Here is a 57,441-nt window from a genome sequence, read left to right on the forward strand (position 1 = left end):
GCTGCGATGGCGACCAGCGATGGCGGAGCGGGAAAGCCCAGCGCGCGGGCGCGCGACCAGTCCTGTGCCGCCGGCCAGCCGGTGACGGCGGCCGTGGGCGCCGCCTCGGGCGCGATGGTGATCAATTCCGCCGCCTCTGGCCCCGCGACGCGGGCAACGGCGCCGACAAGATCCCCCGCCCGTATGGTGCGCGCAGGCAGGGCCACCAGCGGGTCGCCGCCCAGCGCCGCCGCCGGCAGACCGGCCAGCCGGATCAGCCCGTCCACGGTGGAGGCGACATCGGAAACCGCAAGCTTCAGCCCCGCCGGCAGCGGCAGAACCACCGCCTCTCCGGCAGGTGCTGCCGACAGCACCCGGGCCAGGCGGGCGACCGCGCTGGTGCCGCCGGCGGCGGCCGGCCGGTCGATGATGCTGGCGATGCGGGCGATGCGCGGATCGACCACGCCGCGGCGGCCGGCATCGGCGAGCAGCAGCTCGGCCGCGGCCTTGGTCGCGCCATAGGTGGTGGCCGGGCGCGGCGCATCGTCGTCGCCTGCGCTCGCCCGCGCCGTCGGCCCGCCATGGACCGAAATGGTCGAGGCGAAGACCAGCCGCGTCTGCCGCCCGCTTGCGGCGATCGCCCCGATCAGATGACGCACGGCATCGAGATTGAGGGCGGCCGCGGCCTCGGGATCGGCCTCGCCCGAGGGCGTGTTGCCGGCGGCCAGATGGAAGATCAGATCGGCCCCGGCACCGATCAGTGCGCGCACTGCATCGGCGCGGGTCAGATCGACGGCAAGCGGGCCGCCGCGGGCGACCTCGTCCAGCCGCTCGATCGGCCGGGCGGTGCCGTCGATCAGGATCGTGCCCGCCGCCTTCAGCTGCCCGACCAGCGCCCGGCCGATGAAGCCGGTCGCCCCGGTCACGATGATGCGCATCGGTCACGTCCCTCCGAGACTGCGTTGATCTGCCTGACGACGGATCGTCATCCCGCGGCCAGTCATCCCGCGGCCAGTCATCTCGCGGCCCGTCATCTGGCGGCCCGTCATCTGGCGGTGCGGGCGGTTTCATGCTACATCCGCCCGCGTATCCAAACCCGGTCGGCCCCCTGAACCATCCACGGCCGGCCGCTTTCGTGCAAGAGGAACCCTGCCGATGACCGATCGCCGCTACGTGTCCGACTTCGTGCGCGTAATGGTCGAGCGCGGCTATCTCCACCAGGCAACCGACCTGGAGGGGCTGGACGAGCGCTTGAACCAGGGCACGGTCGCCGGCTATATCGGCTTCGACTGCACGGCCAAAAGCCTGCATGTCGGCAGCCTGGTGCAGATCATGATGCTGCGCTGGCTGCAGAAGACCGGCCACAAGCCGATCGTGCTGCTGGGCGGCGGCACCACCCGGATCGGTGATCCGACCGGCCGCGACGAGGCCCGCAAGATGCTCGACGATGCCGCCATCGCCGAGAACATGGCCGGCATCCGCCAGGTCTTCGACAAGTTCGTGCAGTTCGGCGACGGCGCCACCGATGCGGTGATGGTCAACAATGCCGACTGGCTGGACGGGCTGGGCTATATCTCGTTCCTGCGCGACTATGGCCGGCACTTCTCGGTCAACCGCATGCTGACCTTCGAGTCGGTCAAGCTCCGGCTGGAGCGCGAGCAGCCGATGTCGTTCCTGGAATTCAACTACATGATTCTCCAGGCCTACGACTTCCTGGAACTGTCGCGCCGGCAGAACTGCCTGCTGCAGATGGGCGGCTCGGACCAGTGGGGCAACATCATCAACGGCGTGGAGCTGGGCCGACGGGTGGACGAGCGCGGCCTGTTCGGCCTGACCTCGCCGCTGATCACCCTCGCCTCGGGCCAGAAGATGGGCAAGACCGCGGGCGGTGCGGTGTGGCTGAACGCCGAGATGCTGTCGGCCTATGACTACTGGCAGTTCTGGCGCAACACCGCCGATGCCGATGTCGGCCGCTTCCTGAAGCTGTTCACCGAACTGCCGCTGGACGAAATCGCCCGGCTGGAAGCGCTGGGCGGCGCCGAGATCAACGAGGCCAAGAAGATCCTGGCCCATGAGGCGACGAAGATGGCGCATGGCGAAGAGGCGGCGCTCTCTGCCGCCGAAACCGCCCGCCGCACCTTTGAGGAAGGTGCCGCCGGCGAGGATCTGCCGGTGATCGTGATCCCCGCCGCCGAACTGGATGCCGGCATCCCGGCCTTCGAACTCTTCGCCCGCGCCGGCCTCGCCCCCAGCCGCAAGGAAGCCCGCCGCACCATCCAGGGCGGCGGCGCCCGCCTGAACGGCGAGAAGATCGAGAACGAACAGCAGCCGATCACCACGGCCTGGCTGGCCGATGGCCAGATCAAACTGTCGGCCGGCCGCAAGCGCCACGCGCTGGTGAAGATCGGCTGAGCCGCACCGGACAAGCGGTCGGGACGACATGCGGGCGGCACCGGTTGGGGTCGCCCGTTTTCCTATGCGCGCGCCATCATGTCGACGGGGTCCGTTCTCCGCGTTCATATAGTTCGTCGCGCGTCCACCTGCCGGCATTGACGACGTCCTGTCGGGACAGGCGGTCGAGCAGGCGTCGGCGCGCTGCAGTCACCCGCACCTCTTCGTCCTGGTCATCGACCGGCAGGGAACTGCGGGTCGCGTCATCTTCCGTCATCCTGATGGCCTCCCCCGTTGGTGCGTCGCGTCGAGTTTACGACGCCGCCTCAAACGCCGCACCGATCTCCAGCATCACCTCGTCCGAGACCATCGGCACGATATAGGTCATGCCGAAATCGCTGCGGCGGATGGTGGTCTCGGCCTCGAAGCCGATGGTGGCGGCCTGGTTCATGGGGTTGATGCCGGCGCCGGTGAAGCGGGCGTCGAGCACCACCGGCCTGGTGACGCCGCGGATGGTGAGGTCGCCGGTGATCTTCGCCGTCAGGCCGTCCACCTCGACCGCGGTGGAGCGGAAGGTGATGGTGGGGTGGGATGCCATGTCGAAGAAATCGGGGCTCCGCAGATGCTCGTCCAGCTCCGCGCTGGTGGTGACCAGGCCGTCGACCGGAACCTCCATCGCGACGCTGGCTTTCGACGGGTCGGCCGGATCGATCTGAAGCGTGCCGCTGGCGCCGCCGGCGATGCCGCGATAGGCGTTGAAGCCGAAATGGTCGACCGTGAAGGTGATCTGGGTATGGGCGGGATCGGCCGTGTAGCGGCCCGCGGCCACCCGTGACGGATCGGCCGCACCCGGCACCTGCTGCGCCATGGCCGGGACGGCAACGGCGCCGAGGCCCAGGCCGGCGCTGAGGCCCAGGCCGGTGCTGAGGATCGCGGCGGAGAGAACGGTCTTCATCATCGGCGGCATCCGATCATCCTTTCGAAACCGGTGGACGGCATATCTGCCCCGCAGTCTTTCACATCCGTCGTGACCATTGCGTGTGCGCAACCGCGTGACACCCCGCACAGCCCTGCCCCGATCGCAGGGCGGCCGCGCAAGGCGGGGGCTTGCCCTCAAGGCCGATCCGGCATAAATGTCGCCAGACAATCATTAGCACCCTATATATGTGGTCCCTATGAAATCCCGTCCCGCCACCCTGCGCTCCGACGTCACCAACGAGCTGGCCACCGCCAGCCGCAAGATGCGCACCGGTTTCGATGCGCTGGTCCGCACCCGCGGGCTGACGCTGGCCCGGGCGCGGGCGCTGATGCTGCTGGCCCGCCATCCGGGGATCAGCCAGACCGAACTGGCCGGGCTGCTGGAAATCGAGAACCCGACCGTGGTCCGCCTGCTCGACGGGCTGGAGAAACAGGGGCTGATCCGGCGGACGCCCGCCGAGACCGACCGGCGGGTGAAGCGGATCGATCTGACCGAAGAGGCCGAAGACCAGGTCGACGAAATCGAGGATCTGGCCGAGGTGATGCGCAGCACCATGGCGCGCGGCATCCCCGAGGCCGATCTGACCGTCACCCTGAAGGTGCTGCGCCGGATGATCGCCAATCTGGAAAGCGGCCCCGCCGCCGATGACGGGGAGGCGGATTGAGGTGACCGAGGAGCCCGGCATCCCCACCCGGCGGATGATCGCCTGCATCGCGACCTCGGCGCTGCTCTGGTCGGCGCAGGGGCTGGGGATGAACCTGATCGCCGCCAACACCAGCCAGATCTCGGGCGCGCTCGGCGCCACCACCAACGAGACGATGTGGCTGGTGGCGGCCTATATGGCGCCCAATGTCAGCCTGACCATGCTGCTGACGAAGGTGCGCAACCAGTTCGGCCTCAGGCGCTTCACCGAAATCGGCATCGCGCTCTTCGTCGCGGTGTCGTGCCTGCATCTCTTCGTCCAGGATCTGCATGCGGCCCTGGTGGTGCGCTTCCTGGCCGGGGTCGCCGCCTCGCCCATGTCGACGCTCGGCTTCCTTTATATGCTGGAGGCCTTCCCGCAATCGAAGAAGCTGTCCTGGGGGCTCAACCTCGCGCTCACCTGCACCACGCTCAGCGCGCCGCTCGCCCGGATCATCTCGCCCGCTTTGCTCGACCTCGGCCTCTGGCACGGGCTTTATCTGATGGAGGCGGGGGTCGCCCTGATCGCCATGGCCGCCGTGCACCGGCTGCCGCTGACGCCGATCCCGCATACGAAGATGCTCCACCCGCTGGATGCCGTCAGCTACCCGCTGGTCGCGACCGGCTTCGGCCTGCTGGCAGTGGTGATGGTGATGGGCCGCTATGAATGGTGGCTGGAGGCACCGTGGATCGGGATCTGCCTCGCCCTGTCCGCCCTTTGCATCACGGTCGCGGCCGCGATCGAGATCCATCGCGAAACGCCGCTGCTCAACATCCGCTGGCTGACCAGCCCCGAGATCCTGCATGTGGCGGCTATCCTGCTGGTTTTCCGGCTGGTGCTGTCGGAACAGACCTCGGGCGCCTTCGGCCTGTTCCAGACGCTGGGCCTGCTCAACGATCAAAGCCGGTCGCTGCAGGTCGTGATCCTGCTGGCCTCGATCACGGGCGGGATCACCTGCGGGATGCTGCTGAAGCCGGGGCGTGACGCCGCCTTTCACGCGGTGGCCCTGCTCTGCATCATGGCGGGCGCCTTCATGGACGGTCATGCGACCAGCCTGACCCGCCCGGGCCAGATGTATCTGAGCCAGGCGCTGATCGCCTTCGGCGGCATGCTGTTCCTGCCGCCGGCCATGCTGACCGGGCTGATGCACACCCTGAAACAGGGGCCGACCTTCATCACCAGCTTCATCGCCGTCTTCCTGTTCACCCAAAGCCTGGGCGGGCTGATGGGCTCTGCGCTGTTCGGCAGCTTCGTCACGCTGCGCGAGAAGTTCCATTCGGCCCGGCTGGTCGAGGATGTGGTGCTGACCGATCCGCTGGTCGCGGCGCGCGTGAAGCAGCTGGGCGGCGCCTATGGTCATGTGCTGACCGATCCCGCCCTGACCAATGCGGAAGGCATCGCCCTGCTCGCAAAACAGGCGACGCGCGAGGCGACGGTGCTCGCCTATAACGACGCCTTCCTCGCCATTTCGGCCCTGGCAGCCCTGGCGCTTGCCGGCCTTGTCCTCCATCTGCTCGTCGCCCGGGTCCACCGGACGGCGGATGCGATCGCTTCCTGATGTCCCCATGGCCAAGAAAATCTTCCATTTCAAGACCCTGATCATCCTCGCCGCCGGCCTTGCCGGTGCGCTGCTGGTCCTTTACGCCTGGCGGCTGCCGCCCTTCGACAGCGGCGTCGAGGTGACCGAGAACGCCTATATCCGCGGCCGGGTCACCCTGCTCGCCCCCCAGCTTTCGGGCTATGTGACGGATATCGCGGTCAGGGATTTCGAGACGGTCCGGGCCGGCCAGGTGCTGGTGCGGATCGACGACCGGATCTATGCCCGCCGGCTGGAGCAGGCCGAGGCGGAGCTGGCCGGCAGGCAGGCCGCGCTGGCCAATGCCGATCAGGACCGGCTTGCCGCCGAGGCGCGCATCGCCTCGGCGAAGGCGGCGGTCGACAGCGCGCAGGCGGCCCTGACCCGCAGCCGCGCCGATGCGGGCCGGGTGGATGCGCTGATCACCCGCGGTGCCGCAACGCGCGCCGCGGCCGATGCCGCCCATGCCGCCCGCGACCAGGCAGCCGCCGCCCTCGCCCAGGCAGAGGCGGCGGTCGAGGTGGCGAAACAGGATCTCCAGAGCGTGATCGTCGGCCGCGGCACGCTGGACGCGGCGGTGGAAGCGGCACGCGCGGCGGTGCGGCTGGCGCGGATCGACCTCGACAACACCCGGATCACGGCACCGGTCGACGGGCGGATGGGCGAGATCGGCGTCCGGCTCGGCCAGTATGTCACGGCCGGCACCCAGCTGGCGGCGATCGTGCCGGCCGATCGCTGGATCATCGCCAATTTCAAGGAAACCCAGCTCAGCGGCATGCGGCCCGGTCAGCCGGTCTCGTTCACCGTCGATGCCCTGCCCGGCCAGAGCTTCCGGGGGCGGATCGAGCGCTTCTCCCCCGCCACCGGCTCGGAATTCGCGGTGCTGAAGCCCGACAACGCCACCGGCAACTTCACCAAGGTGGCGCAGCGCCTGCCGGTCCGGATCGCGATCGACGGCGACCAGCCGGCGCTGGACGGTCTGGCACCGGGCCTGTCGGTGGTGGTGCGGGTCGACACCGACGGCGGTGCCGGCCGCGGCTGATCGGCCATCAACGATTGAAGTCCGGCTTGGGATCGGTGCCGGTCGGCGGGCTGCCGGCCTTGCCCGTCACCCCGTCGGCGATGGCGCCGAACAGGTTGCGCAGGAAGCCCGGCGCCAGGGCGGCGAGCGGGTTGACGCTGACATCCGGGTCGTCGAGCGGCCCCTTCAGCCGATAGGTGGCGGCGAAGATGCCGCTGCCCTCCTCTCCCACCAGCAGATCGCCGATCACCGGGATGCGGCCGATGGCGCTGTTCAGGGTATAGAGCGGCACCAGCGTGCCGGCCATGTCGATGGTGCCGCCGTCGATATCGATCTGCCCCGAGGCGGTGACGCCGACCTCGCTGCCATGGGCCCGGGCCTCGGACAGCGTGACGACCCCGTCCTCGTAGACGAAATCGCCGTCGAGCACGCTGAAGGCGATACCGTCGCGCCCGCCCAGCTTGTCGGACACCCCGGCCGGCGAGGCCGTCGCCAGGGCGCGGGCGATGGCGGGCGCGTTCTGCAGGCGATAGTCGCGGCCGACCAGATGGCCGCGGATCAGATCATGGGCGACGCTGTCGTCGATCACCCCGTCGATCACCATCGATCCGCCGGCAATGCGGCCACGCAGCCCGGCAAAGGCTATGAGATCGTCCATCCGGTCGGTCTCCAGCCGGATGGTCCGGCCGCCGACGGCGGCGGCACCGCCACCGATCGCGACCGACACCATGCCCGGCCCGCGATTGCCGGCAGCCGCCGCGGTTTCCGGCGCCACCGGCAGCACCGCCTGCAGCCGCGCTTCGCGCCAATGGCCGTTCGCGATCGAGACCGAGCCGCGGGCCCGGTCCAGATGCCGTTCATCGTCGATCCGCACCCGATCAAGCGCCAATTCCAGATCGATCCGCTTCGGCGGTGCCGCCGGATCGCGGATCTCGGCGGGCGTCTCGCCGCCCTTGCGGTCGATCAGCGGTTCGACATCGAGCATCCGCCCGGCCAGCGAGACCCGGTCGGCCGCACCGTCGCGGCCGGCGCGATAATCGATCCGCAGCCGGCTGTCGCCCAGATCGAAGCGCGCGATCTTCGCCTCCAGCAGCCGGCCCGCCGCCACCCTGAGCGTGCCGAGCGAATAGAGATCGCCCGCCTCGACACGCAGATCGCGGATGTCGATGACTTCGCCGCCCGGACCCGCACCGCCCGGCACGGCGTGGGGGTGAACCGTGGCCGTCAGCTGCCCGGCGGTTCCGGCAGGCTTGGACCAGCCGATATCGGGGATGGCGAGGCGCGATCGGGCCAGATCGGCATCGACCCGGATGACCGGCTCGTCGGGCTTGCCGCGCGGCACCTCGACCGCAAGCTTCAGGCCGATCGGGCCGGTGAGATAGGGATCCAGGTCGAAGCCGGCACGCTTGCGGGCCGCCTCGTCCAGCGTGCCCGCGACATCCACCCGCCGCTCCCAATCCGTGCGCGCGGCAATCGCCTGCCGCCAGTCGATGTCGAGCGGCGCACCGCCGATCGCCGCCCGGCCGGTCAGCCGCGCCTGGGCATTGTCGACCGCGACCGCGAAACTGCCCTCGGCCATGTCGAGCCCGAGCACCGCCTTGCGCAGCGCCAGCGCCTCGATCCGGCCGCGGGCGGTATAGCGGACATCGGGCTTGTCCTGGCCGAGCGGCAGTTTGAGGGTGAGATCGATATCCGTGCGCCCCTCCAGGCCATCGGGTTTGGACAGGGCCGGGTCGACGAATTCGATCGGCGGCATGGCGAGCACGCGCACCGCATCGGCGACCGGGCCCGAGATCGGGATCATCGACTCGACCCTTGTGGGCTCGGTCTTGACGCCGAAGCCTTCGATGGCGACCCGGGCCGCCCCGAGACGGAGCCCGGTATCGCCGGCACGGCCACCATCCTTCAGATTGAAGCGCAGGCCGCGGAGATCGAAACTGCCGGTGCCGGCCAGATCGCGCGCCGGCGGCAGCGGCCGTTCATAATCGACCGAGATGCCCCGATAGGCGAAATCGCCCTGAATGGCCGTGGGTGCCAGATGCCCGTCGGCGCCCAGCATGCCCGGGCGGATGTCGAGCACCACCGACACGCCGTCGACCCGGCCGCCGCGCACCCGCGAAATCACCCAGTCGCGCGCCGCCTCCTGCTGGCCGAGCGGCCAGTAGCGGTCGATATCGTCGACGGCGAGATCGCCGCCGATCATCCCGCCCGATATGCCGAGCCCCGCGGCCGGGCCGTTCAGGCCGGTGACGGTGACGCTGCCGCCGAGTGCGGCACCGTCGGCCAGGCGGAGATCGGCACGGGTGACCTCCAGGCGGTTGCCGTCTTCGGTGAGATCGGCGGCGAGCACGACCCGCTCCACCGGCAGCGGCCGGGCGATGACGCCGGGCCAGTCGACCTCTCCCGCCCCCGCCGTGGCATGGAGGCGCAGCCGATCGATCCGACGATCGGCCATCTTCATTTCCACCACCCCCTGCAGCGGCAAAGCGAGGCCGTCGAAGGGCGCCGGCAGGCCGAGCACGGCCGCGATCCGGTCGACGCGGGTGGGATGGATGGTCAGGTCCAGATCGGCCGCGCCCTGATCAGGGATGACCACGCCGCCCAGCGAGGCGCCGACCGCCTCGCCCGCGACGTCGCCCGACAGCTCGACCGCGACCCTGATCCGCTCCCCCTCGCGGATCAGGCGCAGATCCTGACCGGAAACCTGGCCCGAAAAGCCGGCGACGCCATCCTGATAGGTGACGTCCACCGCCGCCACACGGACCAGTTGCACCCGGGTCATGTCCAGCGCCCAGGCGCCCGGGTCGGCCATCTGATTGAGCCAGCCGCGCAGCCGGTCGACATCGGAGGCGGGTTCGGCCGGCACCGGCGGGGCGGCGGGGTCGGCAGCGCGGAGTTCCGGATCGGGTGCCACCGGCTCGGGCAGCGGCGCATCGGCATCGAAAAGCGGCCTCAGCTGCGCGATCGGCAGCCCGTCTTCGGGCGCCCGGGCACGTTCGAGCGGCGCCGCATCGAGCAGGGCCAGCGAGACCTCGCCCGAGGGTGCGCGCTGGACGGCCAGCTCGACGCCGGTCACCTCCAGCACCGTGGGCGCGATGCGCTGGGCGATCAGGTCGCCGACCGACAGCCCGATCCGCAGGCCGGGCAGGCGCAGCACCGGCTGGTTGAACCGGTCGATGATCCGGACGTCCTCGACCGCCAGGGTGAGGGCGACATTGGTGGCGTCGAGCGAGAGCCGGGCCTCGCCGGCATCGATCCGGAAACGGCCTTCTGCCAGTTCCAGCCGGTCGGCGATCCACGGCCCGGCCGGCCCCAGATCGACCGGCCCCGCGGCCAGCCGGAAGCCTGCGGCCGCCAGCGCCAGAATGACGACCAGCAGCAGCCCGAGCACAAGACGGACGACCCAGGTCGAGATCCTGACGATCATGCGGGCGCGTCCTTACTGTCCTGATGGGCCGGCGGCAGGCGGCAGTGGAGGCGATGCACCGGGTCTTGCGTCCCGGCAGGGGTTATGATCCGGTGTCTAGCAGGTAATGCCGGTCGCGCGAAGCGCCAAGACGGTGTCCGTCGCATGGTCGCATGGCCTGCTTGCGTGATCATTACGTGTCATCCCTGCCCCACCCCCGCGCCCCTGGCTGCGCCCGTACCGGAAGCCCCCGCATGACCGCCGCTTCGCCCCTGCTCGACGCCGCCCCGGGCCATCGCCTGCCGGTCGTGGCCGACCCCGACCGCGCCGCGATCGCCCGCGAGCGCATCCTGGAACGGCTGGGCGAGGCGCAAGGCGATGCGGCGGACGATCTGGCCGCCTTTCGGGCGTTTCTGGAGGATCCGACCGGCCGGCGACTGATCGACGGCATGGCCTGCGGCAGCGCCTATCTGACCCAGCTGGCGGTGATCGAGGCGCCGGTTCTGGCGCGCACCGTGCGCCTTGGCCCCGTGGCGGCCTTCGACGAGATCCGCGCGGGTTTCGAGGCGCTGAAACGCCAGGGCGGCACCGAGGCGCAGGTGATGGCAGAGCTGCGCCGGCTGAAACGGCGGGCCGCGCTGGTGATCGGGCTGGCCGATCTGGCCGGGATCTGGTCGCTGGCCGAGGTGACCGGCGCCGTTTCCGACACCGCCGAGGCGGCGCTTCAGGCGGCCTTCGCCCATCTGCTGCGCGATGCGGCCAGGCGCGGCGAGATCCGGCTGGACACCCCCGAGGATCCGGGGCCGACGAGCGGGCTTTTCGCGCTGGGCATGGGCAAGTTCGGCGCCTGCGAGCTGAACTATTCCTCGGATATCGACCTGATCGTGCTCTACGAGCCCGAGCGGGTGCAGATGGCCGATGACCGCCACCCCCAGCCGGTTTTCACCCGCATCGCCCGCGATCTGGTGAAGCTGATGGAGGCGCGCACCGCCGAAGGCTATGTCTTCCGCACCGATCTGCGCCTGCGCCCGGACCCGGCCTCCACCCCGCTTGCGCTCTCGGCCGAAGCGGCCGAGGTCTATTACGAAAGCGTCGGCCAGAACTGGGAACGGGCCGCGATGATCAAGGCCCGGGTGGTGGCCGGCGACGAGACCGCCGGCCAGCTGTTCCTGAAGCGGCTGACGCCCTTCGTCTGGCGCAAGAGCCTGGATTTCTACGCCATCGCCGACATCCATTCGATCAAGCGCCAGATCAACGCCCATCGCTCGGGCGACGGGCTGGACCTGCCCGGCCACAATCTGAAGCTCGGCCGCGGCGGCATCCGCGAGATCGAATTCTTCTGCCAGACCCAGCAGCTGATCTTCGGCGGCCGCTCGCCGGCGCTGAGAGCGCGCGCGACCGAGGCGGCGCTGGATGCGCTGGTCGCCGAACAGCGGGTGGAGGCGCCGGTGGCGGCGCGGCTGAAGACCGCCTACCGGCTGCTGCGCACCATCGAGCACAGGCTGCAGATGGTCGACGACGCCCAGACCCATTCCCTGCCCAAAGACGAGGCCGCCTTCGCCCGCGTGGCGGCGTTTTCAGGCTTCGAAGACCCGGCCGAATTCGGCCGGGTGCTGCTCGACACGCTGAAGGGGGTGGAGAAGGCCTATGCGGAACTGTTCGACGACGCGCCGGGGCTTGGCACCGCCGAGGGCAACCTGGTCTTCACCGGCACCGAGGACGACCCCGACACGATCGAGACCCTGGAGCGGATGGGCTATCGCGAGCCGTCGCGCGTGGTCGCCCGCGTGCGCGAATGGCATCGCGGCCGGGTCCGCGCCACCCGCAGCGGCCGCGCCCGCCAGATCCTGACCGAGATCATGCCGGAACTGCTCTCCCGCCTGGGCGGGACCGGCGATCCCGATGCGGCCTTCATGCGCTTCGACGCCTTCCTGGGCGAACTGCCCTCGGGCGTGCAGATCTTCGCCCTGTTCCACAGCAACCCCGAACTGCTGGAACTGGTGGCCGAGGCCATGGGTACGGCGCCCAAACTGTCGGAACAGCTCGCCCGCCGGCCGTCGCTGCTGGAAGCCGTGCTCGACCCCGATTTCTTTTCGGAACTGGCGACGCCCGAGGCGCTGGCCGCCGATCTGGAGCGGGTGCTGTCGCGGGCGATCGACTATGAAGACACGCTGGACCTCACCCGCCGCTGGGCGGGGGAGCGCAAGTTCCAGGTGGGGGTGCACATCCTGCGCGGGCTGACCGATGCCGATGCCGCAGCCCCGGTACTGACCGCCATCGCCGATGCGGTGATCGGCGCCCTGCTGCCGCGGGTGCTGGACGAATTCGCCCAGGCCCATGGCCGGATGCCCGGCGGACGGATCGCGATCCTGGCCCAGGGGCGGCTGGGATCGCGCGAGATGTCGATCGACAGCGACCTGGATCTGGTCGTCGTCTACGACGCCTCGGGCGAGGCCGGATCGGATGGCAGCCGGCCGCTGGGGCCATCACACTACTATGCCCGCCTTGCCCAGCGCTTCATCTCGGCGATCTCGGCACTGACCGGGGAAGGCCGGCTTTACGAAATCGACACCCGGCTCAGGCCCTCGGGCTCGTCGGGGCCGGTGGCGAGCCATCTGGATGCCTTCCGCCGCTATCACCGCGAGGATGCCTGGACCTGGGAACATATGGCGCTGACCCGCGCCCGGGTGGTGGCGGCCAGCGACGACAGCCTGACGCAGGATCTGAACCAGGTGGTGCGCGAGGTGCTGCTCACCCCCCGCGATGCCGACCGGGTGGTGGTCGAGGTGGCGGATATGCGCCGCCGGATCGCCCAGGAACACGGCACCGAGGATTGCTGGCAGGTCAAACACGTCCGCGGCGGGCTGGTCGATCTGGAGTTTCTGGCCCAGCAGCTGCAGCTGATCCACGGGCCGGACATGCCCGGGCTGCTGCTGGGCGACACGGCCCTGGTGCTGGCCCGGGCGGGAGAGCTGGGGCTGATCGAGGATGGCGCGATGCTTGCCGATGCGGTAAGGCTTCAGCGGCGCATGCTGGGCCTGCTCCGGCTGACCGTCACCGGCCGCTTCGACGGCCGGACGGCGCCCCCGGGGCTGATCGCCGCCCTCGCCCGGGCCGCGCGCCTCGACGAGGGCGCGGATGCCGAGGCGATCGGTGACGTGCTCCGCTCTTGCCAGGCGCGCGTGTACGCCCATTTCGACCGCTACGTCACCGATGTCGCCGCCCGGGTGAAGGCCGAAGGCGCGGCGGATGCCGGGGCGGACCCCAAGACCGCGATGGAGACGAAACGATGATCGAGGAAGGCGCCAAGGCCCCGGATTTCACCATGCCCACCGATGGCGGCGGCGAGGTGTCGCTGGCCGCCCTCGCGGGCAAGACGGTGGTGCTTTATTTCTACCCGCGCGACGACACGCCCGGCTGCACCAAGGAGGCCTGCGCCTTCCGCGATCTGCATCCGGCGCTGGAAAAGCTGGATGCGGTGGTGATCGGCGTCTCGAAGGACAGCGTCGCCGCCCATGACAAATTCAAGGCCAAATACGACCTGAACTTCCCGCTGGCGGCCGATACCGACGGCGCGGTCTGCGAGGCCTATGGCGTCTGGGTCGAGAAGAACATGTATGGCCGCAAATCGATGGGCATCGAGCGCAGCACCTTCCTGATCGACGGCACCGGCACCGTGCGGAAGATCTGGCGCAAGGTGAAGGTCGACGGCCATGCCGAGGCCGTGAAGGCGGCCATCGACGCGCTCTGACGGGTGACGCATCCCGTGACCACAGCTGCCTTCATCCCCGCCGCCATCGGGGTTCTGCTGACCGCGGAGCCCCGCGCCAAGGCCGCCGCGGCGCGGGCGCTGGCGGCGGACTGGCGGGCCGGACGCCTGGCTGCCCCGACCCTGGCTGCCCCGACCATGATGGCCACCCCGGCAGATGGCGGGGCGGCGGCGCTGCCGCTGCGCCCGGCCCGGCCGGACCGCCCGGTTCTGCTGCCGCCGTCGCGCATGCCCAAGCGCGGCCGCGGCGGCAGCGTCGCCAGCCGGGTGCGGCTGCTGCATGCGCTCGCCCATATCGAGTTCAACGCCATCGATCTGGCGGTCGACATGGCGGCACGCTTCGGTGCGGAGATCGATGCGGACGAGACGGTCTGCCGGCGCTTCGTCGACGACTGGGTCGGCATCGCCGACGACGAGGCGCGCCATTTCGGCCTGGTCGCCGACCGGCTGGAAGCGCTGGGCGCGGCCTATGGCGACCTGCCCGCCCATGACGGGCTGTGGGAAGCGGCGATGGCGACCGCCCATGACATGACCGGCCGGCTGGCGGTGGTGCCGATGGTGCTGGAGGCCCGCGGCCTGGACGTCACCCCCGACATGATCCGCCGGCTGGACGACTTCGGCGATACCGCTTCGGCCGATGCGCTGCGCGTGATCTATCGCGACGAGGTCGGCCATGTCGCCGCCGGGCTGCGCTGGCTGACCCATGTCGCGACCGCCCGCGGCACCACGGCACGGGCCCTGTTCCACGACCGGGTCCGCCGCCTGTTCCCCGGCCGGGTGAAACCGCCCTTCAATGCGGATGCCCGGGCCCGCGCCGGCATGGTGCCGGAAGATTACGAGCCGCTGGTGGAGATGCGCACGGGCGAGGCGCGGGAAGAGAAGGACGCCCGCCCCCACGCCCGGTGATGCCCCGCCCCCCCGGTGATCACGAGGCTTCCATCAGCCCCGCCTCGGGAAATTCGCGGCGGAAGGCCTGATCGTCGAAGGCACCGGCAGCCGGTGCCGGCTCCCCTGCCCGCCAGGGCACCGCAAAACCGGTCTGCGACAGGGTCCGGGCGATGCCGTCGTAATAGTCCACCGCCACCCGATAGCGGATCAGGCAGCCGATCGCGACTTCGCGGATCAGCCCCGGATGGTCCGCAAGCAGCGGCAGAACCACACGCCGGATCAGGTCCCGGCCGTGGCCCGCATCGATCGCGATATGCAGGTCGTGATAGTGGATCACATCTTCCGGCATGCCGAGGCGGCGCATGCCGCGCACGGTCCGGGAGAAACGCCAGGGTGCGGTGTGCTCCAGGATGGTGAGCGCCCCCAGCAGCCGGCCGGCATGGCGCCGCCGCAAGGCGTACATCAGCAGCAGATTGCCGTTCTTCAGGGCCGAGGCCGGGACCTGATCCCGGACGTCGATGCCCGCCCGATCGAGGATGTCGCGCATATAGGCCGAGGACCGGCAGAACATCACCGTGTGCATGTCTTCCAGGCGGCCATTGCCCATCTCGTCCCAGAAATTCTCGGCCAGGGCAAGCTTCATATCGCCGCCCAGCCCCAGCTGCGCCAGGGCCACGACATCGTCGAAACGACCGTCCACCTCTTCTTCCAGGCAGATGTAGAAGGCCATCGCTTCGGCGGGCGCCGCCTCGGCGATGTAGTCGAAGAAGGGGGCGACCTCGCGGCAATGCCGCTTGTGAACCTCGAAATACCAGGCGGCAAAACCCTCGGCATCCGCCGGCAGATCGCTCAGATCGATGCGGCTTTCCTCATAGGCGTTCCACATCGCCTCGATTTCGTGAATCCGCCGGAATTCCGCCGGATGTACGGGCACCTCGTGGGCGCGATGGGCCGGCGCCATCTCGCGCAGGTAGAAGGCATTCAGACGGCGCTGGGTGTCCAGCCTGTTCGCGATATGCATGGATCTCACTTCCGGGTGGGGTCGTCGACGCCATCATGGGCCCCGATCGGTGGCCGGGCGGCGGGCAGGACCTCCTTGAGGTCGGGCTTGCTCTTCCACAGCGGTTCGGGCGGCAGATAGCCGGGCCGCGGCGCGTAGACCGACGGCAGGATGCCGGCCTTCTCCGAGGCCGCCCTCTCCGCATCGACCAGTTCGGGGAGATAGCGGGGACAGTTCGGGAAGATGTGGCCGGCAGTCACCTCCACCACCAGCCGGGCGGCGTGGTGGCGGGCGACCCGCGCCGGGTCTTCGATCACCTGTGCCCTGCCGTTGATCCGAAGCTTGCGGCGCTCCCCGGTCAGTTCGACGAACAGAAGTCCGACATGCGGATTGACCAGGATGTTTCCCAGCGATCTGTACATGCCATTGCCATCATAATCGGGGAATTCCAGCCGATCGTCCGCCGTCAGCATCACGAAGCCCGGCATCCCGCCCTTGATCGAGCAGTCGGGCCGTCCGTCGGCATCCGCCGTGGCAAGGAAGAAGAAGGCGGCGGCGGCGATGATCTCCCGGTCGCTCTGCGACCAGGTGACATGCATGCGGGCGCTTTCGAGCCGGTCCGCAAGACGCCGGGAGTCGAAGGCGTCCTGCAGGCGGCGGCTCCCGTCATGGTAGAAATTCTGCGACATGGGATAACTCCCCCTCCGACGCGTGCTCCGGCATCGCCCCTCATATCGCAGTGCATCATTACTCCCTTATAGATTTTTTTCAATTCCTAAAATTCAACCAAAAGAGTCAATTTCCTTGACTCACCGAGTCAAAATCCGTCATTCATTTTTTGCAGCCGCGATATCGTCAGTACACATCAGAGTATACATTCAGAATCATGAGTCATTCTTGCACGCTGACTCAATGATCTGACTCTCATGTCTGACGCCAAATGCACGACACGGCGGTTTTTATTTATGGGGACGAACATGTCAGAGATGCATACGGCAAGAGCCGGGCGTAACGAGGACCTGTCCGGGATCCGGCGAACGCCGTCGAATACCATCTTTGCCCTTAAGTTTTTCGCCTGGGGGTTGATGATGGGTGTCGGCTTCTGGGGAAGCGTGACGATGCCGCTGCCCTATATCCTGCCGTTTCAGATCCTGCTGGCCCTCGGCATGGTTCATGGCGTGGAACTCAGCCACCAGGCCCTGCACGGCACGGCGTTCTCGGGACGTCTGGCCAACCGGATCGCCGGCGCCCTGATGGGGCTGCCCATGCTGGTATCCTTCAGTGCCTACCGGGCCAGTCATCTTCACCATCACCGGGCACTCGGTACGCCGGCGGACCGGGAATTCTGGGACTATGGCGACATCTCACGCATCAGCATGCGCGCACTCGCGGTCCACTTCCTGATCCTCAAGCACTATCAGCGGGCCGGGGCGAATATCTTCAGGGCCGTGACCTTCCGCAACGATCCCGATCTGCCGTCCCGCGCGGCCCGCTATGCCGGGACCGAATACCGGGCCATGGCGGTGATGATTCTGGCACTGGTCGCCGCTTCGATCGCGATCGATCCGCTGATCTTCCTGACCGGCTGGCTGCTGCCGCTGGTGCTGATTGCCGGACCGGTCCATGCGCTGGTGGAACTGCCCGAGCATCATGGCTGCGATCGCAGCACGCCCGACGTCTTCACCAACACCAGGTCGATCACCTCCAACCGGTTCATGACCTGGTTCACCAACGGCAACAATCTTCATGTGGAGCATCACTACCAGGCCGGGCTGCCGGTGGAATCCCTGCGCACCCTGCACGAACGGATCGGCCCGCGGATCGTGAACCGCGACCAGGGATATCGCGCGTTCTATGGCCGCTTCTTCGCCGAAATCTTCGGCCGCACCGCCCGCACCGCCTGATCCGGCCCCCCGTCTTCTGCCCACTCCAGTCTTCTGCCCACTCCCGTCTTCTGCCCACTCCCGTCTTCTGCCCACCCCCGCCGGTCGTCCCGCCCCCGCAGACCTCTTCACCATCCTGCGAATGGCTTGCCCCTTCATGCCCGATGCGCCGCTGCCAACGACAACACCGTCCTTCGTTCCCGAGGTTTTCCTCTCTCTGCCGGACAGCCTTGCCGTCTCGTCCTCGCTGGACGAGATCAGCATCACGCCGGTCACCACCACCGACGACTGGGCCGCGCTCAGCGCCGCCTGGGACGATCTGCCGGTCGACCGCTACATGAATGACGGCGGCACCTATCGCCGCCGCCGGTTTTCACGCTTCCACCACAGCCGGGAGAACGGCGCCGGCCGGGGCCGGCTGCGCCTGAAGGCGCATGCCCCCTATGCCCAGCCGCTTCACCTCAACCCGCTGAACGGCGGGATGCTGCGCCATTTCGAGCCGATCCTGCCCCAGACGATCGCCAACCCGGCCTTCGTCGCGCTGCTCGACGGCTTCGCCACGGTGCTGGGCCTGGTGGACGGCGTCACCAGCTGGGACATCAACGTCTATCTGAACCGTACCGAAACCGACCCCGCACAGACCGGCCTGCCCGTCCCCGAAGGCCTGCATCGCGACGGGGTGCGCTACTCGCTGATCATGGGCATCGCCCGACAGAACGTGACCGGCGCCGTGAACAGCGTGCACGACGACGACCGGCGCCCCTTGCTCAGCCGCGTTCTGGAACGGCCGGGTGATTTCGTTCTGCTGCTGGACGAGCGGACCTATCACGACGCCACGCCGGTGCTGCCCGCAGACGGTACCGGGCGGGGGACCCGCGACGTGATCGTCGTGGAGTTCTACCACGCGGACACGGCCGCCGATCAGCTCTACGTGCCCTGATGCCCCGGACACCCACGGCGCCCCGGCGCCCCGGAAGGAGGACCCGGTGATGACGGTTCATTCCGCCTCGCGGCCCCACGGCATTGCCGAAATCGACCGCAGCCGGCCAGAGGAGATCCTGCCCCTGCTGACCCGGCTGTACCCGGCCATCCCCGCAGAGACCATCGCCGCACGCCTGGCCCGCGTCGCCGCCGGCGACTGGCGCTGCCTGGTGATGCGCGAGGCCGGCCAGATCGTCGCGCTCTCCGGTTTCCGGATCATGGAGCGCATCTGCTATGGCCGTTTTCTCTATGTCGACCACTTCGTGACCGACGATACCCGCCGGTCCCGCGGGGCGGGCCGGGTTCTGCTGGACCGTCTGGCCGGGCTGGCCCGCGACGAAGGCTGCGAGTCCATGGTGCTCGACACCTTCGTGACCAATGCCCGCGCCCAGAAATTCTGGTTCCGGGAAGGCTTCCAGGTCGTCGGCTTCCATTTTCTGCGCCCGCTGGGCCCAGCCTGACATCGCCATCACGAGGATACTCTCCCCATGACCTCTTCCGATCCGTTTCATCGCGACATCCTGTTTTCCCGCATGCTGGGCATCGTTTCGCAGGAAGAACTCGACAGGCTCGGCACCTTCACCATCGCCGTTCCCGGCTGCGGCGGGGTGGGATTCACCCATGCCGAAGCGCTGGTGCGCATGGGTATCGGCGGCATCCGGATCGCCGATTTCGACGAGTTCGGGCCTGAAAATTTCAACAGGCAGTTCGGCGCCACCATCCACACCGTCGGCCGGTCCAAGGCCGAGGTGCTGAAGGAACGTCTGCTGTCGATCAACCCGGCGCTGCGCATCCGGGTCTTCGACGGCGTCTCGACCGAAACGATCGACGACTTCCTGGACGGCGTCGACATGGTCTGCGACGCCATGGACTATTTCGTCATCCAGCCGCGCCGCCTGATGTATGCCGAGGCCCGGCGACGGAACCTGCCGGTGGTGGTGGCCGGGCCGATCGGCTTCGGCGCGACGGTGCATCTTTTCGAACCCGACGGCATGTCGTTCGACAGCTTCTTCGACCTGCATGACGACCAGGACGAAGAAGAGATGCTGATCAATTTCGGCCTGGGCCTGAACCCGGCACAGCTGCACCGCCACTACATGACCGATCCGAAGCTCGATTTCGAAGCGCGCAAGGTGGCCTCGGTCAGCGCCTCGTGCCTGCTTGCCACCACGCTCAGCACCTCGACCGCGATCCGCCGGCTGCTGGGACATCCCATCTCGTTCCGACCGGTGCCCTGGGTTCAGCAGATCGATTACGTGGCCGGCGCCTTCGTTCAGATCGACACCGATCAGGGCGTGACGTCGATCCGTCAGGCGCCCGCGCGATATATTCGCTGACTTTACCAGCGTCCTGGTAGATTATCCCCGGAGCGGTTTACCCGCCGGAGCCCCCGACCGTACACCACGTCACAACGCAGACGCCGGACCGACAGACGAGGATCCACGATGCCCACCATCTTCATCGACGGGGAGGCCGGCACGACCGGGCTGCAGATCCGTGCCCGCCTGGAAGGGCGCGACGATCTGGACTTCATCAGCCTGAGCGATGCCGACCGCAAGCTTCCGGCCCGCCGGGCCGAGGCGCTGAACGCCGCCGACCTCGCCATTCTCTGCCTGCCCGACGATGCGGCGCGCGAAGCGGTGGCGCTGGTCACCAACCCGAGCGTCCGCATTCTGGATGCGAGCTCCGCCCATCGGGTTCTGCCCGGCTGGACCTATGGCCTGCCCGAGCTGTCGGCCGACCAGCCAGGGCTGATCGCCCGCGCCGCCCGGGTGACCAATCCCGGCTGCTACCCCACCGGCGCCGTCGCCCTGCTGGCACCGCTGGTGGCGGCCGGTCTGGTACCCCGGGACTATCCGGTCGCGGTCTTCGCGGTCTCGGGCTATTCCGGCGCCGGCCGCAGCCTGATCGAACGCTATGAAGACCCGACCCGCGCCGACCATATCGACGCGCCGCTGCGCGCCTATGCCCTGCATCTGGAACACAAGCATATCGACGAAATGCGGGTGCATGCGGGGCTGGCGCACCGGCCCACCTTCCTGCCCGCCATCGGCCGCTATCGCCAGGGCATCGTGATGCAGATTCCGCTGCGGCTGGACCTGCTGCCCGGGCAGCCGGCGGTGGCCGATCTGCACCGGGTGCTGACCGACCACTACCGGGATCAGGCGCATATCGGCGTCGAAAGCCTGGCGGAGACCGCGGACATCCGGGAGCTGGAGCCCGAGGTGCTGAACGGCACCAACGACATGACCATCCGGGTGTTCGGCAGCGATCATCGCGGCCAGGCGGTCCTTTCGGCCGTGTTCGACAATCTGGGCAAGGGCGCGTCGGGTGCGGCCGTGCAGAACATGAACCTGATGCTGGGCCTGACCCAGACCGGGCGGCTGAACCTCAATCAGGCGGCCTGACGAGGGCTGCATCGCCCCCCTGGACCAGGGCCGGGCGCGTCTTCTATGTTGACCCCCTGTCATCATGGAAGATGCACCGGACCCTAGCCCATGCTTATCCGCGACGCGGCCGCCGCCGACCTGCCCGGCATACTTGCCATCTACAACGACGCCGTGGTCAACACCACCGCGATCTGGAACGAGCGCCTGGCGACGCTCGACGATCGCAGCCGCTGGCTCGCCGCACGCCGCGACGCCGGCTATCCGGTTCTGGTGGTCGAAGACGGCTCGATCGAGGGCGGGGTTGCCGGCTATGCGAGCTTCGGCGACTGGCGGCCCTTCGACGGCTATCGCCACACGGTCGAGCATTCGGTCTATGTTCATCCCGATGCCCGCGGCCGCGGGCTGGGCCGCGCCCTGATGGAGGCCCTGATCGACCGGGCGACCCGGGCCGGCAAGCATGTGATGGTGGCCGGCATCGATGCCGGCAACACCGCCTCTCTCGACCTGCACCGCCGGCTGGGCTTCACCGAAACCGGCCGCCTGCCGCAGGTGGGCGCCAAATTCGGCCGCTGGCTGGACCTGGTGTTCATGCAGCGCCGGCTGTCGGAACGGGAGGTGCCGCCGGAGATGTGATCGGCATCTCCGGACACCCGTGCAGGGCAGGAGTCTCTTTTCCTGCAAGGGCCAAATGACGATATCATTGGCCAGGATCACTCCCGGCCGGAGGAAACCAGCATGGGGCATGTCCGCAGTATTGCCGCCGCGGAAGCGCGCGATCACCTGGATGATCTGCTTGAAGCCGTCGCTCAAGGCGAAGAGGTTGCCATCATGCGCGACGGCAGGGTCATCGCCCGGCTCATCGGATGCCCTTCCAAAGAAGCCGGAAGCAGAGCAGTCGAGGGGGTGGAACGGATGATCGCAACACGCGCCGGTACCACTCTGGGCGGTGTCGCCACGATAAAGGATCTCATCGAAGACGGTCGTCGATGAGCCTGGTGCTTGACGGATCCGTCGTTCTTGCCTGGTGCTTCAACGACGAAGTCACGCCGGCGATCGACGATCTGATGCGTCACGTTGCCCGCAACGGTGCTGTTGTCCCTGCGATATGGCATCTGGAGGTCGCAAACGGTCTGCGAACCGCACTCCGTAAACAGCGGCTGACAACCGGACGGCGTGATGAGCTGACAGGCGTACTGAAGCTTCTTCCAATTGAACCGGATACCGAAACGGCCCGGACGGCTTGGGAGACGACCCTTCAGCTGTCGGACAGATCGTGTCCATCGTCTGGCGGGCTGTAGTGTAATCTCCAATGAGCTTCTATCCGGCGGCTCAAGACATGTATTATAGGATAATAGCTCAACGACGCCGGAGCTCAGCGTAATGCATATAGCGGGTGGACTGTATCACGAACTGTGCGAAACGCCGAAGTGGAACGGCCAGTTTGGTTCGGGCGGACGCGCAGCGGCAGCGGTCAGTGTTCTTTCCCCAGGAAGTACTCTCCATACTTATGCGCAGAGCGACGACAACCCTGGCTCGGATATTTTGACCGCAATGGGCATAAGAATTTCGTCCACCTACTCCGATACTCCGATCGCTTTCGCGTACTTTCATCCACTTTCCCAGCCGCACATCGAACCGAAGCCTGCATTAATTCCTCAACAACTGCCCATACGGGTTGCCGGAGATGTGGTCCTGAGGTTCGGCTTCCTCGAAGGCTCTGCCATCGTAGATGCTGAGCTTGCGATTTACGATCCTCAGACAGCTCATCGTCCTGAGCCGTTCGGAGCAAACGGCTCAACAGCAAAACGACTTGCCTTGGTGATGAATGAGCTGGAGTTGTGTCGTTATGCGGGGTGCGCCGATGTGACAACTGCCGCTGCGAACGTCATGTCACATGGCAAGCAGAAGACCGTAATAGTCGTTAAGCGCGGAGTACGAGGAGTAACCATCTACGAGCCCAACGTCGAGCCGATCAACGTTCCGGCATACTATTCGTCACGGGTGTTCAAAATCGGAACCGGAGATGTCTTCAGCGCCGTGTTTGCAAGCTACTGGGGGGAAGCTGGCATGTCGGCCGTTGAAGCAGCGGATCTCGCCTCTCGGTCGGTGTCCGCCTACTGCGAGACAATGATCCTGCCGGTGCGAACCGAACACCTCAATATGCGCAAACCAGTAATTGGGCGGGCACCGAGCCGGATTGTCCTGTATGGCTCAATATCCACAATCGGAAGGCGCTATACTCTTGAGGAAGCGCGTTTCCGCTTAAAAGAGTTGGGCATTGAAACTGTCTCACCTCAACTCGACGAAATTCCAAATTCATTCTTCAGTGATACATCTTTACTTATAGTAGCAGATGGCCTCACTCCGATGGACATTCGCCGTTTTTGTGCAAACCGCCCTTATGACACCATCATCATCTTGGACGAAGAGCAGCGGCATGACGTCGCTGCATTATCCAATTCTGGCGCTACGATTATTCCCGACTTTGCCTCATCTTTGTACCACGCCGCTTGGCCTCGTGCGTGTCGCCACACTCTAGCTGGTTGCCGCGACGCCTGATTTGTGAGACCATTAAGTCACTGCTCTGGGGAGGGGAGTAATAGGCATGTCAGATGTCTATATAATCTATTCGCGAGAAGATGTCGGACAGGCTGATAGATTAGTAAGAACACTTTCAACGCGATGGGATGTGTGGTGGGACGATAAAATCATCGGCGACTTCTCGACAGTGATCGAACGTGAGATTCAAAATACTAAATGCGTTGTCCCTCTCTGGTCGCCAACGTCCAAAGATAAAAACCACGTCAAGGACGAACTTCGTTTAGCAGAACAATATAATATTCCGATTATTCCCGCAAAGATCATCTCAACACATGCGCCGTATGGATTTAATGGGTATAGTGCCGTTGATCTTGTGGGTTGGGCCGGAGAAGACGATCATCCAGGCATCCAGCAACTGATGCGCAAGATTTCGCTTGTCGTCCCGCCGAGGACGGCGCCAAAACGCCCGTCAGCTATAGCTGCGGGCAAAGTCGCCCTTCCGAGCTTGTTTCTCTCCGTGTCATCACACGAGACGCAACTCGTTCCTCTCGAAGCTCTTAAGGCGCTTCGTCTCTTTGGCACATCGACGATCCTCGTCTCCGCCTACGACTTATTCCCCCCCCGTCGTCCCCGAGGTATCGCGCAGGAACTGAGACGGATCCGCGCACAGGGCGGTTTCGTCCTCATCGACTCAGGCAACTACGAAGCGACGCGACGCGACGACGACGGCTGGAAGCCCCAGGACTTCAAATTGGCATTGGAAGGAATTTCGCACGATTGGGTGTATTGCTTCGACGAAATGGCCCCGCTGAAGAATAAAAAGCGCGCGGTTGATCAAGTTATCGCTGCAGTCGAACGAGACAGGCAATTCACTAAAGCCCCCGTCCTTCCAATCGTTCATGCTCCCGCCACCCGTTCGAAAGGATATGACCTTACAACTCTTCCCGAGGTGGTGCGAGATGTCGCCGACCATCTCCAGCCACCGATGATCGCGCTGGCAGAGCGGGAGTTGGGCCGAGGACTGATTCAGAGGGCACAAACCATGAGACGTGTCCGAAACGAGCTCGATCGCCTATCCTTTTATCAACCGATCCACCTCCTCGGTACAGGAAATCCATGGAGTATAGCGATCTTGACAGCAGCTGGAGCAGACAGCTTCGATGGCTTAGAATGGTGCCGGGTCGCCGTTGACCGACAGCAACATAGATTGAATCACTACCAGCATTTCGATTTTTTTGCATATCAAGCGCAGATGGCGAGTTCGCCGATCACTGTTTCCGCCATCTCTGATGAAAACATCGATTACGCGGGAAAAGTTGCCTTTCATAACTTAGATTATTATCGGGAACTGACACATGAATTGCAGGCCGCTGCTTCAAAAAATCGCTTAGAAGCATTTGCCGTCGGGCTGCTTGGTGGATCCAATTCAAAGCAGCTTATTGAGCAAATGCCGGATTTATTCAGATGAGAAACGATGCTGCCAGGCTAGAATATGCCATTACACTCATATGCCCTGAGATTGAGGAAAGGGTCAAGCGTGCTCAGAGTACTCTTGATGAGCGAAGCCTTTGGTGGGAGCTTTCCTGCTGCCTATTGAGCAGCCAGGTACCGTATGGGCTTGCCGTAGCCACCGCTGATGCACTCGATAAACGACAGCTTCTTCTCAATACATCAGCGCCCGAGGCTGAACTCGCCGATGAGATTTTCACGGTCCTCCGTCAGCCGGTACTGGTTAACGGCAGCTTCCGAAACTACCGCTTTCCCAAATCAAAATCGATACAGCTGGCCTCTGCGCGTGCGTCGATTTCCCAGGAGAGTGGCGAGCTTTGCTCGCTGGTATATGCCTTCGGAAATGCGGCATGCGCTCGCGCTTGGCTTGTGTCGAATGTATCGGGAATTGGGCCAAAGCAAGCCAGTATGTTCTTACGGAACACAGGAATCAGCTACGATCTCGCGGTCTTGGATCGTCACGTATTGAACTACATGTCGGTGATTGGTCTCTATGATGGAACTGGGCGAGCTATTTCAAAGCTAGCCCAGTATCATGCACAAGAGAATAAGCTGATTGCCCATGCAAATAGGCTCGGCTTTGCTGTAGGTCTTCTGGACTGGGCGATTTGGATAGTCATGCGGGTTGCGGGCTGTCAAGAAACGGAGAATGCGTTAGCATGAGCATCGTCACACTCGTTTCCGGTGGACTCGATTCCACAGTAGTCGCCTACCTTGCAAAAGAAGAAGGAATCCGTCAGTACCCGATTTTCATAGACTACGGACAAAGGTCGCGTGATCGAGAGCTCGCTGCCTGTAGATCAATAATGGCCAAACTGCGGTTACCTGACTTAGAAGTTGCTGACTTATCCGGCTTCGGGCGCCTTATCAAGTCTGGGCTGACGGACCACAGCCAGCGAGTACTTGAAGATGCCTTTACTCCCGGTCGAAATCTCCTCTTTCTGCTGATAGCAGCCGCCTACGCATTTCAGCGCGATGCCGACGCTGTAGCGATCGGGCTTCTTCATGAAGAGACTAGCTTGTTTCCTGATCAGACGTCGGCGTTCTTACAGGAGGCGGAGGCAATGATCGCACGCAGCATGGGCCGTGAGATAAAGGTACTTGCGCCGCTCTCTTCCTTCCATAAGCAGGAAGTCATCGAACTCGCAACACTGAAAGGCATCGAAGGCACTTATTCGTGCCACCTGGGCGGGGAAACACCTTGCGGAGCGTGCATCGCGTGTAATGAATTCAAATTCGAAGGGATCTGAGATGGGCGGCGGGAGCAGCGGAAGTTGGAGCAGGTTAGGCGACATTCGGTCGCTGGAGGAAAAGGCCAAAGCGGCACTTCAGGGAGGTAAACGCAATGTCTTCATAAGTTTCGCAACAGAAGATATGAATGAGGTCAATATTCTACGCGCGCAGGCGAAGAACGAGAACAATGATATCGAATTCGCCGATCACTCTGTTCGCGAGCCTTACGATAGCGACCGCGCAGAATATATCAAACAAAAGATCCGCGAGAGGATATCCCGCTCATCTGTTTGTATCGTCTACATATCTGACAATACCGCACAAAGTCGATGGGTGACCTGGGAAGTGGAGACTAGTCTCGCTCTTGGGAAAAAGGTGGTGGCTGTTCACCCCCGGGGTGGCGCCCCGCGGCAAAATCCATCATGGGTGGCAAAGCATGGCGTAAAGATCGTCCAGTGGGATCAATTGGGGGCTGAACTCAAATAATTGGGAGATCTACTGATGGAACCTGACGATTTTCCCGCATTATACAGGTCGGCAGACGGTTCGGCCACTGATGCCCAGTTGACCCATCTATGGCTCATCCGACTGCAGTATATTTTTCTCATATTCGCGGCGACGGTCTCTGTATGGTTTGGATCATCTCCTGATCTGTACATCATTTATGCGTTGGTTCTGGCCGCATCTACGGTCCTTCTATTATATATGATCGTCCAAAAGCCTGAGAAAGAGTGGTACGAGTGTCGAGCGCTGGCAGAGTCGATCAAGACATCTACTTGGCGCTACATGATGCGCGCTGAGCCGTTCGAAGATGCCTCGAAACTCTCAACAGTCGCCGAAAAATTCTCTCGGTTTCTGAAAGCGATTTTAGACGCCAACAGCCACGTCCGCGGCTCAATAAGCCGCCGGCCGGTCGTCGGCGATCAGATTACCAACGAAATGAACACTGTTCGCGCTCTGCCTCTGACAGAGCGTATTCAGCGATATACGGCTGACAGGATCAAGGATCAGCGCGAATGGTATGTGGCAAAATCCAGGTGGAATAGGCGGCAGTTTTGCTTATGGACATGGATATGCATCATCGTTCAGGGGATCGCGATAGTTTTAGCTCTGATCCGCATCCGCTATGATCCATCATGGATGATTTGGCCAACCGAGCCTTTGTTGGTGATCGCCTCTTCCATGATAGGCTGGATTCAGCTGAAGAAATTCAACGAACTTGCTTCTGCCTACAACCTCACTGCCCATGAAATCGGTATTTTGCAGACCCGACTTAGCACGATCGACAGCGAAGAGAAGTTTTCTGCCTTCGTAAATGAAGCCGAACGAGCTTTCTCGCGTGAACATACTCAATGGGCCGCGCGGCAGATCGAGAATGTATGACGACGCCCCTAACTTCTTCCGGCGGTGCCGCCCCCGGTGGGTGCCGCATGATGTGCCCCCAAACGTGCCGGAAACCCTGCCTTCATTATGGGAGCCACATTACGGAACGGGACGCGGTTCTTGCCTGCAGCGTGGATGTGATCGGGCTTTCATCCCGGTCTGCGGGCGTCTGAGCCTTTTTTTGTGCGCTACATGACCACCACCTCGATCTCCGGCTGCCCGGCATAGTCCAGGCGGATGGCGCCGCGGGCGGGGCGGGTCAGGGTGATGGGGCCGGGTTTTTCGTCCAGGCGGCGGCGAAGCAGGATCAGGCGGGTTTCCAGATTGTCCTTGAAATCCGGCAGGCGCAGGGCCGCATCGCGGCGGATTTCACGGTTGGTGAAATCCTGACGCCCGGTCGCCAGATAGGCCGTGACGAAATGGTGGAGCAGCCGGCCGGGCACGCCGCGGATCAGATAGTCGCCGTCGATGAAAATGCTGCCGTCGCGCGGGAAATAGCGCAGCCGGATCGGGCGCCGGCCCGCGGGCGCCGGGTCAGGTGCCTCGGCCGCTGGTGCCTCCCCCCGCTCCGCCTCGGCCCGGTCGAGGGCGAGGGCGAGCGTTGCCGCCACGATCGACAGCACCGCCTCTTCCGCATGGCCGAAGGCGAAGCTTTCGGCCGATTCGGTGAAAAGCACCCCCACCAGCCGGCCCTGGGCGATCATCGGTACCGCCAGCTGGCATTGCGGCTGCGCCAGGGACGGGAACGGGATCCCGGCCATGGGCGGCCGGTCCATCGCCCCCCTGACCGCCGCGACATAGCGCTGGCCGCGGCGCATGTCGGCGATGCGCAGCACCCGGCGGCGCAGGGCGGCCACGCCGATCACCCCCTCCCCCAGCGCCACCTCCGACCCGACACCGAATTGCGGATAGCCGCGGCTGGCGATGGTGGTGAGCAGGCCGCCGGTTTCGTCCGGAACCGCCACCACCAGATTGCCCATGCCCAGATCCGCAACCAGACGATCGAGGGTGAGATCGAGCAGACGGTCGGCATCGGGCTCCGCCGCCATCAGGGCGGCAAGCCGGGCCGCGACCGCCAGATGATCCGGCGCCTGCGGCCGGGGTGGCGGCATCTCCAGCGGTTCCGCCGCCACCACCCGGGTCACCGCCTCCACCCGGTAGAGATCGACCGCGCGCAGGCGCATCACCTCGCCCATGCCCTGGGCGGCGCTCATCACCTCCAGATGGACGGCGATGCGCTCGAACACCTCGCCCGTGGTGCGGGCGCCGACGAAGACCAGGTCGAGCAGGAACTGGTCGCCGGTGCGGGCATCGACCACCATCACCGTCGCCCGGCCCGTGCGGCGGACATTGGCCGCGGTCTTGGAAAAGAACTGGTTCGACAGCGCGACATGGCCCGCATCCACATAGTGGACGTGGGAGAGATAGGAGATGTTGGGCATGCCGTCGGCATCGAGGGTGGCGATGACCGAGGGGATGATGCCTTCCAGCGCATCGCGCAGCGCATCAAGGCCCGGCCCGGCGGTCATGGCTGCGCATCCCGGGGCGTGTTTGCGGCACCGAGCGGCCGACCGGCGGTCGGGCCCGGGGTCTGGTCGAAGACCTCGTGCGGGTGAATGTCGATGCGCAGCAGATCCCGGTCGGTCAGGGTCTGGGAGAGCTGGAGCCGGCTGACGCCGAGCGCCCCCATCACCCCCAGCATGCGCGCGACATAGGCCGTGCCCTCGGCCGCATCGGCCGGGCCGGCCGGCGCGACGGCGGTGATCATGCCCTTGATCTGATAGGTGCGGTAGTCGTGGGGCCGCGCACAGGTGACCGCGATCGGCCCGCCGGCGACGGCGCCCGCGGCCGCCCCCGGCCAGAGGCTGTGTGACAGCAACACCCCAAGCCCGTCGCCCTGGTCCCGCAGGATCCCCGAACCGCGAGCGATCGTCGCCCTTCCGGCCGGATCCCGGGTCGAGACCAGGATCATCAGCGGCCCGGCGAGCACGGCCGCCACCTCGTCGTCGATCATGCCTCCGCCCCCCGCCCGCGCGTCTCCCCCTCTGATTTTTAGGAAACGGCTGCTGCCGTTAGCAAGCATTTAGGAAGAGCCGTTCCAGCTGCGGGCGTAGAAACACAACCACAGGATGGGCCCCGACAGCAGGGGCCGCCCCAGAGGAGGACGCCTGATGACCATGATCCACGGCAGCCGGTCCGACGCCGCCATCACCCCGATCCTGCCGCTGGACGGGCGGTACGATCTTTACGGCCCCGTGCACAAGGGGCTGCGGCGGGCCGGCATGGCCCTGCTCGACCGGCTGGGCCGGGCGGATTTCGCCAGCCCGGCCGCGACCACCGGCCTGCTGACCGAGCTGCGTGACTATCTGCGGCTCGCCACCGCCCATATCGCCCATGAAAGCGACACCATCCATCGGGCGCTGGAGGCCCGCACAGGGCCTGCGACCGAAGAGCTGGACCGCCAGCATGCCGATCATCACCGCTCGATCGCCGGGCTGATCGCGCGGATCACCGCGCTGACCGACGACTTCTCCGGGACCCGCGAAGAGGCCGGCCGTGCGCTCTATCTGGCCTTCGCGGCCCATCTGGCCCGGGATTTCGCCCATATGCACGAGGAAGAGACGGTGACCACGCCCCTGCTTCAGGCCGTGTTCAGCGATGCCGAACTGGCCGCGATCGAGATGGAGATCGTGAGCACGCTGTCGCCCGAGATGAACCTGGCCTTCATGCGGCTGATCATCCCGGCGCTGTCGCCGGCCGAGCGGGTGCGGCTGCTGGGCGGCGTGCGCGCCACGGCACCGACCGAGGTGTTCCGGCTGCTGATGGACGAGGTCGCCCGGCCGCTGCTGCCGCCGGCCGATTTCGCCGACCTTGCCCTCAGGCTGCAGATCGCGGCCTGACAGGCGGCGCTCAGGGCGTGGCGCCGGTACCCGCAAAGGCCGAGATCAGCATGGCCACCCGCGGATCCGGCCTGAGCCCCGGGGCGGTATAGGCGGCGATATTGCCCGCCCGGTCGGCCGGGGCCGGTTTCAGCACGTGGTTGAGCCCGGCCAGGATTTCGACCCGGGTATCTTTCGGGCGGCCCGCGGCCAGGCGGCGGGCATCGGCGGTGGTGACCTGAAGGTCGCGATCGCCCTGCAGGATCAGCACCGGCCCGCCGAAACGCTCCATCACGGTCGCGGGGTCGATGCCCAGCCACGAGATCAGATAGGGCTGGACGGAAGGCCGGAACAGCGGCGCCAGTTCCAGCGGCACATCGGCGACCTTCCGGCCGGCACCGAGATCGGCCAGGATCCGGTCGGCGGTGCGGCGCAGATCATCCGGCATCGGGGCCTGGGCCAGCTGGCGTTCCAGCGTGCGGATGGCGGGCTCCCCCGGGGTCGCGGCCAGCACGATGGCATCGGGTGCCTCGCGCCGTGCCGCCAGCAGGGCGATCAGCCCGCCTTCGCTGTGGCCGAGCACGATTACCGGCGCCCCATCGGCCAGCCTGCGCGCGGCACGGGTCCATTGGGCGGCGTCCGAGGCCAGCAGGTCGATGGTCATCAGCGCCTCGTCGGCAATCGCCGCCCGGCTGGCGCCGATGCCGCGCTTGTCGACCCGCAGGCTGGCGATGCCGCGCGCCGCCAGATCTTCCGCCAGCATGCGCAACAGATCGGTGCGCAGCCCCGGCTGGTTGCCGTCGCGATCGGTGGGGCCGGACCCCGCCAGCATCAGCACCACCGGCAGCACCGCATCGGCACCGGCGGCACAGGGAAAACCGAAACTGCCGACCAGATCGCCGGACGCGTCGACCGGTGCCGGCATCGGCGCCTTGATCGCGATCTGACGCTCACACAGGGCCGCGGCCGGCGTCGCCAGCTGCGCCTCGGCCCGGGACGGCGTCAGCAGGCCGGCCTGAAACGACACGACCGCGGCGAGCAGAGCCGCCGCGGTCGCAAAGCGTCCGGTTGTCCGGAAGCGGGCCGTCATCAGTCGAGATCGCCGACATCGCCGGAGGTGCCCTCGACCCTGGCCGACAGCGCCGCCTGCATGAAGGCATCCAGATCGCCGTTCAGCACCGCCTGGGTGTTGCCGGTCTCCACCCCGGTGCGCAGATCCTTGACCATCTGGTAGGGGTGCAGCACGTAGGAGCGGATCTGGTGGCCCCAGCCGATATCGGTCTTGGCATCCGCCTCGGCCTGGGCCTTTTCTTCCCGCATCCTGAGTTCACGCTCGTAAAGGCGTGCCTTCAGCATGCCCATGGCGGTGGCGCGGTTCTTGTGCTGCGACCGGTCCTGCTGGCACTGCACCACGATGCCGGTGGGCACATGGGTGATGCGGATGGCGCTGTCCGTCCGGTTGACGTGCTGGCCACCGGCACCCGAGGCCCGGTAGGTATCGATGCGCAGATCCTTGTCCAGGATCTCGATGTCGATCGAGTCGTCGATCACCGGATAGACATGGACGGCGGCGAAGCTGGTCTGGCGCCGGGCCTGGCTGTCGAAAGGCGAGATGCGCACCAGCCGGTGGACGCCGGTCTCGGTCTTCGCCCAGCCGAAGGCGTTCTGGCCCTTGATCAGCAGGGTGGCCGATTTGATGCCCGCCTCTTCGCCGTCGGTCTCTTCGACCAGTTCGGTCTTGTAGCCATGCGATTCCGCCCAGCGTGTATACATGCGCAGCAGCATCAGCGCCCAGTCCTGGCTTTCGGTGCCACCGGCGCCGGCATGGACTTCAAGATAGCTGTCATTGCCGTCGACCTCGCCCGAGAGCAGGCTTTCGACCTTGAGCTTCAGCAGCTCGTCGAGCAGCCGGCCGAGCGAGGCCTGGGCCTCGTCGACGACGCTTTCATCGTCTTCCATCTCGCCCAGTTCGGCGAGTTCCAGATCGTCGCGGAACGCCTGTTCCAGCTTGCGATAGCGCTCGATGGCGCCTTCCAGCTGGGTGCGTTCGCGCATCACCTTCTGCGCGCGCGCCGGATCATCCCAGAGCTTCGGATCTTCGGAGAGGGCGTTCAGCTCTTCGAGCCGGATGAGCGCGTTCTCCCAGTCAAAGATACCTCCTCAGCAGACCGAAGGTCTGCTCGATCTCGTCGGCGAGCGACTTGATCTCGGCGCGCATACGCACGTCCTCCCGTTGATGATGATGCCGGCGCGGATGGCGCCGGCATGGATATCGCGGTGACCCCGATCAGTAGAGGCCGCCCGGTGCCGGCGCCGCGGCGCCGCCATAGGGGTTCGAAGGCCGGGCCGGCAGGCTGCCGCCGGTGCCCGCACCGGCGCCCGGATCGCCATAGGTGCCGTAATCGTCCTGCATGCCCGAAACCATGGTCGGCTCGGTCCCGGGCTTGAACGCCTCGGTGATCACCGTCGCCGTATCGGGGCCGGGCAGCAGGCCGGTCTTGGCGTCGATGCGCACCAGGCGGATGCCGCTGGGGGTGCGGAACGGCGTCGCCGGTGCATCGGCCAGCGCGCCCTTCATGAACTCGATCCAGATCGGCAGCGCCGCCGAGGCACCCTGCTCGTTATCGCCGAGCGAACGCGGCGTGTCAAAGCCGACATAGACGCCCACCACCAGGTCGGGGCTGAAGCCCATGAACCAGGCGTCGAAGCTGTCATTGGTGGTGCCGGTCTTGCCGGCCAGCGGCTTGCCGATCGACAGCGCCCGGCGGCCGGTGCCGCGCTGGATCACGCCTTCCATGACATGCACCAGCTGATAGGCGTCGAGCGGGTTCAGCACCTGGTCGCGGGTGTCGGGCAGCACCGGCGGCTGCAGGCCCGGATGCCATTCCGGCACCGAACAGGCCTCGCAGGGGCGCTCGTCGCGGCGGAAGATGGTCTTGCCGTCGCGGTCCTGGATACGCTCGACCAGCGCCGGATGGATCTGCCTGCCACCGTTGACGACCATGGCATAGGCGGTGGCGAGACGCATGAGCGTGGTTTCGCCGGCGCCCAGCGCCGTGGAGAGATAGGGCGGCCAGTCGCCGATGCCGAGCCGGCGGGCGATTTCCGAAATCGATTCGGCCCCCAGGTCGCGGGCAAGGCGCACGGTCATCAGATTGCGCGACTGTTCCACGCCGACGCGCAGCGTGGACGGACCATAGAACCGGCCGCTGTAATTCTTCGGCCGCCAGGTGCCGAGACCGGCGCCCTGATCCAGGGCAAGCGGGGCATCCTGGACGATCGAGGCCGGCGTCCAGCCGTGTTCGAAGGCCGAGAGATAGACGAAAGGCTTGAAGGCCGAGCCCGGCTGACGCTGGGCCTGGGTGACGCGGTTGAACTCGCTGGCGGCGAAGTTGAAACCGCCGGTCATCGCCAGCACCCGGCCGTTATGCGGGTTCATCGCCACCAGACCGCCCGAGACATCGGGCACCTGGACCAGTTTGAGCGCGCCTGCGGCGGCCTTGGGCGCCGGGCCCTCGCCGTCTTCGGCCCGGCGGTCGGCCTCTGCCGCCACCTCGGTCGGGTCGTCGGCCGGCGCCACGACCACGATGTCGCCGGTGCTGACCACATCGTCCACCGCCCGGATCGCCGGCCCGCGCCGGTCGACCGAGACGTATTTCCGCGCCCATTTCACCGCTTCGAGATCGAGCGTGCCGGCGGCGCCATCGGCGAAGATCAGCTTCGCGGCCTTGCCGCCCGCCTCGGTGACCAGCGCATAGCGCCAGCCCGGCACCAGCGGCTTGTCGCGGCCCAGATCCTCCAGCCGCTTGCGGGCGGCCTCGATATCGTCGGTGGCAACGCCGCTCTGCACCGGCCCGCGATAGCCGTGGCGGCGGTCGTAAGAAACCAGCCCGTCGCGAAGCGCGGTATCGGCCAGGGCCTGAAGCTTGGGATCGACGGTGGTCATCACCGTCAGCCCGCCTTCATAGAGTTCGTCGGACCCGAAGCGCTGGGCGATGTCGCGGCGGACCTCTTCGACGAAATAATCGGCGCGGGCCTGGTCCTCGCCGCCGCGCGGGCGGGTGACCAGCGGCCGGGCTTCGGCGGCACGGGCCTCGTCGGCCGAGATGTAGCCGTCCTCGGCCATGCGGCTCAGCACCCAGTCGCGACGGGCCTTGGCGGCATCGGCGCGGCGGATCGGGTTGTAGTTGTTCGGGGCCTTGGGCAGGGCCGCCAGATAGGCCGCCTCTTCCGCGGTCAGCTCGTCGAGCGACTTGTCGAAATAGGCGAGCGCCGCCGCCGCGACGCCATAGGCGCCATAGCCCAGGTAGATCTCGTTCAGATAGAGTTCGAGAATGTGGTCCTTGGTGAAAGCGCGCTCGATCCTGAGCGAGAGCAGCGCCTCCTTGACCTTGCGCTCGATCGACACCTCGTTGGTCAGCAGGAAGTTCTTGGCCACCTGCTGGGTGATGGTCGAGGCGCCGATGGGCCGGCGGTCGCTGGCCAGATTGTCGATATTGGTCACCGCGGCGCGCAGGATCGCGACCACGTCGATGCCGGGATGGGTGTAGAAGTTCTGATCCTCGGCGGCGATGAAGGCGTGTTTCACCACATCCGGGATCGCGTCGATCGGCACGAAGACGCGCTTCTCACGGGCATATTCGTCCAGCAGACGGCCATCGCCGGCATAGATCCGGGTGACGGTCGGCGGCTTGTAATCGGCCAGCTGCTCGAAATCCGGCAGGTCGCCGTCATACATGGTGACGCCGTAATACAGCGCCGCGCCGCCAGCGATGGCGAGCAGGACGATGCCGGTCAGGAGAAAACCGAGCAGGCGGATCAGGCTCATCGGCTGTGCAACGCCGCGGGCCAGGGCCGGCGGCTCCCATGTGGTTGACGGGCGGCGCCAGCGGACGGATCCGTCCCTGGTCGCGGAGCCGGAGTGTGGCCGCGCGCGGCCCTGGCGTCAATCGCAGGGGTACCATCCCCGCCCTGCAAGCCACGCAAATGACACGGCATCGGAAGGGTTTGGCAGGCCCGGCCACCGCCTGCGATCAGAGAGGGGCCAGGATCAGAGAGGGGCCGGGGTCAGAGACGGCTCCAGGTCTGTTCGGCGGCGAAGAACTGATCGACGGCACCGACGATGCTGCGGGCCAGCTTCGCCCGATGGGCGGAATCCTGCAGCACTTTTTCATCCTGCCGGTTGGACAGGAAGCCGGTCTCGATCAGCACCGACGGCATGTCGGGCGCCTTGAGCACCGCAAAGCCGGCCGAACGCACCGGCTTGGTCAGCAATTCGGTATGCGGCTGGACCTGGCCGATGACATGGCCGGCAAACCGCGCCGACAGGTTCATGGTCTCGCGCCGGGCCAGATCGATCAGGATCGAGGTGACCTCGGCGCTTTCGGTCGAAAGATCGACGCCGGCGATCAGGTCGGACTTGTTTTCGCTGTCGGCCAGCTGGGCGGCGACACCGTCCGAGGCGCGTTCCGACAGCGTGTAGATCGACAGGCCCCGCGTGCGCGGGTTCTGCACCGAATCGGCATGGATCGAGATGAACAGCTCCGCCTGGGCGGCACGGGCGATGGCGACCCGGTCTCGCAGCCGGATGAAGATGTCGCGATCGCGGGTCAGCACCGCCTTGTAGCGGCCGGTCTTTTCAAGCTCCTGCGCCAGCGCCTTGGCCATGGCCAGCGTGATCGACTTTTCCTGCACGCCGGTGATGCCGATGGCGCCGGGATCGATGCCGCCATGGCCGGCGTCAATGGCGACGATCCGCCGGCCATCGGTCCGGGCCCGCGGCCTGGCCGCATCGGGCAGGATCGGCGCGGCGGCGACCGCCGCCTGCCCCGCAGGCGGCTGCGGGGCGGCCGCGACCTTGGTGCCGTCGAACCGGTCTTCCGGCTCTCCCTTCAGGGTGGTCCGGGCGAAGGATTGCGCCGAGGTGCGCGACAGATCGACCACGAAACGCGGCGGCAGACCGTCCTGCGCCGGCAGCACGAACATCGAATCGATCTGCGACGGCTGGGACAGGTCGAGCACCATGCGATAGACGCCGGGTTCGAACAGGCCGACGCGATAGCGCGCGATCAGCCCGGCGCCCGAATTCTCACCCTTGTCGAGGATCTGCCAGTCCAGATTGCGGAAGTCTATCACCACCCGGTCGGGGCCCGACAGGGTGAAGGCCCTGAAATCCACCCGACGGTCCAGATCGATCACCAGCCGGGTCTTGTCGGGATGCATGCCGAACCGCAGGCCGACCGCGCGGGCGGTTTCGGCGGCCACCGCCTCTTCCGGACCGACGCCCGGCAGCGGCCCTGCAATCACCGCGACCAGCGCCAGCAGGCAGATCACCGCCCAGCCCATGGCGCGTTTCGCCATCCGGCCCAGCCGTGCGGCAGCCCGCCCCGGCCGGAACGGCGGAGCGGCGGAGACGCGGCAAAGATGGTCGGCGGTCTGGCGAATGGCAGGCGCGGACATGTGACGGCTCCAGGAGGCGTCGGCGGCTGATCCTCTGACCGGCCGCGCCGCCCGAAAACCACCCGCGAACGGGCAGCTCCGATGACACCGCAACCAGCGACTCCTTCGTTTTATAGGCGGAAGTCGCCCAATCTTTCAATGCGTTTATCCATGTTGTTGGCACCGGGGGTGAACTTGCACGAAGGGTTGTGGCCGCGGTGTGACTCAAGCCGCCGCCATGCCCGCCCCGAAACGGCTGTCGCAGGACGCGCCCGGGGTGGCCGCATGCCTGCGCAACACGCGCTTGCCCTGTCGCCGGATTGCAACAGCGCGATTGTGGAAGGGCCGCGACCTGTTCTATAGTGCGGCCGCGCGTTCCGCTTCGGTCACCGGCCCTGCCCCGCCTGGGACAGGATCGACCACCGGATGGGAGGCGCCGGAATTCCGTATGGCCGGAGGCATCGGACCGAGTTGATCGGACCGCGCCGCTCCGGGAGGGAGCATCCCCCGGCCGACGGTTGAACCCGCCGCGAGGCAGGACGACGACGACCCAGGGCATGCCGGCCACGCGACAAGCGGGCCGGGCCGGCCGGCGGAGAGCGAAATCCTTGTGACGCGGCGGCGGAGCGGGGTGTGCGGCAATTACGCGGCGCGCCCCTCCGACCAACAAGGAACGGTCATGAACGACGCGCGCGATTTCGCGCAGAGCGTCGGTCGCACGGGCCCTGAGGCGTCTTCCGATGCCACATCCGTCTGAGCGTCCGGTGCATAGCCTGAGAGGCTTCGACTGCCGCCGATCGCTCGGCGGTATGCGTTCCGTCGTCTTCGTATCGTTCCCCTGCCATCCGACACCGGGCCTGACCGTGCCGCCTGCCGCCACCGCCCTGACCGGCGCCCGCGCAGCCGACGGCCGCAACCCCGCGCGTCGTTCCTCCACATCCTGCCCGACGGATCTGCGCCGCCTGACGAAGGCCGGCGCCCGTTGCGGTCATATCCGGAGTTCCACGCTCGATGACGAAGCGTATGCTGATCGACGCGAACCACCCCGAAGAAATGCGGGTGGTCGTCACCAACGGCAACCGGCTTGAAGAATTCGATTTCGAAACCTCGACCAAGAAGCAGCTGAAGGGGAATATCTATCTCGCCAAGGTGACCCGGGTGGAGCCCTCGCTCCAGGCCGCGTTCGTGGATTACGGCGGAAACCGGAACGGTTTCCTGGCCTTCAGCGAGATCCATCCCGACTACTTCCAGATCCCCCTGGCCGACCGTGAGGCCCTGGTCCGCGAGGTCGAAAAGGCGGCGCGCGAGGATGCCGAGCGCGAAGCCCGCGCCGATGCCGGCGAAGGCCCCGAGATCGAAGAGGTCGGCGGTTCCGACGTCGACGACATCGCGGCCGGCGGCGCCAGCCGGCGGCGGCTGCAGCCGCACCGCCAGTACAAGATCCAGGAAGTCATCAAGAAGCGGCAGCTGATCCTGGTCCAGGTGGCCAAGGAAGAGCGCGGCACCAAGGGCGCGGCCCTGACCAGCTATATTTCGCTGGCCGGCCGCTATTGCGTGCTGATGCCCAACACGCCCAATGGTGGCGGCATCTCGCGCAAGATTTCGGATGCCCGCACCCGCAAGAAGCTGCGCGAAACCCTGACCGAGCTGGGCACCCCGGCCGGCATGAGCGTGGTGCTGCGCACCGCCGGCGCCGAGCGCACCAAGACCGAGATCAAGCGCGACTACGAATATCTCTCGCGGCTGTGGGACGACATCCGCGAGCGGACCCTGTCGTCGCGCGCCCCGGCCCTGATCTATGAAGAGGCCGACATCATCAAGCGGTCGATCCGCGACATCTATTCCAACGACATCGACGAACTGCTGGTCGAGGGCGGCGACGGCTATCGCGCCGCGAAGGAGTTCATGCGGATGCTGATGCCCAGCCGCGCGCGGCTGGTGAAGCAGTATGGCGACCGCATCCCCCTCTTCCACCGCTATCAGGTCGAAACCCAGCTCGCCTCGATGCACTCCCCCACCGTGCGCCTGCCCTCGGGCGGCTATGTGGTGATCAACCAGACCGAGGCGCTGGTCGCGATCGACGTCAATTCGGGCCGCTCCACCCGCGAGCGGAACATCGAAGAGACCGCGCTCAAGACCAATCTGGAAGCTGCCGACGAGGTCGCCCGCCAGCTGCGCCTGCGCGACCTGGCCGGGCTGATCGTCATCGACTTCATCGACATGGACGACCGCAAGAACAACCGTGCGGTCGAACGGCGCCTGAAAGAGGCGATGAAGGCCGATCGCGCCCGCATCCAGCTGGGCCGGATCAGCGGTTTCGGCCTGCTGGAACTGTCGCGCCAGCGGCTGCGCCCGTCGCTGATCGAGGCCAGCACCATGCAGTGCCCGCATTGCGGCGGCACCGGTCTGGTCCGTTCGGTGGAAAGCACCGCCCTTGCCGCCCTGCGCGCGGTTGAAGAGGAAGGCATCCGCGAGCGCACCGAGGAGCTGGTGCTGCGCGTGCCGACCGAGGTTGCGCTCTATATCTTCAACCACAAGCGCGACATGCTGGCGGATATCGAGGCCCGCTATGTCTTCCGCGTGCTGGTGGAAGCCGCCGACAACCTGACGCCGCCCACGCCTTACGAGCTGGAGCGCACCCGCCAGCGCAAGGAAGGCGAGATCCCCGAGCGCCCGGCCGGCAGCGAGCGCCCGGTGACCGCCGAATCCTCGGCCGCCGCCGCCGATGCGGATGCCGCGCGCATCGCCGCCGAGGTCGCCGAAGCCGAGGCCGAGGAAGAGGCGATGGCCGAGGCAGAGGCCGCCGCCGAGGCCCGGAGCGAGGCCGAAGCCGAGACCCGGCCCGAGGCCGACAGCCAGAGCGAGGAAGAGCGGAACCGCCGCAAGCGGCGCCGCCGGTCGCGCCGGCGGAAGCGTCGTGACGACGAGACCCAGTCGACCGCCGAGGGCGAGGATCAGGCCGAGGACCAGGACGAGGACGGCGAGGCCGAGGGTGACACCGAGGCCGAAGCCGAGAGCACCGAAGACGCCCGGAATGCCGACGACCGGAATGGCGAGGAGAACGGCCGCCGTCGCCGTCGGCGTCGCCGGCGTCGCCCGGGCAATGGCGAGGCCCGCACCGAGGCCCAGACCACCGACGGGGAGCAGACCACTGACGGGGAGCAGGCCACCGACGAAGAGCAGGCCGGCGACGAGGCCGAGAACGCCGAGGCCGAGACTGCCGAGGCGGTGAGCGAAACGGAAACCCCGGCAGTCGAAGCGCCTGGCGCGGAGAGCGAGGTCGTCGAGCCCGTGGCCGAGGTGGCCGAAGCCGAAGAGGGTCGCGGCCGTCGCCGCCGCCGTCGTCGGCGGCCGGGTGAGGTCGAGGCGGTCGCGGCCGTCGAAGCCGATGCTGCCCCCGCTCCGGTGAGCGACGAGGCGCCCGCGAGCGAGGCAGCTTCCGTGAGCGAGCCGACTTCGGTGAGCGAAATGGGGCCGGTAAGCGACGAGACGCCCGCCGAAGCGGCACCTGCCGACACCGCAGCGGTCGACCTGGCACCGGCTGAAGAGGCCGTGGCCGCCGACGCCCCCGCCGCGGAGCCCGAGGCGCCGGTCAGCGAGCCCGCCGCCGAACCCGAGCCCGCCACCGAACCCGAGATGGTCGGTGCGGATCTGGTGCCCGAAGCCGATGCCGTGGTCGAGGCCGATGCGGTGGTTGCCGCCGAAGAGCCGGTGGCCGCACCGGAGAAGCCGAAGCGCCGTCGCAAGGTGAAGGCCGAGACCGAAGCCGAGGCGCCCGCCGAGGCCGAGGCTGAGGCCGCGCCCAAGCCGCGCCGCCGCCGCAAGGTGGCCGAGACTGCCGCCGACGCCCCGGCCGAAGCCGAGGCGGTGGCAGAGGCGGCCCCCGCCCGCAAGCGGGCGACGCGCGCCAAGGCGACGACGGCCAAGGCTGCGACCACCAAGGCCGCCGCGGCCAAGACCACCCGCGCCCGCAAGGCGAAGGCGGTCGAGGGGGGTGAGCCCGTCGAGGCTGCCGCCGAGGCACCGAAGCCGCGCCGCCGCCGCAAGGCGGAGCCTGCGGTGGAGGCGGCCGAGCCGGCCCTGGTCGTGACCGCCGTGGAAACCGGTGCCGAGCCGCCGGTGATCGACGGGCCGGCCGCCGCCGCGGTGGCCGAAGCCGCCGAAGCCCCGGCCGCCCCGCTGGAGCCGCCCTTCCGCGAGGAAGCGGCCGCCAAGGCGACGCCCGAGGCCCCCGAGGCGGAGACCGGCACCGAGGCGGAGACCGGCACCGGGGCCGAGCCGCAGCCGGCCGGCGATGACGAGCCGGCCGTGACGGTGATCGAGGCCGAAGGCGCGCCCGCGCGCCCGCGCCGCGGCTGGTGGGCCTCTCGCGGCCGCAGCTGACCGTCGCCCCCGGAGCCGGCCATGCCGGCTCCGGTCACTGACAAAAGCCAGCCACTGACAAAAGAATGGGCCGCCGGTTCGACCGGCGGCCCTTTCTTTTGTCCAGGCAGCTGTCGCGCGTCTGGTCAGGCGACCTTGCCGACGCCGAAGCTGCGGCGCATCCAGCCATCCAGCCGGTCGACCACCTGCACCATGTCTTCGGTGGACCCGGCAAAGGCCATGCGCAGATAGTGATGGCCCTTGAAGGGGTCGAAATCGACACCCGGCGTGGCGGCAATGCCGGCCTCGTGCAGCATGCGGCGGCAGAAATCGATGCTGTCGGTGCTGTAGTCGGAAATGTCGGCCCAGACATAGAAGGCACCGTCGATCGGCGCGATCCGGCCCAGCCCGACCTTGGGCAGACCCTCCAGCAGCACCCGGCGGTTCTCGGCATAGCGCTTCACCGCAATCTCTGCCTCGTCATAGCCGTCGAAGGCCGCCGTGGCGGCGATCTGGGCAACGGCCGAGGGCGAGAGGAAGAAGTTCTGCGCGAGCTTTTCGGCCGTGCGGGCCATGTCTTCCGGCACGACCATCCAGCCCATCCGCCAGCCGGTCATGGCGAAATACTTGGAGAAGCTGTTCACCACGATCGGCGCCTGAGAGAAGTTCAGCGCGCTGCGGGTCGGCAGGCCATAGGTCAGCCCGTGATAGATCTCGTCCGAGATCAGCGTGATGCCCTTCGCCTCGCAATAGCGCACCAGGGCTTCCAGCTCTTCGGGCTTCAGCGTGGTGCTGGTGGGGTTGGAGGGGCTGGCGACGATCAGCCCGTCGATCGGCCTGTCCAGCGCCTCCAGATGGGCAATGGTCGGCTGGAAGCGGCTTTCGGGGCCGGTCTCGATCGACACGACCTCGATGTCGAGCGCCTTCAGCACATTGCGATACGAGGTATAGCCGGGCTCCGCCATCGCCACCCGCGCGCCGGCATCGAAGGCCGCCAGAAAGGCGATGGTGAAGCAGCCCGAGGCCCCATGGGTGATCAGGATGCGCTCGATCGGGATGTCGAGCCCGTACCACGACCGGTAATGCGCGGCGATCCGCCGGCGCAGCGCCGGCTGCCCGGCCCCTTCGGTGTAGCCGAAAGCCGGCCCGTCGAGCGCGGCGCGGGCCGCACGGATCGCTGGCGCCGGCGCACCGGTCGACGGCTGGCCGACTTCCATATGGATGATGTGACGGCCGGCAGCCTCGAGCGCATTCGCCTCGGCCAGCACCTCCAGCGCGTGGAACGGGGGGATCTGCGAACGACGGGAAACGGGCATGGGATGGGGTATCCTTCTGCAGGGGCCGTGCCCCCGGGGGGAAGACGACCTGCACGGAGCGCGACAGATCTGGCCGGGACTATGAAACCATAAGTTCATAATCCCGGCCATACCATGTGCGCGATGCGATCAGCCGCAATCTGCGGCGCACCGCCGGCGCGACGGCTCAGGCGCACCGCCGGCGCGACGGCTCAGCGGATCGCCAGCCCCGGCGACGAGGGCGAGACGAGGGCGTTGCAGCGCTGATCGTCGGAGGGAATGCCGTTGGCACAGGCGGCGGCACCGATATCGGCACCGGCCGTGGCGGCGGCGGCAAGCGAGTCGTCCAGCGGCTCGCCGCCGTAGAAGCTGCCGATCAGCCGGCTCATCGCCGGCACGGCGCCCTCGCCGGTCGCCGTCGCGGCCATATAGGGCTTGTAGATGTTGGTGTTGACCGCCAGCACCGCGGCGCCCGAGGCGGTTGCCGCCGGATCGAGCGGCCGCGCGGCGATGATGCCGGTATCGTCGCCCATCCGGCCGGTGCCGAAGGGGGCACCCTGGGTGAAGGTGCAGGCCACCGCCTGACCGTACTGGTCGACGGCCAGAATGCCGGACTGCACGGCATCATGGCCGGCCACCGGCAGCGCCGTGCCGGTGCGCACGGTCGAAAGCGCATCCAGCGCCGCCGCCCCGCCGGTGCCGGGGATGGTGACCATGTCGAAATTGCCGAGCGAGCGCATCAGCGCGTCGCCCTTGGCGGGCTGATAGGCGCGCAGTTCCCCGGCCCTGAGCGTGACGCCCGCCTGGGCGAAATCCTCGATCATCCGCCGGCCGAGCGGGCCCGCATAAAGCGTGCCCGGGCCTTCGGTGCGCAGCGAGCCCAGCGAAGAGGCGAGATCCGGCCGGGTCATCTGATTGCCCTGGGCCAGATTGCCGAAGCTGCGCGCCAGCGTGGGCGAGGCCGAGATCACCTCGCGATAGGCGGCGAGATCGGCCGCAAAGGCCGGCGAGACCTGCACGCCGAACCGGGCCAGCTGTTCGGCCGGCGACACCAGCTGCGGCAGGCGCAGCACGCCGTAATCGGCATGCATGGTGAACAGCCCGCGCGCGAAGCCCGGCACCGCCACCGTCTCGCCGGGCACGGCGGCCTGGGGCATGAAGGCATAGGCGCGGGGCGGCTCCGCCTCCTTGGGCTTGGTGCGGCGCGACTGGGCCTTGTAGACCACGCAGGCCCCGCCACCGCCCAGCCCCACGCGGCTGGGCAGGGTAACGGTCTGGGTGAAGGCCATGGCCACCGCCGCATCGACCGCGCTGCCGCCGGCCGACAGGATGTCGCGGCCGACCAGCGCCGAGCGCGGCTCGTCGGCGGCGATCAGGCCGATGAAGCCGGTCACGGCATCCACCTGGCCCACTTCCACACGCGGCCCGCAGCCCGCCAGCACGGCGAGGCTCACGATCGCGAGAGCTGCCGGTGCTTCACGGAGATGCCACGGTTGCCGAGATTGACGGGCGTGTCGTGCGACCCTACGTTCGGTGAAGACATCCGGGGTCTGCACCGTGCGCTCAAGCTTCCTCCGCATCGCCGTCCTTATCTGCTTCCTGATCGTGTCGGGGATCGGTGCCGTGGGCCCCGCTTCGGCGCAGCAGCGAAGCCTGTCCTTCATCCGCGACGCCGAGGTGGAACATACCATCCGGCAGATAGCGACTCCACTGTTCAAGGCGGCCGATCTCGACCCGAACGCGATCGACATCCACCTGATCCGCGACAACGCCATCAACGCCTTCGTCGGCGGCGGCATGCACCTGTTCATCTTCACGGGGCTGCTGATGGCCAGCGACAACCCCAATCAGATCGCAGGCGTGATCGCACATGAAACCGGCCATATCGCCGGCGGCCATCTGTCGCGCATCGGCGGCGCCGTCGAGATGGCGACCGCCCAGGCCATCGCCTCGGCCCTGCTGGGGCTTGCGATCGGTGTCGCCGGCGGCAGCGCCGATGCCGGCATGGCGATCGCGATGGGCGGCCAGCAGATGGCCCAGCGCGGCATGCTGAGCTTCAGCCGCGCCCAGGAGAATTCGGCCGATCAGGCGGGCATCCGCTTCCTGCACCGGGCGGGCGAATCCGCGCTGGGCATGCTCCAGTTCTTCGAGAAGCTCGACACCCAGAACGCGCTGATCGGCAGCCGCCAGAGCCCCTATCTTTCCACCCACCCCATGGCCGCCGACCGGGTGCGGGTGGTCGAGAACGTGGTGGCGCAGGAAAAGGGCGTCACCGCCGAGGCGACGCCCGCCCAGCAGATGGCCTATGACCGGATGATCGCCAAGCTGCGAGGCTTCCTGGACCCGCCGGGCCGCACCTTCGCCGCCTACAAGGCCGACGATCCCTCGGTGCCCGCACGCTATGCCCGCGCCATCGCCTATTATCGCCAGGCCGATCTGGACCATGCCCTGCCGCTGATCCGCGGGCTGATCGCCGAACAGCCCGACGACCCCTATTTCCACGAGCTGGAAGGCCAGATGCTGTTCGAGAACGGCCGGGTGGCCGAGGCGATCAAACCCTATCGGCTGGCGGTGGAAAAATCCGACCGCGCGCCGCTGATCGCGGTCGGCCTGGCCCAGGCGCTGATCGAGACCGGCACCGATGCCGCCTATGCCGAGGCCCAGGCGCTGCTTGAAAACGCGACCGCGAAAGACCGCGACAACGCCACCGCCTGGCGGCTGCTGGGCATCGCCTATGGCCGCGCCGACCGCATGCCCCAGGCCTCGCTGGCCCTGGCCGAATACAACGCCCAGATCGGCCGCTGGGACGAGGCCGAGGTCCAGGCGACCCGCGCCCGCGACAACCTGCCGGTCGGCTCCCCCGGCCAGCTGCGCGCCGATGATCTGGCCGAATACGTCAAGCGCCAGCGCGAGGAAGCCCGCGCCAACCGCTGAGGCCGCGGGGCACCTGCCCTGCCCTCCCGAACCACCCCACTCCGTTCCGAAAGACACCAGACCCCATGTCGAAACTCCTCGTCCCGGCCCTGGCCCTGATCCTGGGTGCTGCCGGCGGTGCCGCCGCGACCCTGGTCATCGACCGCATCCACGCCGTGGACCCGGCATCGGAAGCCCGTGCCGGCGAGGATATGGTCCGGGCCCTGCTGGCGCGCGAACCCGAACTGGTGGTGGAAAGCATCCGGGCCTGGCAGGCGAAGCAGCAGACCGCGGAACTGGAAGCCCAGGGCTCGGCGATCCGCGACAGCGAGGCCGCCCTCGTCGCCGATGGGCGCGACCCGGTCGTCGGCCCGGCCGATGCGGCGGTGACGGTGGTCCAGTTCTTCGACTATCGCTGCCCCTATTGCCGCCGCGCCATGGGCACGGTGGACCAGCTGATCGAAAAGCGCGACGACATCCGGGTGGTCTACAAGGAATTCCCGATCCTGGGCCCGGATTCGCTGGTCGCCGCCCGCGCGGCCCTGGCCGTGAACCAGGTGGCCCCCAAGGCCTATCCTGAAATCCACACCGCGCTGATGACCCAGCAGGGCAGCCTGACCGAAGACCGCGTGCTCGCCATCGTCGCCGATCGGGGTGTCGACGCCGAGGCGGTCAAGGCACGCATGCACGCGCCCGAGACCGAGGCCCATATCCGCGATACCATGGACCTGGCCCGCAAGCTCGGCATCGGCGGCACCCCGGCCTTCGTGATCGGCGACACCCTGCTGCCGGGCGCCGTGGAACTCGACGCCCTGGACCGTGCGGTCGAGGCGGCGAAGGGCTGACCTGCCACCACGCTCACGCCCGGGAGGTGCTCCTCATGTTGACCGCCATCACGCTCGAAAACTTCAAGAGCTACCGGTCGGCACGCCTCCCGCTGGCACCGCTGACCGTGTTGATCGGCGCCAATGCCTCGGGCAAGAGCAATGCCGTGGAGGCGATGCGGCTGCTGTCGTGGCTGGCTCAGGGGCAGAAGCTGTCGGCCATCCGCTATGCCATTCATGACGGCGAGCAGGTGGTGCGGGGCAAGGTCCAGGATCTGGCCTACTGCGAAGGTGACAGCTTCGGCATCGGCTGTGAGACCGAGGATGGCGATTTCAACCGGCTGAGCATGACCATCTCGCTGCGCGAGGACGGGCTTCACCTGACAGGGGAGCAGATTGCCGGCATCCGCCTGCCGCTCTATGACCTGGACCAGCCGTCCACCGGCCGCAGCACCGATGTCCGGGTCGCCTATGACAATTTCAGCCCGGGTGGCAGGAAACCCCATGTGGTGTGCAGCGACCAGATGGCGATTTTCACCCAGCTGACCAGCCCGGCCACTTTCGACGCCAAGCACAGGAGATCGCGCGAGACCATTCCGAAGATCGCCCGCGCCTATGAAGCGAGCCTCGGGTCGATGCTGTTCCTGGATCCGGTCCCGGCACGTATGCGAGACTACAGCTTCCCCGGCGAGCACCGGCTAAATGGTGATGGCAGCAATATTTCCTCGGTTCTCTGGGACCTGACGGAAGGCGCACGAAGTACAGACGAGGCCACAGCCGATGTGCTCGGCTTCGTCAAGAGCCTGCCTGAGCAGAACATCGCCGGCTTCGATTTCCTGAAGGAGCCCCGGGGCGGGGTCATGATCCAGCTGGAAGAGACGTTCGGCGCACAGACGCGGAGGTATGATGCCTCGCTGCTGTCTGACGGCACATTGCGCGTTCTCGCCATCGCCGCCGCCATGCTGTCGGCGCAAAGCGGCAGTCTGGTGGTGATCGAAGAGATCGACAACGGCGTCCATCCGAGCCGCGCCCGCCACCTGCTGGACAGCATCCGCAACCTCGCCCGGCGGCGGAACCTGCGGGTTCTGCTCTCGACGCACAATCCCGCCCTGCTGGATGCCCTGCCGGACGAAGCCGTTCCCGATGTGGTGTTCTGCTATCGCGACCCCGAAGACGGATCGAGCCGGCTGGTCCGCCTGGACGATCTGCCGACCTATCCGGAACTCGTCGCACAGGGCAGCCTGGGTGATCTGGCCACCAGCGGAGCGCTGGAGCGGGCCGCGAAGATCCGGATCGACGAGGCCACCCGCAGAAGCTTGGCCCTCGCCTGGATGGATCGGCTGGGTTGAGGACCGGGCCATGCGGACCGTCATCCTGATCGACACCTCCGTCTATCTCAACATCCTCAAGGTTCCGGGTTTCGACCAGCAGCAACAGACCGTCCACACAGATTTCAGACAATACCTGTCCGGAAATGCCCGTTTCCTCCTGCCGATGGCCACGATCTGGGAGACAGGCAATCACATCGCCCATCTGGGCGACGGCCGACTGCGGCGGCAACATGCTTTGCGTTTCATCGAAGACGTTCGTGGTGCGCTGTCGGGAGATGCCCCCTATACGGCGACCCACTTCCCCGAGCGCGACGAGTTCCTGAACTGGCTGACGGACTTCCCCGATCATGCCCAGCGGAACAAATCGGACGACAGGACCAGCGAAGGCACCAGCCTCGCCGACCTGTCCCTGATCAAGGAGTGGCAGCGGCTTTGTACGCTGGATCCCAGGGCGCGTGTCGTCATCTGGTCGCTCGACCGCGACCTTCTGGGCTACGACCGGAAACCCGACTGAGGCCTCACACCCGCGGCACGGCCACAGCGATCCCCCGCGCCGCCAGCAGGCGCGGGGCGATGGTGGCGAGATCGGGGAAGCGGTCGGCGATGGCATCGGCGCCCTCGGCCATGGCGAGGGGGCCGTGGCCCCAGCCGGCGAAGATGACCGGCATGCCGGCGCCCCGGGCCGAGACGACGTCGTTGCGGTGGTCGCCCACCATCACCGCCGGGGCGTGGTCGAGGCCGGCCGCCTGCAGCGTCAGGGTCAGGTGGCGCGGATCGGGTTTGGAGACCGGGAAGCTGTCGCCGGCGCCGATGCCGTCGAAACGCGACAGCAGGCCCAGCCCGTCGAGCAGGGTGCGGGTGGCGGCCGCCGGTTTCTTGGTGCACAGCAGCACCGCCCAGCCGGCAGCGCGGAAGGCATCCAGGGTTTCGGGCACGCCCGGAAAGGCCGTGGTCGCCTCGGCGGCATGGGCGGTGTAATCGGCGAGGAAGCGGTCATGCGCCGCCTCGTCCATCGGCCGGTCGCGGGCAGCCAGCACCCGTTCCACCAGCTTGCGCGGCCCGTCGCCCAGATAGCCGGCGATTTCAGGACCCGACACCTCGGGCAATCCCAGCGCCGCCATCAGCCGGTTCATCGCCGCCGCGAAATCCGGCACGGCATCGACCACGGTGCCGTCGAGGTCGAGAAGAAGGGCGGGACGGGTCATCGGCCGAAGACTCCGGCTTTGGGGGGAATTGAGAGGCGCCGCAGCATAGCAGCCGCCGCCCGATGCCGCGACAGCCGGTTCCCCGCGCCTGCGGCCGGCTGACGCAGGCGATGACGCCCCCTGTCCCCCGCCCGCCGCAGACTGCATACTCGCCGCCATGGACCTGTATCGCCCGACCGCCCATCCTTTGCCCCAGGACTCGCGTCTCCGCCCGATGTTCGTCGGCGCGGATCTGGCCGACTGCTATGCCATCGGCCTGCCGGCCGGAGTGGGCGGCGATCCGGAACATCTGGCGCGCGTCCTGTTCGCGGGCCAGGCCGGCTGGGCCCGGAGCCTGCTGAAGCTGCGCGACCTGCTGGTCCGCCCCTTCGGGCTGAAGACCTCGGACCGCATGGCCGCTGCCGGGGATCCTGCCGATCCGGGCAACCGCCGGATCGGCATCTTCCGGATCTACGAAATCCGGCCGGACGAGATCATCCTGGGCGAGGATGACCGCCATCTGGATTTCCGCCTGACGGTGCGCCTGGCCCCCGATCCCGACCGCCCGGGAGAGCGGCTGGTGATGACCGCAACCGCGGTTCGCTGCCACAACGGCCTCGGCCGGCTGTACATCGCCCTGATCCGCCCCTTTCATGTGGCGGTGGTGCGCTCAGGCCTGGCGCGGGCGGCGCGGGCGGGATGGAAGGTGTAGCTGTCCCATCAACGGCCCGTGCTTCAGACATATGTCCGAGGTGCCGGTCGTGAACGCGACGGCTCAGGCCGCCCCGAAGCCGCGCCCTGGCAGATGATCCATCGGCATTTTCTCCCGCGCCGCATCCAGCAGGCGCAGAAAGCGGGCGGCAACGCTGGTCAGCAGTTCCGGATCGCGGCAGAGCACCCCCACCTCCAGCACCGGCATCGGCCCGGGCAGGTTCAGGGCACGCAGGCGGGTGCGCATGCCGGGCACGGCATAGATCACCTCGGACCAGACGCTGATCAGGTCGGTTTCGGTCGCAAGCTCAAGAAACAACATCGCCGAGCTGCAGCGAAGCACGCTCGCCGGGGACGGCAGACCATGCGCTGCGAAGATACCGGCGATCAGGCTGGAAGGCTCGCCGCCCGGATCCCAGCTCAGCCACCGCTCGGCACCAAGATCGGCCAGTGAGGTGACACCGGCCAGCCGATGGCCGTCTCGCACCGCGGCAAAGGTCGGCACGGTGTAGAGCGGGCGCCAGTGGAAACGCGCCTCGGCCGGGGGAGTGGTCAGCGAGACCAGGGCCAGATCGATGGTGCCATCGGCAAGCCCCGCGTCAATGGCTGCCGGCCGCAATTCCACCACCGATACCGTCACCTGCGGTTCATCGCGGATGAAGCGCTTCAAGGCCGCGCCCACCGGTCCCGTGGCGGTGACCGGGGTGACCGCCACAGTCAGGCTGCCGCGGGCGATGCCGAGCAGAGCATCGATTTCCTCGGCGGCATGGCGCAGTTCCTGTTCCACCACCCGGGCATGTTTCACCAGGCTGCGGCCATAGCGGCTGAGCCGGACACCGGTGGTTGCGCGCAGCAGCAGCGGCGCGCCCAGGCCTTCCTCAAGCTCACGCAACGCTTTACTCACCGCCGGCTGGCTGAGATGCAGCCGGCGGGCAGCCTCGTGGATGCTGCCGGTCTCGGACACCGCGAGCAGCGCCCGCAACTGATGCAGTTTCATGGGCCACCTTTCCCCGCAGCGCCGCGGCAATGATAACCAACGGCTATCTCCATGAAAATATGTGATCAGGATCACATCCGGCATTGGCCGCAAACTGCGCGGATGTCGACGCCCCTCCCCGCCCGACATGTGCCCCGCCCCCCTGTATCTGCTCCTGTCACGATGCTCAACGGGATTACGCCCATGCCAGACACCCATGTCGCGGCCGCGGACCGCCTCGCCGCGTCACCGGCCACCACCACCGCCGGACGGCACGGCACCCGCCGTGTGGTGGTCGCCACCACGCTCGGCAACGCCTTCGAGATCTTCGATTTCACCGTCTTCAGCTTTTTCGCAACCCTCATCGGCCGGCTGTACTTCCCGTCGGACAGCGAATACGGCTCGCTGCTGATGGCGGTCGCAAGCTTCGGAATCGGCTTCGTGATGCGTCCGCTGGGCGGGGTGGTGATCGGCGCCTATGCCGACCGCGCCGGGCGCAAGGCGGCGCTCACCCTCACCATCGCGCTGATGGCGCTGGGCACCGCCATCATCGGCTTCGCCCCCACCTACGCGCAGATCGGCATCTTCGCACCGCTGTTGATCGTGACCGGCCGGCTGCTTCAGGGCTTCTCCGCCGGGGGAGAGATCGGCGCCTCGACCACTTTTCTGATGGAATCGGGCACGATCGGCCGGCGCGGCCGGATGGTGTCGTGGCAGCTGGCGAGCCAGGGTGCCGCAGCACTGGCGGGTGCTGCCTGTGGCGTGCTGCTCTCCCAGGCCCTGCCTGCCGACAGCTTCGAAAGCTGGGGCTGGCGCCTGCCCTTCATCCTGGGCCTCGCCATCGCCCCGGTCGGCATCTGGATCCGCCGGAGCCTGGATGAAACCCACAGCGCCCCCATGCCCGACCACTCCCCGATCGCCCTGGTCTTCCGCGATCATCGCCGGACGCTGCTGCTCGGCACACTCGCCATGGTCAGCGGCACCGCCACCATGTACATCGCCGTGTTCTACATGCCGACTTTCCTGATCCGCGTGATGGGCATGGCACCGGCCGCAGCCTTCGCAGCAACCGTGGTCTCGGGCCTGACGCTGATGGTGGTGTCACCGCTCGCCGGCCTGGCCGCCGACCGGCTGCCCAGGCGCAAGCCGCTGGTGCTGGCGGCATGGATCGCCGGTGGCATCGCGATCTGGCCAGGCTTCGCCGCGATCACCGGTGGTGCTGGCATCGTGACGGCCATGGCGGTGGTGGCGATCCTGGCCGCCTGCCTCGCCGCCGGCTCCAGCGCCTGTTTCCTGTTGCTGATGGAAGCTTTCCCGCGGCCGGTGCGGGTCACAGGCCTGTCGGTGATCTACAGCCTGGGTGTGGCGATCTTCGGCGGATTGGCGCAGTTCATCGTCACCTGGCTGCTGGCGGTGACCGGCGATGCCATGGCCCCGGCCTGGTACATGACCGCCTGCGCCGTGATCTCGGTCCTCGCCCTGCTGGGCTTCCGTGAACAGGCCCGCCGGGCCGACTGATCCCTGCCCTCTTCCGCACGACCCATTATCGGAAAGCCGCCCGTCATGTCTGATACCGCCTGCTTCGCCCGCCTGCCCGATCTGGATCCGGATGCGCCGGATTTCATTGCCCTGCGCCGCCATCTCCACGCCCATCCGGAACTGGGTGCAGACGTGCCCGAAACGGCAGCCCTGGTCGCCGCCCTGCTCCGCCGCTGGGGCTATGAAGTGCATGAAGGGATCGGCGGCCAGGGCGTGGTCGGGCGGCTGCGACAGGGCACAGGGCCGCGGTCGATCGGTATCCGCGCCGACATGGATGCGCTGCCGATCGCCGAGGCGACCGGTCTTGAATACGCAAGCCGGGTACCGGGGGCAATGCATGCCTGCGGCCATGACGGACATACCGCCATCCTGCTCGCCGCCGCCTGGCGGCTCGCCCGGAGCTGCCGTTTCGACGGCACGCTGGTGCTGATCTTCCAGCCCGATGAAGAGGGGCTGACGGGGGCGAAACGCATGGTCGAGGACGGGTTGTTCGACCGCTTTCCAGTGGATGCGGTCTATGCCCTGCACAACGGCCCGGGCATTCCCGTGGGCACGATCGTGGCGGTGGAAGGGCCGACCAGCCTTGCCTCCGACATCGCCACGATCACATTGACCGGCCGGGGCGGTCATGGCGCGATGCCCGACAAGGCGCGAGATCCGGTGGTGGCTGCGGCAGCCATCGTGATGGCGCTGCAGACCGTGGTTTCACGCAATCTGCCGGCCGGAGAGACCGGCGTGGTCAGCATCGGGGCCATCCATGCCGGCACCACCCACAACGTGATCCCCGAGACTGCGGAGCTGAAACTCAACATCCGCTCGGCCGATGCCGGCATCCGGGGGCAGATCGAGGCACGGATCCGCACGATCGTGGCGGGCCAGGCCGCCGCCTTCGACGTGACCGCTGCGATCGACTATCGCCATCTGGTCCCCGCCGTGGTCAACACACCCGACGAGACAGCTCTCCTCCGCCAGGTGGCGGCCGGGATCGTCGGCGAAACCAATGTGCTCACCACCCTGCCGGGTATTGCCGGCAGTGAAGATTTCGCCTGGATGGCGGCCGGGCGACGTGCCTGCTATGCGGTCATCGGCAACGGGGTCGGATCGGCGGGCGGCTGCATGATCCACAACCCCGGCTACGATTTCAACGACGCCGCCCTGGAGACGGGCATATCCCTTTGGGTGAATCTTGTCGAAGAAATTCTCGCCATTTGATATGCAAAGGTCATTGCCGGGTCATCGTCATCACCCGGCAGATGATCACGCTCAGGCAACAGATGACACTGAATCCATGAGATGTCCTCGTTTTGCAAGTATTTCATTCACGTATTTTCAACTTTTGAACGGTAATTTCTGATCAGCCGCGATATGATTCTGGAGGCCACTGTCATCTCCGGTTGACGAAGAAGATGTGGGACATATCGCCGAACCGCCGTGGTAACTTGCCCCCCACATGCGGTCTCGGCCCTCCCACGCCATGCGGAAGGGTGAGATGCGATGTCCTTCATCAAGCTGCCGTCCTTAACCGATCACGACATCCTGAAGGCGCTCGACCTGTCGCAGGCGATCGTCCATTTCTCCCCCGAGGGCACGGTCCTTGCGGCCAACGACAATTTCCTGAAGCTGATGGGCTATCGGCTGGAGGAGGTCGCCGGCAAGCATCACGGCATGTTCGTGACCCAGGCCGAGCGCAGCGCCCCGGACTACCGGGCCTTCTGGCAGGATCTGGCCGCGGGCAGCTTCCGCAAGGCGGTGTTCAAACGGGTGACCCGCGAGGGTCGCGAGATCTTCATCCAGGCGACCTACAACCCGATCCGGGATCACAAGGGTCGGGTGCGACGGGTGGTGAAGTTTGCGACCGAGGTGACGGCCGAAGTTCTGAAGACCGCGGAATATGAAGGCCAGATCACCGCGATCCAGAAGAGCCAGGCGGTGATCCACTTCACGCCCGAGGGTACGGTGCTCTGGGCCAATGAGCTGTTCCTGAACCTGATGGGCTATCGTCTGGACGAGATCCAGGGCAAGTCGCACGCCCTGTTCGTCGACGAGACCGATGCCGCCAGCCAGGACTATCGCGCATTCTGGGCCGGGCTGCGCCTTGGCAAGGCCCGGACGTCGGAGTTTCGCCGCATTGCCAAGGGCGGGCGCGAGGTGTGGATCCAGGCGACTTACACGCCCATCCTGGATCCTGCCGGCAAGCTGATGAAGGTGGTGAAATATGCAACCGACATCACGGCGCAGAAGCTGGTGACGGCGGACTATCAGGGCCAGATGGCGGCCATCGGCCGGACCCATGCGGTGATCGAATTCGATCTGGACGGCAGGGTGCTGCAGGCCAACGACAATTTCCTCGCCGCCACCGGCTATCGGCTCGACGAGATCCAGGGCAAGCCCCACAGCATGTTCATGCCCGAGGCCGAGGTGAAGACCGACGCCTATCAGGCCTTCTGGCAGAAGCTTCGTGCCGGCGATTTCGTCACCGGCATCCATAAGCGGCTCGGCAAGGGCGGCCGGACGGTCTGGCTGCGCGCCACCTATAACCCGATTTTCGATGCCTCGGGCCGGGTCTGCAAGGTGGTCAAATACGCAACCGACATCACCCGGCTGATGACCTCGCATCTGGCCGCGGTGTCGTCTGCCGAAGTGACGCTCGCCAATGTCGAGGCGGTGGCCGCCGCCTCGGAAGAGCTGACGGCCTCGGTCGCCGAGATCACCCGTGCCGCCGACAGCGGCCACCGCTCCGCCGAGAGCATGCGCGACAACGTCTCCCGCGGCGAGGAAGCCGTCGGCCGGCTGAAAGAGACCACGGCCGCGATGAACGGGGTGATCAAGCTGATCCAGGACATCGCCTCGCAGATCAACCTGCTGTCGCTCAACGCCACCATCGAGGCGTCGCGCGCGGGCGAAGCAGGCCGCGGCTTCACCGTCGTCGCCTCGGAGATCAAGACCCTGTCGGGCCAGACGGCCACCGCCACCGAGAACATCGCCCGCCAGATCGCCGAACTGCAGGAGGTCTCGCAGACCGTCGACGGCACGATGTCCGGCATCACCGGCGGCATCCTGCAGCTGCACGAGGCAAGCGCCGTGCTCTCTTCGGCGATCGAGGAACAGCTGGCCATGACCCGCAGCATCGCGAGCAACATGCACAAGGCGGTCGACGGCGTGACCGGGACGACCGACAGCCTGGCAAAGATGGTGCAGTAAGGAAGCCGCATCGGAAAACGACCCGCCGGTTTTCCCCGGCGGGCCGCTTCACGTCAGACAGAACCGGATCGGCCGACCCTCAACCCCACTTCACAATCTTCTGGTCGATCGCGCCGAAGATCGAGACCTCCTCGCGGTCGGTCATCTCGATGCGCACGCGGTCGCCGAAAGACATGAAGGGCGTGGCGGGCTTGCCGGCATCGATCGTCTCCAGCATGCGCCGCTCGGCGATGCAGCACGAACCGCGGCTGCGGTCGAGATTGGAGACGGTGCCCGAGCCCACGATGGTGCCGGCGCCCAGATGGCGGGTGCGCGCGGCATGGGCGACCAGGCGGCGGAAATCGAAGGTCATGTCCTCGCCCGCCTCTGGCGCGCCGAACAGCTCGTCGTTCAGCCAGACCTTGAGCGGCAGGTTGACCTTGCCGCCATCCCAGGCGTCGCCCAGCTCGTCCGGGGTGACCGCGACGGGGGAGAAGCTGGAGGCGGGCTTCGACTGGAAGAAGCCGAAGCCCTTGGCCAGCTCTCCGGGGATCAGATTGCGCAGGCTGACATCGTTGACCAGCATGACCAGACGGATATAGCCGCCCGCCTGCTCCGGCGCCGTGCCCATCGGCACGTCGTCGGTGACGACCGCGACCTCGGCCTCGAAATCGATGCCGAAGGCCTCATCGGCGCATTCCACCGGATCCATCGGGCCGATGAAGCGGTCGGAGACGCCCTGATACATCAGCGGGTCATGCCAGAAGTTCTGGGGCATCTCGGCGCCGCGCGCCTTGCGGACCAGCTCGACATGGTTCACATAGGCCGAGCCGTCGGCCCATTGATAGGCGCGCGGCAGCGGCGCCATCGCCGCCACGGGATCGAAGCCGATCACGCCATCGGCCTCGCCCGCATTCAGCGTCTCGGACAGGGCCTGAAGCCGGGGGGCGGTTTCGGCCCAGCGGTCCAGCGCCGCCTGCAGGGTGGGGGCGATGCCCTCCGCCGGCACGCAGTGCTTCAGGTCCCGCGAGACCACCACCAGCCGCCCGTCGCGGCTGCCGTCCTTGAGGGTCGCCAGCTTCATCGTCACTCCGCTGCTTCGTTGGTCGCGGCCGGCGGCGTGCGCCAGCTGTCGACGTAACCGGTCCATTCCACACGGGCGGCACCCGCCTGAACCTCCAGCGGGTCGCGGGTGTCGATCATCACCGCCACCTCGTCGGTTTCCTTGCGCGCGGCCTTCTGGCCGATGGCAAAGGCCTTGGGGTGCGGCCCGTGGGCAAAGCCCGCCGGGTGCAGGCTGATCATGCCGGGATGGATGTTGTCCCGGCTGAAGAACGAGCCCCGGTGATAGAAGATGAACTCGTCATAGTCGACGTTCGAATGGAAGAACGGCACCTTGAGCGCACCGGGATCGCTCTCGATCGGCCGGGGCACGAAGGTGCAGACCACGAAGCGCTCGCCGACGAAGGTGGTGTGGGCCGAGGGCGGCAGATGGTAGCGATGGCTCATCAGCGGCCGGATGTCGCGCCAGTTCACCTTCACCGGCGCCAGATCGCCGTGCCAGCCCACCGCATCCAGCGGGTTGTACGGAAAGACCATGGTCGAAACCTCGCCGAAGCGCTTCACCGCCACCCGGGTCTCGGTTTCGGAGCGCTGGTCGTCGAAGGCCTCGTCGATCACCGGCACCGCCAGGATCGCCGGATCGAAGATCGCATGCGGCCCCACGATGCCCTTGTCCGGCAGCTTGTAGGCGGAATCCGTCGCCTCGATCATCAGCACCCGGGTCGGCGCCTCGGGCACCAGGCGCCACATCGTGCCGCGGGGCAGCAGGATGTAATCGCCTTCGGCATAGGTCATATGGCCGAAATCGCAGAACAGATGGCCGGCGCCGTCATGGATGAACAGCAGCTCGTCGCCATCGGCATTGCGCGCCAGATGATCCATCGGCGCATCGATCCGCCAGAAGCGCACGGCGCAGCGGCGGTTGCCGACCAGCGCCTCGGCCGACCAGGGGCCGGCGGGCACCGCATCGAATTTCGTAGTGTCGAAGGCGCGCGGCCGGATCGGGCCTTCGAACCGCACCCAGCCGGTCGGGGCATGGGCGTGGTGGATATGGGCGGCCGGGCCGAAGAAGCCCTCCCGCCCGATCTCGTGCTCGAACGTGCCGTCGGGCAGGTCCGCATGGGCCTGCCGCGACG

The 57,441-nt window shown here is 67.0% G+C and carries 49 protein-coding genes (2 of these 49 only partly in view); 31 read left to right on the top strand and 18 right to left on the bottom strand.

The window, feature by feature from the left end:
* A protein-coding gene (locus WI697_RS05535) for an anhydro-N-acetylmuramic acid kinase (protein ID WP_345957742.1) crosses the window boundary here: on the bottom strand, window positions 1-917 show its start. 1,213 nt of this gene lie to the left of the window's left edge; only the first 917 of its 2,130 coding nucleotides appear in the window; the start codon lies at window positions 915-917; its stop codon lies off the left edge, out of view.
* A gap of 217 nt (window positions 918-1,134) precedes the next feature.
* On the opposite strand from WI697_RS05535, the gene tyrS reads away from it, so the two are divergent.
* Window positions 1,135-2,391 (top strand): tyrosine--tRNA ligase, encoded by a 1,257-nt coding sequence (tyrS, locus tag WI697_RS05540; RefSeq protein ID WP_345957743.1) that lies wholly within the window; start codon window positions 1,135-1,137, stop codon window positions 2,389-2,391.
* A 76-nt stretch (window positions 2,392-2,467) separates the two neighbouring features.
* Here the strand turns inward: tyrS and WI697_RS05545 are convergent, their stop codons facing one another.
* Window positions 2,468-2,647 carry a hypothetical protein gene (locus WI697_RS05545; protein WP_062763955.1) on the bottom strand — a complete coding sequence of 60 codons (180 nt, stop codon included), beginning with the start codon at window positions 2,645-2,647 and terminating at the stop codon, window positions 2,468-2,470.
* A gap of 36 nt (window positions 2,648-2,683) precedes the next feature.
* The gene (locus WI697_RS05550; RefSeq protein ID WP_296716317.1) at window positions 2,684-3,328 is read right to left on the bottom strand and encodes a YceI family protein; all 645 of its coding nucleotides are present in this window, start codon (window positions 3,326-3,328) and stop codon (window positions 2,684-2,686) included.
* 217 nt (window positions 3,329-3,545) lie between these two features.
* Here WI697_RS05550 and WI697_RS05555 point away from each other — a divergent pair, with 217 nt between their 5' ends.
* From WI697_RS05555 to WI697_RS05565, 3 genes are read left to right on the top strand one after another with little or no spacing between them, the layout of a single operon-like run.
* Window positions 3,546-4,013: a MarR family winged helix-turn-helix transcriptional regulator gene (locus tag WI697_RS05555; protein WP_345957744.1), complete on the top strand. Its 468-nt coding sequence runs from the start codon at window positions 3,546-3,548 to the stop codon at window positions 4,011-4,013.
* 1 nt (window position 4,014) lies between these two features.
* Window positions 4,015-5,589 (top strand): MFS transporter, encoded by a 1,575-nt coding sequence (locus WI697_RS05560; RefSeq protein WP_385997791.1) that lies wholly within the window; start codon window positions 4,015-4,017, stop codon window positions 5,587-5,589.
* 7 nt (window positions 5,590-5,596) lie between these two features.
* Window positions 5,597-6,649 (top strand): HlyD family secretion protein, encoded by a 1,053-nt coding sequence (locus tag WI697_RS05565; RefSeq protein ID WP_345957746.1) that lies wholly within the window; start codon window positions 5,597-5,599, stop codon window positions 6,647-6,649.
* A 7-nt stretch (window positions 6,650-6,656) separates the two neighbouring features.
* On the opposite strand, the gene WI697_RS05570 is transcribed toward WI697_RS05565, so the two are convergent.
* Complete coding sequence (locus WI697_RS05570) at window positions 6,657-10,055, bottom strand: YhdP family protein (protein WP_345957747.1); 3,399 nt, start codon at window positions 10,053-10,055, stop codon at window positions 6,657-6,659.
* 233 nt (window positions 10,056-10,288) lie between these two features.
* Here WI697_RS05570 and WI697_RS05575 point away from each other — a divergent pair, with 233 nt between their 5' ends.
* The 3 genes from WI697_RS05575 to WI697_RS05585 are packed head-to-tail and all read left to right on the top strand — an operon-like array spanning window position 10,289 to window position 14,709.
* Window positions 10,289-13,327 carry a bifunctional [glutamine synthetase] adenylyltransferase/[glutamine synthetase]-adenylyl-L-tyrosine phosphorylase gene (locus tag WI697_RS05575; protein WP_345957748.1) on the top strand — a complete coding sequence of 1,013 codons (3,039 nt, stop codon included), beginning with the start codon at window positions 10,289-10,291 and terminating at the stop codon, window positions 13,325-13,327.
* Window positions 13,324-13,785 (top strand): thioredoxin-dependent thiol peroxidase, encoded by a 462-nt coding sequence (gene bcp, locus WI697_RS05580; RefSeq protein WP_014748285.1) that lies wholly within the window; start codon window positions 13,324-13,326, stop codon window positions 13,783-13,785. Before WI697_RS05575 ends, bcp begins: the two co-directional genes overlap by 4 nt.
* Before the next feature lie 15 nt (window positions 13,786-13,800).
* Complete coding sequence (locus WI697_RS05585; protein WP_345957749.1) at window positions 13,801-14,709, top strand: ferritin-like domain-containing protein; 909 nt, start codon at window positions 13,801-13,803, stop codon at window positions 14,707-14,709.
* Window positions 14,710-14,728: 19 nt separating this feature from the next.
* Here WI697_RS05585 and WI697_RS05590 read toward each other — a convergent pair whose 3' ends face one another.
* Together WI697_RS05590 and WI697_RS05595 are read right to left on the bottom strand one after the other, a co-directional pair.
* Window positions 14,729-15,712, bottom strand: coding sequence for an iron-containing redox enzyme family protein (locus WI697_RS05590; RefSeq protein ID WP_296716335.1), 984 nt, complete (start codon window positions 15,710-15,712; stop codon window positions 14,729-14,731).
* A gap of 5 nt (window positions 15,713-15,717) precedes the next feature.
* On the bottom strand, window positions 15,718-16,380 hold the full coding sequence (locus tag WI697_RS05595) for a pyridoxamine 5'-phosphate oxidase family protein (protein WP_345957750.1): 663 nt from the start codon (window positions 16,378-16,380) through the stop codon (window positions 15,718-15,720).
* 429 nt (window positions 16,381-16,809) lie between these two features.
* On the opposite strand from WI697_RS05595, the gene WI697_RS05600 reads away from it, so the two are divergent.
* From WI697_RS05600 to WI697_RS05665, 14 genes are all read left to right on the top strand, one after another.
* Window positions 16,810-17,595, top strand: a complete 786-nt coding sequence (locus WI697_RS05600; RefSeq protein WP_296716340.1) for a fatty acid desaturase family protein — start codon at window positions 16,810-16,812, stop codon at window positions 17,593-17,595.
* A gap of 136 nt (window positions 17,596-17,731) precedes the next feature.
* Window positions 17,732-18,514, top strand: a complete 783-nt coding sequence (locus WI697_RS05605; RefSeq protein ID WP_345957751.1) for a 2OG-Fe dioxygenase family protein — start codon at window positions 17,732-17,734, stop codon at window positions 18,512-18,514.
* A gap of 49 nt (window positions 18,515-18,563) precedes the next feature.
* Complete coding sequence (locus WI697_RS05610) at window positions 18,564-19,016, top strand: GNAT family N-acetyltransferase (protein ID WP_296716343.1); 453 nt, start codon at window positions 18,564-18,566, stop codon at window positions 19,014-19,016.
* Window positions 19,017-19,043: 27 nt separating this feature from the next.
* Window positions 19,044-19,892: a ThiF family adenylyltransferase gene (locus tag WI697_RS05615; protein ID WP_062762020.1), complete on the top strand. Its 849-nt coding sequence runs from the start codon at window positions 19,044-19,046 to the stop codon at window positions 19,890-19,892.
* 108 nt (window positions 19,893-20,000) lie between these two features.
* The gene (argC, locus tag WI697_RS05620; protein WP_062762019.1) at window positions 20,001-20,963 is read left to right on the top strand and encodes an N-acetyl-gamma-glutamyl-phosphate reductase; all 963 of its coding nucleotides are present in this window, start codon (window positions 20,001-20,003) and stop codon (window positions 20,961-20,963) included.
* 90 nt (window positions 20,964-21,053) lie between these two features.
* Entirely contained in the window at window positions 21,054-21,578 is a 525-nt protein-coding gene (locus WI697_RS05625; protein ID WP_345957752.1) for a GNAT family N-acetyltransferase, read from the top strand.
* A 102-nt stretch (window positions 21,579-21,680) separates the two neighbouring features.
* A complete protein-coding gene (locus WI697_RS05630; protein ID WP_062762017.1) occupies window positions 21,681-21,935 on the top strand; it encodes a type II toxin-antitoxin system Phd/YefM family antitoxin in 255 nt (84 codons plus the stop codon).
* Complete coding sequence (locus WI697_RS05635) at window positions 21,932-22,243, top strand: type II toxin-antitoxin system VapC family toxin (protein ID WP_345957753.1); 312 nt, start codon at window positions 21,932-21,934, stop codon at window positions 22,241-22,243. The genes WI697_RS05630 and WI697_RS05635 overlap by 4 nt, the downstream gene beginning before the upstream one ends.
* An 82-nt stretch (window positions 22,244-22,325) precedes the next feature.
* The gene (locus tag WI697_RS05640) at window positions 22,326-23,504 is read left to right on the top strand and encodes a carbohydrate kinase family protein (protein ID WP_345957754.1); all 1,179 of its coding nucleotides are present in this window, start codon (window positions 22,326-22,328) and stop codon (window positions 23,502-23,504) included.
* Window positions 23,505-23,550: 46 nt separating this feature from the next.
* Window positions 23,551-24,954, top strand: coding sequence for a toll/interleukin-1 receptor domain-containing protein (locus WI697_RS05645; RefSeq protein WP_345957755.1), 1,404 nt, complete (start codon window positions 23,551-23,553; stop codon window positions 24,952-24,954).
* Window positions 24,951-25,658: an 8-oxoguanine DNA glycosylase gene (locus tag WI697_RS05650; RefSeq protein ID WP_345957756.1), complete on the top strand. Its 708-nt coding sequence runs from the start codon at window positions 24,951-24,953 to the stop codon at window positions 25,656-25,658. The genes WI697_RS05645 and WI697_RS05650 overlap by 4 nt, the downstream gene beginning before the upstream one ends.
* Window positions 25,655-26,245 carry a 7-cyano-7-deazaguanine synthase gene (locus WI697_RS05655; protein WP_345957757.1) on the top strand — a complete coding sequence of 197 codons (591 nt, stop codon included), beginning with the start codon at window positions 25,655-25,657 and terminating at the stop codon, window positions 26,243-26,245. The genes WI697_RS05650 and WI697_RS05655 overlap by 4 nt, the downstream gene beginning before the upstream one ends.
* Before the next feature lies 1 nt (window position 26,246).
* Window positions 26,247-26,714: a TIR domain-containing protein gene (locus WI697_RS05660; RefSeq protein WP_345957758.1), complete on the top strand. Its 468-nt coding sequence runs from the start codon at window positions 26,247-26,249 to the stop codon at window positions 26,712-26,714.
* A gap of 15 nt (window positions 26,715-26,729) precedes the next feature.
* Complete coding sequence (locus tag WI697_RS05665) at window positions 26,730-27,611, top strand: DUF4231 domain-containing protein (protein WP_345957759.1); 882 nt, start codon at window positions 26,730-26,732, stop codon at window positions 27,609-27,611.
* Between the two features lie 188 nt (window positions 27,612-27,799).
* On the opposite strand, the gene WI697_RS05670 is transcribed toward WI697_RS05665, so the two are convergent.
* Window positions 27,800-29,140: a GAF domain-containing protein gene (locus WI697_RS05670; RefSeq protein ID WP_345957760.1), complete on the bottom strand. Its 1,341-nt coding sequence runs from the start codon at window positions 29,138-29,140 to the stop codon at window positions 27,800-27,802.
* On the bottom strand, window positions 29,137-29,625 hold the full coding sequence (locus tag WI697_RS05675; protein WP_345957761.1) for a hypothetical protein: 489 nt from the start codon (window positions 29,623-29,625) through the stop codon (window positions 29,137-29,139). The genes WI697_RS05670 and WI697_RS05675 overlap by 4 nt, the downstream gene beginning before the upstream one ends.
* A 157-nt stretch (window positions 29,626-29,782) precedes the next feature.
* Here WI697_RS05675 and WI697_RS05680 point away from each other — a divergent pair, with 157 nt between their 5' ends.
* Window positions 29,783-30,511, top strand: a complete 729-nt coding sequence (locus tag WI697_RS05680) for a hemerythrin domain-containing protein (protein WP_345957763.1) — start codon at window positions 29,783-29,785, stop codon at window positions 30,509-30,511.
* Between the two features lie 10 nt (window positions 30,512-30,521).
* Here the strand turns inward: WI697_RS05680 and WI697_RS05685 are convergent, their stop codons facing one another.
* From WI697_RS05685 to WI697_RS05700, 4 genes are all read right to left on the bottom strand, one after another.
* Window positions 30,522-31,580, bottom strand: a complete 1,059-nt coding sequence (locus tag WI697_RS05685) for an alpha/beta hydrolase (protein ID WP_345957764.1) — start codon at window positions 31,578-31,580, stop codon at window positions 30,522-30,524.
* Window positions 31,580-32,708, bottom strand: a protein-coding gene (gene prfB, locus WI697_RS05690; protein WP_156503035.1) for a peptide chain release factor 2 whose coding sequence is annotated in 2 segments (ribosomal slippage) — window positions 31,580-32,638 and window positions 32,640-32,708 — 1,128 coding nt in all. Because the reading frame shifts where the segments join, the coding sequence is not laid out codon by codon here. Before prfB ends, WI697_RS05685 begins: the two co-directional genes overlap by 1 nt.
* Before the next feature lie 69 nt (window positions 32,709-32,777).
* Entirely contained in the window at window positions 32,778-35,318 is a 2,541-nt protein-coding gene (locus tag WI697_RS05695) for a penicillin-binding protein 1A (protein WP_345957765.1), read from the bottom strand.
* A 239-nt stretch (window positions 35,319-35,557) separates the two neighbouring features.
* Window positions 35,558-36,949, bottom strand: a complete 1,392-nt coding sequence (locus WI697_RS05700; protein WP_082828291.1) for an N-acetylmuramoyl-L-alanine amidase — start codon at window positions 36,947-36,949, stop codon at window positions 35,558-35,560.
* Window positions 36,950-37,939: 990 nt separating this feature from the next.
* Here WI697_RS05700 and WI697_RS05705 point away from each other — a divergent pair.
* A complete protein-coding gene (locus WI697_RS05705; RefSeq protein WP_345957766.1) occupies window positions 37,940-41,311 on the top strand; it encodes an Rne/Rng family ribonuclease in 3,372 nt (1,123 codons plus the stop codon).
* Window positions 41,312-41,436: 125 nt separating this feature from the next.
* On the opposite strand, the gene WI697_RS05710 is transcribed toward WI697_RS05705, so the two are convergent.
* On the bottom strand, window positions 41,437-42,606 hold the full coding sequence (locus tag WI697_RS05710; protein WP_345957767.1) for a pyridoxal phosphate-dependent aminotransferase: 1,170 nt from the start codon (window positions 42,604-42,606) through the stop codon (window positions 41,437-41,439).
* Between the two features lie 191 nt (window positions 42,607-42,797).
* Window positions 42,798-44,039 (bottom strand): gamma-glutamyltransferase, encoded by a 1,242-nt coding sequence (locus WI697_RS05715; RefSeq protein WP_345957768.1) that lies wholly within the window; start codon window positions 44,037-44,039, stop codon window positions 42,798-42,800.
* Window positions 44,040-44,118: 79 nt separating this feature from the next.
* Between WI697_RS05715 and WI697_RS05720 the strand changes: the two genes are divergently transcribed.
* The 4 genes from WI697_RS05720 (at window position 44,119) to WI697_RS05735 (ending at window position 48,167) form a co-directional block, all read left to right on the top strand.
* Window positions 44,119-45,519, top strand: coding sequence for a M48 family metalloprotease (locus tag WI697_RS05720; RefSeq protein WP_345957769.1), 1,401 nt, complete (start codon window positions 44,119-44,121; stop codon window positions 45,517-45,519).
* A gap of 65 nt (window positions 45,520-45,584) precedes the next feature.
* Entirely contained in the window at window positions 45,585-46,343 is a 759-nt protein-coding gene (locus tag WI697_RS05725) for a DsbA family protein (RefSeq protein ID WP_062770629.1), read from the top strand.
* Window positions 46,344-46,378: 35 nt separating this feature from the next.
* Window positions 46,379-47,671 carry an AAA family ATPase gene (locus tag WI697_RS05730; RefSeq protein ID WP_345957770.1) on the top strand — a complete coding sequence of 431 codons (1,293 nt, stop codon included), beginning with the start codon at window positions 46,379-46,381 and terminating at the stop codon, window positions 47,669-47,671.
* 10 nt (window positions 47,672-47,681) lie between these two features.
* Window positions 47,682-48,167, top strand: coding sequence for a hypothetical protein (locus WI697_RS05735; RefSeq protein WP_345957771.1), 486 nt, complete (start codon window positions 47,682-47,684; stop codon window positions 48,165-48,167).
* A 4-nt stretch (window positions 48,168-48,171) separates the two neighbouring features.
* On the opposite strand, the gene WI697_RS05740 is transcribed toward WI697_RS05735, so the two are convergent.
* Window positions 48,172-48,858, bottom strand: coding sequence for an HAD hydrolase-like protein (locus WI697_RS05740; RefSeq protein WP_345957772.1), 687 nt, complete (start codon window positions 48,856-48,858; stop codon window positions 48,172-48,174).
* 157 nt (window positions 48,859-49,015) lie between these two features.
* On the opposite strand from WI697_RS05740, the gene WI697_RS05745 reads away from it, so the two are divergent.
* A complete protein-coding gene (locus WI697_RS05745) occupies window positions 49,016-49,549 on the top strand; it encodes a DUF2867 domain-containing protein (RefSeq protein WP_345957773.1) in 534 nt (177 codons plus the stop codon).
* A gap of 63 nt (window positions 49,550-49,612) precedes the next feature.
* On the opposite strand, the gene WI697_RS05750 is transcribed toward WI697_RS05745, so the two are convergent.
* The gene (locus WI697_RS05750; RefSeq protein ID WP_345957774.1) at window positions 49,613-50,545 is read right to left on the bottom strand and encodes a LysR family transcriptional regulator; all 933 of its coding nucleotides are present in this window, start codon (window positions 50,543-50,545) and stop codon (window positions 49,613-49,615) included.
* A 183-nt stretch (window positions 50,546-50,728) separates the two neighbouring features.
* On the opposite strand from WI697_RS05750, the gene WI697_RS05755 reads away from it, so the two are divergent.
* The 3 genes from WI697_RS05755 to WI697_RS05765 all read left to right on the top strand — a co-directional run bounded on the left by WI697_RS05755 (window position 50,729) and on the right by WI697_RS05765 (window position 55,264).
* Window positions 50,729-52,042 (top strand): MFS transporter, encoded by a 1,314-nt coding sequence (locus WI697_RS05755; protein WP_345957775.1) that lies wholly within the window; start codon window positions 50,729-50,731, stop codon window positions 52,040-52,042.
* A gap of 45 nt (window positions 52,043-52,087) precedes the next feature.
* Window positions 52,088-53,275: a M20 aminoacylase family protein gene (locus WI697_RS05760; protein WP_345957776.1), complete on the top strand. Its 1,188-nt coding sequence runs from the start codon at window positions 52,088-52,090 to the stop codon at window positions 53,273-53,275.
* 282 nt (window positions 53,276-53,557) lie between these two features.
* Window positions 53,558-55,264, top strand: a complete 1,707-nt coding sequence (locus WI697_RS05765) for a methyl-accepting chemotaxis protein (RefSeq protein ID WP_345957777.1) — start codon at window positions 53,558-53,560, stop codon at window positions 55,262-55,264.
* 79 nt (window positions 55,265-55,343) lie between these two features.
* On the opposite strand, the gene WI697_RS05770 is transcribed toward WI697_RS05765, so the two are convergent.
* Together WI697_RS05770 and WI697_RS05775 are read right to left on the bottom strand one after the other, a co-directional pair.
* On the bottom strand, window positions 55,344-56,327 hold the full coding sequence (locus tag WI697_RS05770) for a fumarylacetoacetate hydrolase family protein (RefSeq protein WP_062770643.1): 984 nt from the start codon (window positions 56,325-56,327) through the stop codon (window positions 55,344-55,346).
* Window positions 56,328-56,329: 2 nt separating this feature from the next.
* A protein-coding gene (locus WI697_RS05775; RefSeq protein WP_062770646.1) for a homogentisate 1,2-dioxygenase crosses the window boundary here: on the bottom strand, window positions 56,330-57,441 show its 3' portion. Its footprint extends 40 nt past the window's final position; only the last 1,112 of its 1,152 coding nucleotides appear in the window; its start codon lies beyond the right edge, outside the window — the gene reads right to left on this strand; the stop codon is at window positions 56,330-56,332.

Origin of the sequence: Tistrella mobilis (genome assembly GCF_039634785.1) — a bacterium.
Taxonomy (GTDB): domain Bacteria; phylum Pseudomonadota; class Alphaproteobacteria; order Tistrellales; family Tistrellaceae; genus Tistrella; species Tistrella mobilis.

What these genes read in the sequence shown, in the direction of transcription:
- WI697_RS05630 (WP_062762017.1), top strand. Translation starts at nt 21,681, where the DNA reads ATGGGGCATGTCCGCAGTATTGCCGCCGCGGAAGCGCGCGATCACCTG.
- WI697_RS05770 (WP_062770643.1), bottom strand. Translation starts at nt 56,327, where the DNA reads ATGAAGCTGGCGACCCTCAAGGACGGCAGCCGCGACGGGCGGCTGGTG.
- WI697_RS05635 (WP_345957753.1), top strand. Translation starts at nt 21,932, where the DNA reads ATGAGCCTGGTGCTTGACGGATCCGTCGTTCTTGCCTGGTGCTTCAAC.
- WI697_RS05685 (WP_345957764.1), bottom strand. Translation starts at nt 31,580, where the DNA reads ATGACGGCCCGCTTCCGGACAACCGGACGCTTTGCGACCGCGGCGGCT.
- WI697_RS05695 (WP_345957765.1), bottom strand. Translation starts at nt 35,318, where the DNA reads ATGAGCCTGATCCGCCTGCTCGGTTTTCTCCTGACCGGCATCGTCCTG.
- tyrS (WP_345957743.1), top strand. Translation starts at nt 1,135, where the DNA reads ATGACCGATCGCCGCTACGTGTCCGACTTCGTGCGCGTAATGGTCGAG.
- bcp (WP_014748285.1), top strand. Translation starts at nt 13,324, where the DNA reads ATGATCGAGGAAGGCGCCAAGGCCCCGGATTTCACCATGCCCACCGAT.
- WI697_RS05610 (WP_296716343.1), top strand. Translation starts at nt 18,564, where the DNA reads ATGACGGTTCATTCCGCCTCGCGGCCCCACGGCATTGCCGAAATCGAC.
- WI697_RS05645 (WP_345957755.1), top strand. Translation starts at nt 23,551, where the DNA reads ATGTCAGATGTCTATATAATCTATTCGCGAGAAGATGTCGGACAGGCT.
- WI697_RS05760 (WP_345957776.1), top strand. Translation starts at nt 52,088, where the DNA reads ATGTCTGATACCGCCTGCTTCGCCCGCCTGCCCGATCTGGATCCGGAT.
- WI697_RS05615 (WP_062762020.1), top strand. Translation starts at nt 19,044, where the DNA reads ATGACCTCTTCCGATCCGTTTCATCGCGACATCCTGTTTTCCCGCATG.
- WI697_RS05590 (WP_296716335.1), bottom strand. Translation starts at nt 15,712, where the DNA reads ATGCATATCGCGAACAGGCTGGACACCCAGCGCCGTCTGAATGCCTTC.
- WI697_RS05670 (WP_345957760.1), bottom strand. Translation starts at nt 29,140, where the DNA reads ATGACCGCCGGGCCGGGCCTTGATGCGCTGCGCGATGCGCTGGAAGGC.
- argC (WP_062762019.1), top strand. Translation starts at nt 20,001, where the DNA reads ATGCCCACCATCTTCATCGACGGGGAGGCCGGCACGACCGGGCTGCAG.
- WI697_RS05655 (WP_345957757.1), top strand. Translation starts at nt 25,655, where the DNA reads ATGAGCATCGTCACACTCGTTTCCGGTGGACTCGATTCCACAGTAGTC.
- WI697_RS05600 (WP_296716340.1), top strand. Translation starts at nt 16,810, where the DNA reads ATGCCGCTGCCCTATATCCTGCCGTTTCAGATCCTGCTGGCCCTCGGC.
- WI697_RS05565 (WP_345957746.1), top strand. Translation starts at nt 5,597, where the DNA reads ATGGCCAAGAAAATCTTCCATTTCAAGACCCTGATCATCCTCGCCGCC.
- WI697_RS05570 (WP_345957747.1), bottom strand. Translation starts at nt 10,055, where the DNA reads ATGATCGTCAGGATCTCGACCTGGGTCGTCCGTCTTGTGCTCGGGCTG.
- WI697_RS05605 (WP_345957751.1), top strand. Translation starts at nt 17,732, where the DNA reads ATGCCCGATGCGCCGCTGCCAACGACAACACCGTCCTTCGTTCCCGAG.
- WI697_RS05555 (WP_345957744.1), top strand. Translation starts at nt 3,546, where the DNA reads ATGAAATCCCGTCCCGCCACCCTGCGCTCCGACGTCACCAACGAGCTG.
- WI697_RS05545 (WP_062763955.1), bottom strand. Translation starts at nt 2,647, where the DNA reads ATGACGGAAGATGACGCGACCCGCAGTTCCCTGCCGGTCGATGACCAG.
- WI697_RS05650 (WP_345957756.1), top strand. Translation starts at nt 24,951, where the DNA reads ATGAGAAACGATGCTGCCAGGCTAGAATATGCCATTACACTCATATGC.
- WI697_RS05740 (WP_345957772.1), bottom strand. Translation starts at nt 48,858, where the DNA reads ATGACCCGTCCCGCCCTTCTTCTCGACCTCGACGGCACCGTGGTCGAT.
- WI697_RS05595 (WP_345957750.1), bottom strand. Translation starts at nt 16,380, where the DNA reads ATGTCGCAGAATTTCTACCATGACGGGAGCCGCCGCCTGCAGGACGCC.
- WI697_RS05765 (WP_345957777.1), top strand. Translation starts at nt 53,558, where the DNA reads ATGTCCTTCATCAAGCTGCCGTCCTTAACCGATCACGACATCCTGAAG.
- WI697_RS05730 (WP_345957770.1), top strand. Translation starts at nt 46,379, where the DNA reads ATGTTGACCGCCATCACGCTCGAAAACTTCAAGAGCTACCGGTCGGCA.
- WI697_RS05625 (WP_345957752.1), top strand. Translation starts at nt 21,054, where the DNA reads ATGCTTATCCGCGACGCGGCCGCCGCCGACCTGCCCGGCATACTTGCC.
- WI697_RS05705 (WP_345957766.1), top strand. Translation starts at nt 37,940, where the DNA reads ATGACGAAGCGTATGCTGATCGACGCGAACCACCCCGAAGAAATGCGG.
- WI697_RS05725 (WP_062770629.1), top strand. Translation starts at nt 45,585, where the DNA reads ATGTCGAAACTCCTCGTCCCGGCCCTGGCCCTGATCCTGGGTGCTGCC.
- WI697_RS05700 (WP_082828291.1), bottom strand. Translation starts at nt 36,949, where the DNA reads ATGTCCGCGCCTGCCATTCGCCAGACCGCCGACCATCTTTGCCGCGTC.
- WI697_RS05660 (WP_345957758.1), top strand. Translation starts at nt 26,247, where the DNA reads ATGGGCGGCGGGAGCAGCGGAAGTTGGAGCAGGTTAGGCGACATTCGG.
- WI697_RS05680 (WP_345957763.1), top strand. Translation starts at nt 29,783, where the DNA reads ATGACCATGATCCACGGCAGCCGGTCCGACGCCGCCATCACCCCGATC.
- WI697_RS05640 (WP_345957754.1), top strand. Translation starts at nt 22,326, where the DNA reads ATGCATATAGCGGGTGGACTGTATCACGAACTGTGCGAAACGCCGAAG.
- WI697_RS05755 (WP_345957775.1), top strand. Translation starts at nt 50,729, where the DNA reads ATGCCAGACACCCATGTCGCGGCCGCGGACCGCCTCGCCGCGTCACCG.
- WI697_RS05675 (WP_345957761.1), bottom strand. Translation starts at nt 29,625, where the DNA reads ATGATCGACGACGAGGTGGCGGCCGTGCTCGCCGGGCCGCTGATGATC.
- WI697_RS05665 (WP_345957759.1), top strand. Translation starts at nt 26,730, where the DNA reads ATGGAACCTGACGATTTTCCCGCATTATACAGGTCGGCAGACGGTTCG.
- WI697_RS05735 (WP_345957771.1), top strand. Translation starts at nt 47,682, where the DNA reads ATGCGGACCGTCATCCTGATCGACACCTCCGTCTATCTCAACATCCTC.
- WI697_RS05550 (WP_296716317.1), bottom strand. Translation starts at nt 3,328, where the DNA reads ATGATGAAGACCGTTCTCTCCGCCGCGATCCTCAGCACCGGCCTGGGC.
- WI697_RS05710 (WP_345957767.1), bottom strand. Translation starts at nt 42,606, where the DNA reads ATGCCCGTTTCCCGTCGTTCGCAGATCCCCCCGTTCCACGCGCTGGAG.
- WI697_RS05575 (WP_345957748.1), top strand. Translation starts at nt 10,289, where the DNA reads ATGACCGCCGCTTCGCCCCTGCTCGACGCCGCCCCGGGCCATCGCCTG.
- WI697_RS05750 (WP_345957774.1), bottom strand. Translation starts at nt 50,545, where the DNA reads ATGAAACTGCATCAGTTGCGGGCGCTGCTCGCGGTGTCCGAGACCGGC.
- WI697_RS05745 (WP_345957773.1), top strand. Translation starts at nt 49,016, where the DNA reads ATGGACCTGTATCGCCCGACCGCCCATCCTTTGCCCCAGGACTCGCGT.